Annotated in this window: 63 protein-coding genes and 3 pseudogenes (1 of these 66 running past the window's edge); 35 read left to right on the top strand and 31 right to left on the bottom strand. The window is 65.8% G+C overall.

The genetic code is table 11. The features are described 5' to 3' along the window. On the bottom strand, positions 1 to 800 hold the 5' portion of the coding sequence (lnt, locus tag CWS39_RS11695) for an apolipoprotein N-acyltransferase (protein WP_102143084.1). It extends 841 nt beyond the left edge of the window; the window shows 800 of its 1,641 coding nt (coding positions 1–800); it begins with the start codon at positions 798 to 800; its stop codon lies beyond the left edge, outside the window. A gap of 555 nt (positions 801 to 1,355) precedes the next feature. On the opposite strand from lnt, the gene CWS39_RS11690 reads away from it, so the two are divergent. Next, a complete protein-coding gene (locus CWS39_RS11690; protein ID WP_102143083.1) occupies positions 1,356 to 2,087 on the top strand; it encodes a response regulator transcription factor in 732 nt (243 codons plus the stop codon). A 78-nt stretch (positions 2,088 to 2,165) separates the two neighbouring features. Here the strand turns inward: CWS39_RS11690 and CWS39_RS11685 are convergent, their stop codons facing one another. Further along, positions 2,166 to 2,627: a transglycosylase family protein gene (locus tag CWS39_RS11685; protein WP_102143082.1), complete on the bottom strand. Its 462-nt coding sequence runs from the start codon at positions 2,625 to 2,627 to the stop codon at positions 2,166 to 2,168. Positions 2,628 to 2,993: 366 nt separating this feature from the next. Here CWS39_RS11685 and CWS39_RS11680 point away from each other — a divergent pair, with 366 nt between their 5' ends. Further along, on the top strand, positions 2,994 to 3,431 hold the full coding sequence (locus tag CWS39_RS11680; RefSeq protein WP_102143081.1) for a cupin domain-containing protein: 438 nt from the start codon (positions 2,994 to 2,996) through the stop codon (positions 3,429 to 3,431). A gap of 95 nt (positions 3,432 to 3,526) precedes the next feature. Here the strand turns inward: CWS39_RS11680 and CWS39_RS11675 are convergent, their stop codons facing one another. Beyond that, on the bottom strand, positions 3,527 to 3,988 hold the full coding sequence (locus tag CWS39_RS11675) for a DUF2752 domain-containing protein (RefSeq protein WP_102143080.1): 462 nt from the start codon (positions 3,986 to 3,988) through the stop codon (positions 3,527 to 3,529). Between the two features lie 297 nt (positions 3,989 to 4,285). On the opposite strand from CWS39_RS11675, the gene CWS39_RS11670 reads away from it, so the two are divergent. The 5 genes from CWS39_RS11670 (at position 4,286) to CWS39_RS11650 (ending at position 9,357) form a co-directional block, all read left to right on the top strand. Beyond that, on the top strand, positions 4,286 to 5,161 hold the full coding sequence (locus tag CWS39_RS11670; protein ID WP_102143079.1) for a polysaccharide deacetylase family protein: 876 nt from the start codon (positions 4,286 to 4,288) through the stop codon (positions 5,159 to 5,161). A 611-nt stretch (positions 5,162 to 5,772) separates the two neighbouring features. Further along, on the top strand, positions 5,773 to 6,198 hold the full coding sequence (lpqS, locus tag CWS39_RS11665) for a putative copper homeostasis (lipo)protein LpqS (protein ID WP_233213461.1): 426 nt from the start codon (positions 5,773 to 5,775) through the stop codon (positions 6,196 to 6,198). A 114-nt stretch (positions 6,199 to 6,312) separates the two neighbouring features. Continuing rightward, positions 6,313 to 7,422 (top strand): PLP-dependent cysteine synthase family protein, encoded by a 1,110-nt coding sequence (locus CWS39_RS11660; RefSeq protein ID WP_102143077.1) that lies wholly within the window; start codon positions 6,313 to 6,315, stop codon positions 7,420 to 7,422. Then, complete coding sequence (locus CWS39_RS11655) at positions 7,422 to 8,675, top strand: MFS transporter (protein WP_199178076.1); 1,254 nt, start codon at positions 7,422 to 7,424, stop codon at positions 8,673 to 8,675. The genes CWS39_RS11660 and CWS39_RS11655 overlap by 1 nt, the downstream gene beginning before the upstream one ends. 382 nt (positions 8,676 to 9,057) lie before the next feature. Then, a complete protein-coding gene (locus CWS39_RS11650; RefSeq protein ID WP_102143076.1) occupies positions 9,058 to 9,357 on the top strand; it encodes a hypothetical protein in 300 nt (99 codons plus the stop codon). A gap of 192 nt (positions 9,358 to 9,549) precedes the next feature. Here the strand turns inward: CWS39_RS11650 and CWS39_RS29155 are convergent, their stop codons facing one another. Then, entirely contained in the window at positions 9,550 to 9,705 is a 156-nt protein-coding gene (locus tag CWS39_RS29155) for a hypothetical protein (protein WP_199178075.1), read from the bottom strand. A gap of 189 nt (positions 9,706 to 9,894) precedes the next feature. On the opposite strand from CWS39_RS29155, the gene CWS39_RS11645 reads away from it, so the two are divergent. After that, positions 9,895 to 10,350 (top strand): rhodanese-like domain-containing protein, encoded by a 456-nt coding sequence (locus CWS39_RS11645; protein ID WP_102143144.1) that lies wholly within the window; start codon positions 9,895 to 9,897, stop codon positions 10,348 to 10,350. An 87-nt stretch (positions 10,351 to 10,437) separates the two neighbouring features. Here CWS39_RS11645 and CWS39_RS11640 read toward each other — a convergent pair whose 3' ends face one another. Continuing rightward, a complete protein-coding gene (locus CWS39_RS11640; RefSeq protein ID WP_102143075.1) occupies positions 10,438 to 10,641 on the bottom strand; it encodes a hypothetical protein in 204 nt (67 codons plus the stop codon). Positions 10,642 to 11,050: 409 nt separating this feature from the next. Between CWS39_RS11640 and CWS39_RS11635 the strand changes: the two genes are divergently transcribed. Next, positions 11,051 to 11,458 (top strand): four-helix bundle copper-binding protein, encoded by a 408-nt coding sequence (locus CWS39_RS11635; protein WP_102143143.1) that lies wholly within the window; start codon positions 11,051 to 11,053, stop codon positions 11,456 to 11,458. A gap of 14 nt (positions 11,459 to 11,472) precedes the next feature. On the opposite strand, the gene CWS39_RS11630 is transcribed toward CWS39_RS11635, so the two are convergent. The 3 genes from CWS39_RS11630 to CWS39_RS11620 all read right to left on the bottom strand — a co-directional run bounded on the left by CWS39_RS11630 (position 11,473) and on the right by CWS39_RS11620 (position 12,524). Continuing rightward, positions 11,473 to 11,799 (bottom strand): metal-sensitive transcriptional regulator, encoded by a 327-nt coding sequence (locus CWS39_RS11630; protein ID WP_013470201.1) that lies wholly within the window; start codon positions 11,797 to 11,799, stop codon positions 11,473 to 11,475. A 177-nt stretch (positions 11,800 to 11,976) separates the two neighbouring features. Further along, positions 11,977 to 12,216, bottom strand: a complete 240-nt coding sequence (locus tag CWS39_RS11625) for a YHS domain-containing protein (protein WP_102143074.1) — start codon at positions 12,214 to 12,216, stop codon at positions 11,977 to 11,979. A gap of 98 nt (positions 12,217 to 12,314) precedes the next feature. Beyond that, the gene (locus tag CWS39_RS11620; RefSeq protein WP_102143073.1) at positions 12,315 to 12,524 is read right to left on the bottom strand and encodes a heavy-metal-associated domain-containing protein; all 210 of its coding nucleotides are present in this window, start codon (positions 12,522 to 12,524) and stop codon (positions 12,315 to 12,317) included. A 405-nt stretch (positions 12,525 to 12,929) separates the two neighbouring features. Here CWS39_RS11620 and CWS39_RS11615 point away from each other — a divergent pair, with 405 nt between their 5' ends. Then, positions 12,930 to 13,448: a DUF1942 domain-containing protein gene (locus CWS39_RS11615; RefSeq protein WP_233213460.1), complete on the top strand. Its 519-nt coding sequence runs from the start codon at positions 12,930 to 12,932 to the stop codon at positions 13,446 to 13,448. Positions 13,449 to 13,547: 99 nt separating this feature from the next. On the opposite strand, the gene CWS39_RS11610 is transcribed toward CWS39_RS11615, so the two are convergent. From CWS39_RS11610 to CWS39_RS11565, 10 genes are all read right to left on the bottom strand, one after another. Then, the gene (locus CWS39_RS11610; protein ID WP_102143142.1) at positions 13,548 to 14,939 is read right to left on the bottom strand and encodes an NADH-quinone oxidoreductase subunit N; all 1,392 of its coding nucleotides are present in this window, start codon (positions 14,937 to 14,939) and stop codon (positions 13,548 to 13,550) included. A gap of 21 nt (positions 14,940 to 14,960) precedes the next feature. After that, complete coding sequence (locus CWS39_RS11605) at positions 14,961 to 16,451, bottom strand: complex I subunit 4 family protein (RefSeq protein WP_102143071.1); 1,491 nt, start codon at positions 16,449 to 16,451, stop codon at positions 14,961 to 14,963. 4 nt (positions 16,452 to 16,455) lie between these two features. After that, complete coding sequence (locus CWS39_RS11600) at positions 16,456 to 18,306, bottom strand: proton-conducting transporter transmembrane domain-containing protein (protein WP_102143070.1); 1,851 nt, start codon at positions 18,304 to 18,306, stop codon at positions 16,456 to 16,458. Between the two features lie 7 nt (positions 18,307 to 18,313). Continuing rightward, positions 18,314 to 18,616: an NADH-quinone oxidoreductase subunit NuoK gene (locus tag CWS39_RS11595; protein ID WP_102143069.1), complete on the bottom strand. Its 303-nt coding sequence runs from the start codon at positions 18,614 to 18,616 to the stop codon at positions 18,314 to 18,316. Continuing rightward, the gene (locus CWS39_RS11590; protein ID WP_102143068.1) at positions 18,613 to 19,176 is read right to left on the bottom strand and encodes an NADH-quinone oxidoreductase subunit J; all 564 of its coding nucleotides are present in this window, start codon (positions 19,174 to 19,176) and stop codon (positions 18,613 to 18,615) included. Before CWS39_RS11590 ends, CWS39_RS11595 begins: the two co-directional genes overlap by 4 nt. Before the next feature lie 6 nt (positions 19,177 to 19,182). Then, the gene (locus tag CWS39_RS11585) at positions 19,183 to 20,112 is read right to left on the bottom strand and encodes an NADH-quinone oxidoreductase subunit H (RefSeq protein WP_102143067.1); all 930 of its coding nucleotides are present in this window, start codon (positions 20,110 to 20,112) and stop codon (positions 19,183 to 19,185) included. Then, a complete protein-coding gene (locus CWS39_RS29525; RefSeq protein ID WP_233213459.1) occupies positions 20,105 to 21,490 on the bottom strand; it encodes a hypothetical protein in 1,386 nt (461 codons plus the stop codon). The genes CWS39_RS11585 and CWS39_RS29525 overlap by 8 nt, the downstream gene beginning before the upstream one ends. Then, the gene (locus CWS39_RS11575) at positions 21,481 to 21,825 is read right to left on the bottom strand and encodes an NADH-quinone oxidoreductase subunit A (RefSeq protein ID WP_102143066.1); all 345 of its coding nucleotides are present in this window, start codon (positions 21,823 to 21,825) and stop codon (positions 21,481 to 21,483) included. Before CWS39_RS11575 ends, CWS39_RS29525 begins: the two co-directional genes overlap by 10 nt. Positions 21,826 to 21,964: 139 nt before the next feature. Then, positions 21,965 to 22,759, bottom strand: a complete 795-nt coding sequence (locus CWS39_RS11570) for a cytochrome c biogenesis CcdA family protein (protein ID WP_102143065.1) — start codon at positions 22,757 to 22,759, stop codon at positions 21,965 to 21,967. After that, the gene (locus tag CWS39_RS11565) at positions 22,756 to 23,349 is read right to left on the bottom strand and encodes a TlpA family protein disulfide reductase (RefSeq protein ID WP_102143064.1); all 594 of its coding nucleotides are present in this window, start codon (positions 23,347 to 23,349) and stop codon (positions 22,756 to 22,758) included. The genes CWS39_RS11570 and CWS39_RS11565 overlap by 4 nt, the downstream gene beginning before the upstream one ends. Positions 23,350 to 23,847: 498 nt before the next feature. On the opposite strand from CWS39_RS11565, the gene CWS39_RS11560 reads away from it, so the two are divergent. The 3 genes from CWS39_RS11560 (at position 23,848) to CWS39_RS11550 (ending at position 24,712) form a co-directional block, all read left to right on the top strand. Further along, positions 23,848 to 24,165, top strand: a complete 318-nt coding sequence (locus tag CWS39_RS11560; RefSeq protein ID WP_102143063.1) for a DUF1707 SHOCT-like domain-containing protein — start codon at positions 23,848 to 23,850, stop codon at positions 24,163 to 24,165. A 104-nt stretch (positions 24,166 to 24,269) separates the two neighbouring features. Then, a complete protein-coding gene (locus tag CWS39_RS11555; protein ID WP_102143062.1) occupies positions 24,270 to 24,482 on the top strand; it encodes a hypothetical protein in 213 nt (70 codons plus the stop codon). Beyond that, the gene (locus tag CWS39_RS11550; RefSeq protein ID WP_102143061.1) at positions 24,479 to 24,712 is read left to right on the top strand and encodes a hypothetical protein; all 234 of its coding nucleotides are present in this window, start codon (positions 24,479 to 24,481) and stop codon (positions 24,710 to 24,712) included. The genes CWS39_RS11555 and CWS39_RS11550 overlap by 4 nt, the downstream gene beginning before the upstream one ends. Before the next feature lie 15 nt (positions 24,713 to 24,727). Here CWS39_RS11550 and CWS39_RS11545 read toward each other — a convergent pair whose 3' ends face one another. The 4 genes from CWS39_RS11545 to CWS39_RS11530 are packed head-to-tail and all read right to left on the bottom strand — an operon-like array spanning position 24,728 to position 28,544. Continuing rightward, on the bottom strand, positions 24,728 to 26,650 hold the full coding sequence (locus tag CWS39_RS11545; protein WP_102143060.1) for a copper resistance CopC/CopD family protein: 1,923 nt from the start codon (positions 26,648 to 26,650) through the stop codon (positions 24,728 to 24,730). Next, complete coding sequence (locus CWS39_RS11540) at positions 26,647 to 26,916, bottom strand: glutaredoxin family protein (RefSeq protein WP_102143059.1); 270 nt, start codon at positions 26,914 to 26,916, stop codon at positions 26,647 to 26,649. Before CWS39_RS11540 ends, CWS39_RS11545 begins: the two co-directional genes overlap by 4 nt. Beyond that, positions 26,913 to 27,590, bottom strand: a complete 678-nt coding sequence (locus tag CWS39_RS11535) for a peroxiredoxin family protein (protein ID WP_102143058.1) — start codon at positions 27,588 to 27,590, stop codon at positions 26,913 to 26,915. The genes CWS39_RS11540 and CWS39_RS11535 overlap by 4 nt, the downstream gene beginning before the upstream one ends. 36 nt (positions 27,591 to 27,626) lie before the next feature. Next, entirely contained in the window at positions 27,627 to 28,544 is a 918-nt protein-coding gene (locus CWS39_RS11530; protein WP_102143057.1) for a cytochrome c biogenesis protein CcdA, read from the bottom strand. A gap of 117 nt (positions 28,545 to 28,661) precedes the next feature. Between CWS39_RS11530 and CWS39_RS11525 the strand changes: the two genes are divergently transcribed. Next, a complete protein-coding gene (locus CWS39_RS11525) occupies positions 28,662 to 29,036 on the top strand; it encodes a BlaI/MecI/CopY family transcriptional regulator (RefSeq protein ID WP_102143056.1) in 375 nt (124 codons plus the stop codon). Continuing rightward, on the top strand, positions 29,033 to 29,995 hold the full coding sequence (locus tag CWS39_RS11520) for a M56 family metallopeptidase (protein WP_102143055.1): 963 nt from the start codon (positions 29,033 to 29,035) through the stop codon (positions 29,993 to 29,995). Before CWS39_RS11525 ends, CWS39_RS11520 begins: the two co-directional genes overlap by 4 nt. A 208-nt stretch (positions 29,996 to 30,203) precedes the next feature. On the opposite strand, the gene CWS39_RS11515 is transcribed toward CWS39_RS11520, so the two are convergent. After that, entirely contained in the window at positions 30,204 to 30,635 is a 432-nt protein-coding gene (locus CWS39_RS11515) for a sensor histidine kinase (RefSeq protein WP_102143140.1), read from the bottom strand. A 348-nt stretch (positions 30,636 to 30,983) separates the two neighbouring features. On the opposite strand from CWS39_RS11515, the gene CWS39_RS11510 reads away from it, so the two are divergent. After that, positions 30,984 to 31,823, top strand: a complete 840-nt coding sequence (locus CWS39_RS11510) for a sulfurtransferase (protein WP_102143054.1) — start codon at positions 30,984 to 30,986, stop codon at positions 31,821 to 31,823. 137 nt (positions 31,824 to 31,960) lie between these two features. Next, positions 31,961 to 33,160 (top strand): L,D-transpeptidase, encoded by a 1,200-nt coding sequence (locus CWS39_RS11505; protein WP_102143053.1) that lies wholly within the window; start codon positions 31,961 to 31,963, stop codon positions 33,158 to 33,160. 9 nt (positions 33,161 to 33,169) lie between these two features. Here CWS39_RS11505 and CWS39_RS11500 read toward each other — a convergent pair whose 3' ends face one another. The 3 genes from CWS39_RS11500 to CWS39_RS11490 form a co-directional block, all read right to left on the bottom strand. After that, positions 33,170 to 33,394, bottom strand: a complete 225-nt coding sequence (locus CWS39_RS11500; RefSeq protein WP_102143052.1) for a hypothetical protein — start codon at positions 33,392 to 33,394, stop codon at positions 33,170 to 33,172. Continuing rightward, a complete protein-coding gene (locus CWS39_RS11495) occupies positions 33,391 to 33,600 on the bottom strand; it encodes a hypothetical protein (RefSeq protein WP_102143051.1) in 210 nt (69 codons plus the stop codon). Before CWS39_RS11495 ends, CWS39_RS11500 begins: the two co-directional genes overlap by 4 nt. 153 nt (positions 33,601 to 33,753) lie before the next feature. Then, positions 33,754 to 34,188: a heavy metal-responsive transcriptional regulator gene (locus CWS39_RS11490; RefSeq protein ID WP_102143050.1), complete on the bottom strand. Its 435-nt coding sequence runs from the start codon at positions 34,186 to 34,188 to the stop codon at positions 33,754 to 33,756. Between the two features lie 850 nt (positions 34,189 to 35,038). Here CWS39_RS11490 and CWS39_RS11480 point away from each other — a divergent pair. From CWS39_RS11480 to CWS39_RS11470, 3 genes and pseudogenes are all read left to right on the top strand, one after another. Continuing rightward, positions 35,039 to 37,309 (top strand): annotated as a pseudogene (locus CWS39_RS11480) (heavy metal translocating P-type ATPase); the annotation flags it as partial. 488 nt (positions 37,310 to 37,797) lie between these two features. Beyond that, positions 37,798 to 38,883 carry a sulfite exporter TauE/SafE family protein gene (locus tag CWS39_RS11475; RefSeq protein ID WP_102143047.1) on the top strand — a complete coding sequence of 362 codons (1,086 nt, stop codon included), beginning with the start codon at positions 37,798 to 37,800 and terminating at the stop codon, positions 38,881 to 38,883. A gap of 19 nt (positions 38,884 to 38,902) precedes the next feature. Beyond that, on the top strand, positions 38,903 to 39,127 hold the full coding sequence (locus CWS39_RS11470) for a heavy-metal-associated domain-containing protein (RefSeq protein WP_102143046.1): 225 nt from the start codon (positions 38,903 to 38,905) through the stop codon (positions 39,125 to 39,127). Between the two features lie 831 nt (positions 39,128 to 39,958). Here CWS39_RS11470 and CWS39_RS11460 read toward each other — a convergent pair. Further along, positions 39,959 to 40,765 carry a M56 family metallopeptidase gene (locus CWS39_RS11460; RefSeq protein ID WP_102143044.1) on the bottom strand — a complete coding sequence of 269 codons (807 nt, stop codon included), beginning with the start codon at positions 40,763 to 40,765 and terminating at the stop codon, positions 39,959 to 39,961. Beyond that, positions 40,762 to 41,172, bottom strand: coding sequence for a BlaI/MecI/CopY family transcriptional regulator (locus CWS39_RS11455; protein WP_102143043.1), 411 nt, complete (start codon positions 41,170 to 41,172; stop codon positions 40,762 to 40,764). Before CWS39_RS11455 ends, CWS39_RS11460 begins: the two co-directional genes overlap by 4 nt. Before the next feature lie 120 nt (positions 41,173 to 41,292). On the opposite strand from CWS39_RS11455, the gene CWS39_RS11450 reads away from it, so the two are divergent. From CWS39_RS11450 to lgt, 12 genes and pseudogenes are all read left to right on the top strand, one after another. Continuing rightward, positions 41,293 to 42,207, top strand: coding sequence for an NAD(P)/FAD-dependent oxidoreductase (locus CWS39_RS11450; protein ID WP_102143042.1), 915 nt, complete (start codon positions 41,293 to 41,295; stop codon positions 42,205 to 42,207). A 29-nt stretch (positions 42,208 to 42,236) separates the two neighbouring features. After that, positions 42,237 to 42,887 (top strand): class I SAM-dependent methyltransferase, encoded by a 651-nt coding sequence (locus CWS39_RS11445; protein ID WP_102143041.1) that lies wholly within the window; start codon positions 42,237 to 42,239, stop codon positions 42,885 to 42,887. Continuing rightward, on the top strand, positions 42,884 to 43,264 hold the full coding sequence (locus tag CWS39_RS11440) for a hypothetical protein (RefSeq protein WP_102143040.1): 381 nt from the start codon (positions 42,884 to 42,886) through the stop codon (positions 43,262 to 43,264). The genes CWS39_RS11445 and CWS39_RS11440 overlap by 4 nt, the downstream gene beginning before the upstream one ends. After that, positions 43,261 to 43,605, top strand: coding sequence for an SHOCT domain-containing protein (locus tag CWS39_RS11435; RefSeq protein WP_431306116.1), 345 nt, complete (start codon positions 43,261 to 43,263; stop codon positions 43,603 to 43,605). Before CWS39_RS11440 ends, CWS39_RS11435 begins: the two co-directional genes overlap by 4 nt. 158 nt (positions 43,606 to 43,763) lie before the next feature. Beyond that, positions 43,764 to 44,291, top strand: a complete 528-nt coding sequence (locus CWS39_RS11430; protein ID WP_102143038.1) for a hypothetical protein — start codon at positions 43,764 to 43,766, stop codon at positions 44,289 to 44,291. Positions 44,292 to 44,315: 24 nt separating this feature from the next. Beyond that, the gene (locus tag CWS39_RS29520; RefSeq protein ID WP_102143037.1) at positions 44,316 to 44,564 is read left to right on the top strand and encodes a hypothetical protein; all 249 of its coding nucleotides are present in this window, start codon (positions 44,316 to 44,318) and stop codon (positions 44,562 to 44,564) included. Positions 44,565 to 44,825: 261 nt separating this feature from the next. Then, a complete protein-coding gene (locus CWS39_RS30285) occupies positions 44,826 to 44,909 on the top strand; it encodes an SHOCT domain-containing protein (RefSeq protein WP_431306119.1) in 84 nt (27 codons plus the stop codon). 270 nt (positions 44,910 to 45,179) lie between these two features. Next, a complete protein-coding gene (locus tag CWS39_RS11415; RefSeq protein ID WP_102143036.1) occupies positions 45,180 to 45,563 on the top strand; it encodes a BlaI/MecI/CopY family transcriptional regulator in 384 nt (127 codons plus the stop codon). A 144-nt stretch (positions 45,564 to 45,707) separates the two neighbouring features. Further along, positions 45,708 to 45,946 (top strand): annotated as a pseudogene (locus CWS39_RS11410) (DUF302 domain-containing protein); the annotation flags it as partial. A 563-nt stretch (positions 45,947 to 46,509) separates the two neighbouring features. Continuing rightward, complete coding sequence (locus tag CWS39_RS11405; protein WP_431306115.1) at positions 46,510 to 47,208, top strand: thioredoxin-like domain-containing protein; 699 nt, start codon at positions 46,510 to 46,512, stop codon at positions 47,206 to 47,208. Next, entirely contained in the window at positions 47,205 to 47,900 is a 696-nt protein-coding gene (locus CWS39_RS11400) for a DUF305 domain-containing protein (RefSeq protein WP_102143034.1), read from the top strand. Before CWS39_RS11405 ends, CWS39_RS11400 begins: the two co-directional genes overlap by 4 nt. A 795-nt stretch (positions 47,901 to 48,695) precedes the next feature. Beyond that, positions 48,696 to 49,538: pseudogene (lgt, locus tag CWS39_RS11390) on the top strand (prolipoprotein diacylglyceryl transferase); the annotation flags it as partial. 236 nt (positions 49,539 to 49,774) lie between these two features. Here lgt and CWS39_RS11385 read toward each other — a convergent pair. Continuing rightward, the gene (locus CWS39_RS11385; RefSeq protein WP_233213469.1) at positions 49,775 to 51,154 is read right to left on the bottom strand and encodes a hypothetical protein; all 1,380 of its coding nucleotides are present in this window, start codon (positions 51,152 to 51,154) and stop codon (positions 49,775 to 49,777) included. 98 nt (positions 51,155 to 51,252) lie between these two features. Here CWS39_RS11385 and CWS39_RS11380 point away from each other — a divergent pair, with 98 nt between their 5' ends. Then, entirely contained in the window at positions 51,253 to 51,855 is a 603-nt protein-coding gene (locus CWS39_RS11380; protein ID WP_102143030.1) for a TetR/AcrR family transcriptional regulator, read from the top strand. 40 nt (positions 51,856 to 51,895) lie between these two features. On the opposite strand, the gene ripB is transcribed toward CWS39_RS11380, so the two are convergent. Next, complete coding sequence (gene ripB / locus CWS39_RS11375) at positions 51,896 to 52,537, bottom strand: NlpC/P60 family peptidoglycan endopeptidase RipB (protein WP_431306118.1); 642 nt, start codon at positions 52,535 to 52,537, stop codon at positions 51,896 to 51,898. Positions 52,538 to 52,846: 309 nt separating this feature from the next. On the opposite strand from ripB, the gene CWS39_RS11370 reads away from it, so the two are divergent. Both CWS39_RS11370 and CWS39_RS11365 read left to right on the top strand, forming a co-directional pair. Further along, positions 52,847 to 53,233, top strand: a complete 387-nt coding sequence (locus CWS39_RS11370; RefSeq protein ID WP_233213458.1) for a hypothetical protein — start codon at positions 52,847 to 52,849, stop codon at positions 53,231 to 53,233. Positions 53,234 to 53,437: 204 nt separating this feature from the next. Continuing rightward, entirely contained in the window at positions 53,438 to 54,274 is an 837-nt protein-coding gene (locus CWS39_RS11365) for an alpha/beta fold hydrolase (RefSeq protein WP_102143028.1), read from the top strand. A gap of 11 nt (positions 54,275 to 54,285) precedes the next feature. Here CWS39_RS11365 and CWS39_RS11360 read toward each other — a convergent pair whose 3' ends face one another. After that, the gene (locus CWS39_RS11360) at positions 54,286 to 54,930 is read right to left on the bottom strand and encodes a hypothetical protein (RefSeq protein WP_306768829.1); all 645 of its coding nucleotides are present in this window, start codon (positions 54,928 to 54,930) and stop codon (positions 54,286 to 54,288) included. Between the last annotated feature and the right edge of the window lie 44 nt (positions 54,931 to 54,974).

Genomic DNA, 54,974 nt, shown 5'->3' with positions numbered 1-54,974 from the left:
CGGATATCGTCGGCCAGTCGCAGCGTCTGGCGGACATGGTTGTCCAACACGGCGCGCCGCTGGGCGTTGAAGTCCAAACCGAGCCGGGGGACGTTGCCCTGCACCACCGCCACCGTCACCGACGGCCCGGCGTGCCCGGTTGAGGCCCACACCATGGGCGCCATCGCCGCGGCGCCGATGGCGACCAGCGCCAGGCACACAACGCACACCGCAACGCCCTTGAGATCGGTTCGCGCCGAGCGGCGAACCAGCAGCGCAAGCGCGGCCACACAGAAGCCCACCAACGCCGTCGTGAACGACACCAGCGCCACCCCACCCAGGCGCGCGAACACGGCCAGCGGGCCGTCGGCCTGGCTGAATCCGACCACGCCCCAGGGAAAACCGCCGAACGGAAACACACTTTTGAGCCATTCGATGGCCGCCCACCAGGTTGCCCACCACAGCGGCCACCCGGTCAGTGCGCGCAGCAGCACGGCCGGGACGGCGAATATGGCGGGAAAAAGCGCACACACGACGGCCAGCGCCACCCAGGGAAGCGGGCCCACCAGGGCGCCGACCCACGGCAACAACGGCAGATAGAACGCCAACCCGAACAGCACGCCGTACCCGAAGCCACCGGCTGCGCCGGTCAACGGGTCGGCCAGCACCCACGCCAACAGCGCCAGGCCCGCGATCGCGCTGACCCACCAGCCCAGCGGTGGAAAACTCGCCGCCAGCAGCAGCCCTCCGCCCGCCGCGCCGGCTGCTTTGGCCAGCCGGCGATGCAGCGCATGACCACCGTCGGCGCTCACTTCCCGCACGGCCCAAACCCAGCAGAACCACTGCGCAGACGATGACGGACACGGCCACGCGCGATCTGCAGTCTGTGCACCATTTGCCACCGTCCTCATCGGATTCGTCATCAGATGGTCGCGTCACTCAACAATCTACGACGTCGGCTAGTACGGCTCTGGACAGTAGGGCTTGGCGGCGGGTGATCCTCGCGAGTAGGCCTGCCGCGCACACACATATCTTCAGATTGCCGACGTGGTGACCATGGAGCCGGGAGATGTCCGCGTCATCTCCTCCCACATACCCGATGGGGGGTATGTCGGCGTATCCCGCCCGCACAACGGTGAGCGTCATGACGGCGGCGCGGTGCGCCGGTCAGCCGAGGTCGTCGCGGGGCGCGGTGCTGCTGTCGGCGCTGACCGCGGCCGGGGTCTCAACCCTCATCGCCGCCAGCGAGAGTGATCGCGCGACCGATCCAACGTCGTCGCGAATCAATCGTTGTTCTATAAAGATTTGTTGAAGATGCGCGGACGCCGGGCGCGCCCCCCGAACTACGACTTACGTAGTAGGGCAGTATTGGGTGGGTGCATAACAGCGCACCCATCGCACCTTCTCGAGTACTCGTCGTCGATGACGACGCCAGCTGGACCGAGCTTCTAGCCGAATACCTTCGCACTGAGAAGGTCTCGGTTATGGTCACCGACAACTGCGATGAAGCGCTGCTCGCGGCCAAGAATTTGCAGCCCTCGATAATCCTTCTCGCTGCCGATGTGCGCGGCGGCAACGGCGTGCAGCTCTGCCGTTGGATGCGCACAATATCTGCTGGTCATATCACCATGTTGACGACACGACGTGATGAAGCCACTACGATCGCCGGCCTGGCCGCCGGAGCCGACGACGTGCTCGTCAAGCCATTCACCAGCCGTGAGATTGCCGCCCGCATACGCGCAATCCAGCGCCGCTTCCATCCGTCGCCGGCGGCCCACACTGTGCGGCCGCATTCCGAGAATGCGCCAGGAAGGCAGGTATTCGGGTGGCTTTGCGTCGATATTGCGCGGCGCGAGGTCTTCGTTGCCGACGAGCAGATCAGCTTGACCCGAACGGAGTTCGAGATTCTGGCGACGCTGGCTCAACGGCCGGGCGCCGTGACGACTCGTCAAGAGATGCTGCACGCGGTGTGGGGACCGCGCTGGCCGGGCAGCATCGCAAACATCCACGTGCACATCAGTCAGCTGCGCAAGAAATTGGGAGACAATCCCGCCAAACCGCTGCTGGTGTTGAACGTACGCGGAATCGGTTACCGGCTAGCCGTCTAGCTGCGACGCGCACGGGCGATGGTGATCTGCGCCGCTGTGCAATCCGGACGCCCGCGGTGGGCGCGAACCACCCGACGTTCAGGCCCCGCCGAGCATGATCCTTCCCGGGCTGGTCAGCGTCTGACACAGTTGGCGCAGATCGATAATGCCAAACAGGTTGGCGGCCAAGGCTTGGCATCCGGTGGGGCGGGTAGGCACGTACCAGCCGACGTGTTCAACTCCCTGACGGCCGCAGACCGGCCATGCCCCCAGTCCTTGCGTGCGGACAACGCGCTCGGCGACGCGGATCTGCTCGGTGCGAGGTGCGTTGGCGGGATTGCCTCGTCCGCCGTGCTCTGCCCATGTCGAGGGCTGGAACTGGAGCCCGCCGAAGTATCCGTTGCCGGTGCTGATCGACCAGTTGCCTCCCGACTCGCATTGCGCAATGGCGTCCCAATCGATCGCATTGGCGTAGGCCGATATTGGAGCGACGGCATGCGCGGTGACCGCGAGCGCCCCGCTGACGGCGACGGCGGCGAGAAACCTGCAGACTGCCCTCATCGTGGTCCTTTCCCCGACCCAGGCCCAAATTCATGCCCGCTGTGAGGTGGTGCTCTAGGTCAACACTGTGGCTATATTGCACTCCCGATACAGGCGCGACTAGTGGTGCCACAGTGAGAAAAGTGTGGCAAGTGTCTTACGGTCCGACGCCGGCATGCATGAATAAACCGCGCAGCGCTCCCGGGGCATGCCAGCGCCGACGTTGGCTAGCACAAACAGAACTACCTACGGACTACGGACGGACTACGGACTTCCAAGGGTTCAATTGCCGCCGATGACCGCCAATCTGAGTTCGACAGTCCGTTACGGACTCTCACCAAGTAGCGGAGAGCAATATGGACTCTCATCGGGTAAAGGAGGAAAACGATGTCGAGCAACCCCGAGCGCAGCACCGCGTGGCAGACGGCACTGACCGTGATACAGACCGCGACACCGCCGGCACTTCCGGAAGGCGCGGAGGTGATGACCGTGGTGATCGAGTACCCGCCGGGCGACCCGGGCGCCCCGCCACATCGCCACCCCGGCGGACCAGCGTTTGGCTATGTGCTCGAAGGCGAGATCCTGTTCGAGCTGGAAGGTGAGCCGCCGCGCGTGCTCAAAGCCGGCGAAGCGTTCTGGGAACCCGGCGGTGACGTGATCCATTACCAGGACGCCAACAACCGCTCGGACATCCCGGTGCGATTCCTCGTGACGATGGTGTGCGCACCGGGTCAGCCGATGCTTGTCCTCGTCGACGAGGACGAACTCGTTGCGCGCCAGGGCCGTCGCGTACCAGCGGGAGCAACGGCGCCAACCGGATCCTGAATCGTGTCGGCGAGCTGATGCTAACGACCAGCTGTGGGCGTGTGCGTCGGCGGCGGGCTCACCGCCACCGGCGCCATACCCCGGTTTGACCAGGGCTAGCCGCCCGTCCACGGCGCGGTCAGTAGCGCCACGTTGGACTGCTGACGGACTTCGAGCGCGATCAACGCCACCACAGCGAGCGCGATCACGGCGCGACGCGGCATCCGCACCTGCATCCAGCGTCCGGTCCACCACCCGGCGGCGCCGCGCAGAACCACGCCGGCCGCCACAACGAGCATGAGGGGAGCCGCGGGGTTGTAGCGCAGCGCGGCCTCCCATTGACCGTGCATTGTCAGATACACCGATCGTGTCGCGCCGCAGAACGGATCCATGATGCCGGCGTAATGCAGCGGCCCATGGATATCGACCGGCGGAACCCCCAGCACGGCCAGCACCAGCGCGCCCAGCAACCCGGCCAGGGCCAACCATGTCCACACCGGCGATTCCGGTCGCCGCGCCGTCAGCGACACGGTCACCCACCGGCTCGGACGAGCGGCCGACGAAGTGATGAAGCCCATGTGGTCTCCCGCGATTGGCTGGACTTCCGCCATGGTACGAGCCCGCCGAGCTACCGCACCAGTGGCGCTGTGGGCCACATCGACACAGGGCGGGGTCCTCGGCTCGGCACAGACGCAGACTGACCACCGGCCTATAGCGCGCTACGACAACGGGTTCCGGAACCTGCCTCCGGAGGATGGCGCGCCAGCATGTGAATTGACGGCCAGCGCTGGCTGGACAGGGCGCCCTGCAACCATTTACGGTCGCGCTCAGTAGCAGCGCGCCGGCACGAAAAGCGGGCGCGGGAAGGTGTCCGAATGCGGTTGCGGCGTTTAAGTGAGGGCCTGTGGTGGCAGCTGGGCGTGCTGGTCGCGGTGATCGTGATCGTGGCCGCGTTCATGGTCGAGGGGGCGCGCGGCCGACAGCGGCTGGGCGCCGACGAGGTGGATTGCGCCAAGTACAAGTGCGTGGCCCTGACGTTCGATGATGGACCGACACCTTTCACCGACCGGCTGCTGCAAGTCCTGGCCGACCAAGGCGCCAAGGCGACCTTCTTCCTCATCGGCAACAAGGTCGCCGCCGATCCCGACGCGGCACGGCGCATCGCCGAGGCCGGCATGGAGGTTGGCAGCCACACCTGGGAGCACCCCAACATGACCACCATCCCGGTCGCCGATATCCCCAGCCAATTACGCAAAGCCACCGAGGCTATTGCGGCCGCCACGGGTCACGCCCCCAACCTGTACCGCCCGGCCGGCGGACTGTCCAACGACGCCGTACGCGCCGAAGCAGGAAAACAGGGGCTGGCTGAAATCCTTTGGGACGTCATTCCCTTCGATTGGATCAACGACGCCAACCTGGCAGCCACCACCTACATGCTCAAAACCCAAATCAAACCCGGCTCGGTGGTGCTACTGCACGACACCTACTCCAGCACGGTCGACCTGGTGTATCAGTTCCTTCCGGTGCTGATCGCCAACGGCTATCACATGGTGACCGTGAGCCACCTGCTCGGCGACCGCGCACCCGGCAGCAGCTACGGCGGCCGGGAAAACGGCCCACCGGCCAACGCGATCGCCGACATTCCCGCCGACCGGATCCCGGCACTGTCTGACACCCCCTCACCCAAACCGGCGCCAAACCTGCCGATCACCGACATTCCCAACCAGAATCCGGGCGGTCCACCGGCGTAGCGCAGTAGAACACCCGGATCCTGCCAGCGGCTCACCGCATCCGCCCAGTCAGGCTGTGATTGTCGCGCCGGAGGTGGTGACGCCGACACGGCCGCACAGTTAACACTCACATCGGTGCGGAAAGTTAGCTGGGTCTCTGCGTGGTGCGGCCCGCAACCGCCCCTCTGCGCGTGGGTAGGTTTCCATGCGTGTGATCTCTGTGCCCGTTGAGCGGTGCCGCAGGGTTGTCCAGCGGCTTGCCGATGCGCCTTGATCGCTGCACCGCCACGGCCACTTTGGTGTTAATAATGAGATTGCTGGTGCCAGTGAGATACCGTGGGATACGACCCGCAAGACCGCGGTGGCAGTCGAGACCCGCGTTCGGGCGTCGTCGCGGCAATGATCAGGTGATGGCTACGTATCAGCATAGTAGATGAGCTGCACGTATGGTTTCACCGCTTGTGCTCTCTCTAACAAATTCGTGAAAAGAGTTGTCTTGCTGAGATAGTCATGCAGATCACACAATCGGTATGTCTTGCCAGCTCGGCCGGTTCATATCCGCGAATCGCAAGCGCATAACGACATGGACTCGACTTGGGGACCTACGGAGTATGGCCGTACAAGCTGCTACAGTGGGCGACATTGTGAGGTACAACGACGCCCCCACGAGGAAGCGACTGCAGCCGGCGTTAGCGCTGGCGGTTGTTTTCTGGGTGCTGCTTATCGGCAGTGAAGCAGCGTTGCCGTGGTCAGACGGTCCCGATGACCACGGTCCTCACGCGGTGATGACAGCGGTGGCCGGTGAGTTTGCTGTGGTGATGGATCACCCGCATTTTCAACAAGCTTCAACGACGGTATCACCCGACACCTTCGCCGCAGCCGTCGTGCCACGGGTCGCCACCGTACTAGTGGCCTTGGGGCTGGTCGTCGCCGTCGCGGCGGCATGGCTGTACCGCGGGCATGGGATCTGGGCAACGGTGCGCGGTCCACCGCGTGGCCTTGGCCCTGTCGCATCGGGCCGCCAGCTGCTGGCCCGCTTCTGCATTTCGCGGCGCTGATCAGGCAGCGCCAGACCGACCGCGCTCAGACGGGCACGGCCGGTCGGCGACCGCTGCCCTTTGTCAGCTGCCGCGCACCCAAGTCGCGGCTTCGATGCAGAAGCGATGACTCATATGACCGATGTCCTGTCCATCCATTCCAGCGATCCTCACTTCGCGCGCCACCGCGGGCTTGGCCGAAATCACCGGCTAGCCACGATGGTGGGAAACACCCCGATGCTGCGGATATCCTCACCGTTCAGTGATGACCAGCGCGGCTTCTGGGCCAAGCTGGAAGGATTCAATCCCGGCGGCATGAAAGACCGGCCCGCCATGCACATGGTGGAGCAGGCAACGGCCCGCGGTGACCTTCGTCCCGGTGCGCGCATCGTGGAATCCACCAGCGGCACATTAGGTTTGGGACTGGCCTTCGCCGGCACCGTGTACCGCCACCCCGTCACCCTGGTCGCCGACCCGGGAATGGAGCCGATCATGCACCGGATGCTGTCGGCCTACGGCGCCGACATCGATGTGGTGACCGAGCCGCATCCGCAGGGCGGGTGGCAGCAGGCCCGCCGCGACCGCGTCGCCGAACTGCTGGCCGCCCACCCACACTCCTGGTACCCCGACCAATACAACAACCCCGACAACGTGGCGGCCTACCAGGGCCTGGCCCTCGAATTGCACGCCCAACTCGGCGAGATCGACGTACTGGTGTGTTCAGTGGGCACCGGCGGTCACTCCGCCGGCGTGGCACGAGTCTTGCGCCAGTTCAATCCTGATCTGCGGTTGATCGGAGTGGACACCGTCGGGTCGACCATCTTCGGCCAGCCCGCGGCCACTCGCTTGATGCGCGGACTGGGCTCGAGCATCTATCCGCGCAACGTGGACTACGACGCCTTCGACGAGGTGCACTGGGTGGCGCCGGCCGAGGCGGTGTGGGCATGCCGCACGCTGGCGGCAACGCACTACGCCAGCGGCGGGTGGAGCGTCGGCGCAGTGGCGCTGGTCGCCGGCTGGGTCGCCCGAACTCACCCGGTGGATACGAGCATCGCCGCCGTCTTCCCCGACGGCCCGCAACGCTACTTCGACACCGTCTACAACGACGACTATTGCCGCCAACACGGCCTTCTGCATGGCCAACCGCCCGAAGAGCCGGCCGTCATCACCCATCCGACCGAGCAGGTCGTTCACTCCTGGACACGGTGCCTCAACGTGGCCGACCCGGTGCGGAGTGTCTGCTGATGGGTGTCATCAGACAATTCGGCAGCTTCGGATGGCCCAGCCGACTACTGATGATCAACCAGTTCGGCATCAATCTCGGGTTCTACATGCTGATGCCGTATCTGGCCGGCTATCTGGCCGGGCCGCTGGGACTGGCGGCGTGGGCGGTCGGGCTGGTTCTGGGTGTGCGCAACTTTTCCCAGCAGGGCATGTTCATCATCGGCGGAACGCTGGCCGACCGGCTTGGCTACAAGCCCCTCATCGTCGCCGGCTGCCTACTGCGCACCGCGGGATTTGGGCTCTTAGTTGTCGCACATTCGCTGCCCGCTGTTTTGATCGCCTCGGCCGCAACCGGTTTCGCAGGAGCATTGTTCAACCCAGCAGTGCGCGCCTACCTGGCTGCCGATTCGCAAGAGCGCAGAGTCGAAGCGTTCGCCATGTTCAACGTGTTCTATCAGGCCGGCATCCTGGCGGGCCCGCTAGCAGGACTGGCACTGATGGTGGTGGACTTCCGCATCGCCGCTGCCGTCGCGGCCGCAGTGTTCGCCGTGCTCACCGTTGCGCAGCTATTCGCCTTGCCACAACATAGCGCCGACCCGGTCGCCGAGAAGACAGCGATGCTCGATGACTGGCGCATCGTCGTGGCCAACCGATCATTCCTGTGGTTCGCCGCCGCGATGATCGGGTCCTACGTGTTGAGTTTCCAGGTCTATCTGGCCCTACCGCTACATGCTGCAGTGCTGGCACCACAACACGAATCACTGTTGGTTGCCGCAGTCTTCGTCGTGTCCGGTCTCATCGCGGTGGGTGGGCAGCTGCGCATCACGCGATGGTTCACGGCCCGCTGGGGCGCCGGACGATCGCTAATGATCGGCATGCTCATCCTGTCTGCTTCGTTTGTGCCGCTGCTGGTAGTTCCCCACAGCGGACGCTTCGGCGCCACTGCGGCCATTGTGGCATTGCTGATGGCGGCGGGGCTGCTGGCGGTCGGCTCGGCAGCCGTTTTCCCGTTTGAGATGGACACGGTGGTGTCCTTGGCGGGCAATCGCCTCGTCGCTACGCATTACGGGTTTTACAACACCATTGTGGGAGTTGGCATTCTGGCCGGCAATCTGGCCACCGGTGCACTCCTGCAGGCCGCCCGAGACGCCGGGGCAGAGGAACTACTTTGGGGCGGACTGGGATTGGTTGGCGTGGTGGCGGCACTTGCGTTGCATCGACTTGACCGCCGTGGCCGTCTCGCGCCCCAGCCCGTACTAGCTACATCGGCGTAACGATGAAGCATCGCGGCCAGATTCTGGCACCTGTGTCGGCGTGAACACAACATGAGCTAACAACCCGGCGACCTCAAACACGCCAGAACCAACAACATCGTCGGATACAGCCGCCCCATAGCGACCCTGCGACCGAGGCCAATCAGTCACAGCCTTTGCTGAGAGCCGCTCTGGCCGTCCCGGTTGTTGCGCTGCTCGACGCTGCGCATGTAACTGGCAACACATTTGAAACGCCTTGGTACATATGACGTTAACTCGTTATCGAATCGTGGCGCGCGGCTCTTGGCATGGGTCCGCAACCATGTATCCTCGAAGTAGCTACTAATTAGCTACGTACTGAGCGCAGCCGTATATGCGTTGAAGTACGCGAAAGGAGAAAACCGTGAAGATGACCGCACTGGCGACTATTGCTCTGTCGGGTATCGCCACATTCATGATCGCAGCGGCACAGCCGGCCGCCGCAGCGCCGGCCGGGCCCGACTCGGCCCAGGACACTGTCAACAGACTGGAGTCCAACGGCTACAAGGTGATCCTCAATAAGGTGGGGACAGCACCGCTGGAGCAGTGCACGGTCAGCGCGGTGCGCCCGGGCCGCGAGGTCACCGAGTTTCGCCAGAATCGGCGCGACCAAACTGTTGAGCGGGTTTTGTACACGACGGTCTACGTCGACGCTTCCTGCTGACCTGGCGGGGGAGGGGTGATCTCATCATCGGGGCCATCCCCTCCCCGCTTCTGGGATCCGGCGCCACGGTGGTGACGGAACACCGCCACCGTGCATCCGCGCCGAACTGAACCCGCCGCTAACGCGTTCAATTCAGATGCGGTGGATCACTCGTCATCGACGGACGGCGATAGGGCACCCAAAGCGCGGTGCTCATGGGCAGCACTTGTTGTCGTGCTTCACGGCGCGCCGTTGCCGGGTGTTGGCGCCAAGTGCACACATCACCGCGCACTTGACGACCGCGCGAACCATTGGATGCCGCGCAACGCGTACCAGCCCCGCCGCCTTGGGCTTCACAGCTGTGCTCATCCCTAGCTCCTCTCCACACCAGAACACCACGAAATACCCCCGAAGGGTATCCGTTGATCGGGTGCCACGTACAGCCCACGACGGCTCTGGCAGCGGAGGGGAGAGTGCGATCCCGATTCAGCGTCGTCACGATGACGTGGTGGGGCCAGCCTTCGACCTACTATCGCGGTTAGTACGATAGTGGAGGTGATGTCGTTGATCCTGAGAGTGCGTGTCCACGTCGCCATCGTCGGTGCGGTGCTGACACTGGTTGGCTGCGGTTCTCCCGCCGAACCGCTGACATCGTCGGCGACACCGCCGCCGGTGGGACAGACCGATACTGCGGCTCGCGCACTGCGCTCTGTCGGACCGCAACAATTCGCCGAGGTTATCGCCGCACCCGAGCGGGTCACCATCAACGTGCACGTGCCCTACGAAGGCGACATCGCCGGCACGGATCTCAGCATTCCGTTCGACCAAATCGAGGCGCAGATCAATAGGTTGCCGACCGTTCGCAGCAGTGCGCTGGCGGTCTACTGCCGTACCGGACGGATGAGCACTATCGCCGCCACCACCCTGGCGAACCTGGGGTATCACGACGTGGTGGAGTTAGCCGGCGGAATGCAAGCGTGGCAGCAAAGCGGCCGCACCCTGGTGTGGCGCTGACCATTCTGCGGCTCGACGAACCGGGGCCCGGCTGCGCCCCGTCGTCACAGGAAGTCTGAGTCGTGCCTACGCCCCCGACGACATGGGTTAGCCGGCGTCACGAAAGGCTGCAGCACCGTGGTCCGTCCTTGCCGTGGCCGGCACGTCGCGTAGCTGCCACTGGCATTCCCAGCGTTCATCGAGAAGCTCATCGATCAAGGAGGTGTCGGGGTGGCCACCGAGCCTGCGAATGGACGCGCTGACCGCGCTGAGCAGTTCGAGTTGGCGGTCGATGGCTTGAAGCCTTCCCACATCCCTCCATTGGGCTGGCCCGGCGGACCGTGGCGTTGACGGCCCGCACTACATCTACTGTTCTGGTACACAGATGCTAATCGATTCGACCTCACGCTCGACGCGACGCCTGGGTGCCATGACAGCGTGGCTAGCACACAGGGCCTGGCCGCAGCAGCGTCGTTCGTCGCGACCCTCCACAGCGTCCAACGCGGTCAAGAAGTTGGCCAGGTATGCTGGTTTCCCTTCGAAAGCCGCTTCGTATCAACAGCATTCGGTGCGAGAGCCGCTGAAGCTGTTGTGTGCTGCAGGGGCGGCTACCCATCGCCGAAACGGGGTTTGGCCATAGGGGTGATGGGTATGCGGCTGTGGACCGTGGGCCCCGCCACGGTCAGCCATGCGAATACGTGCCATGGAAATGGAGGACGGTATGAGTACCGCGAGCAAGATGCTTGAAACTTATCCGCAAGACCTGGGTGGTATCGACCGTGCCGCGTTGACGTCCTGTATCGAGGCGTGTCTGGAGTGCGCGCAAGCGTGTACGGCGTGCGCCGACGCCTGCCTCAGTGAAGATTCGGTGCAGCAGCTCACCACCTGTGTGCGCACCAACCTCGACTGTGCCGATGTGTGCGCGGCGACCGGGCAGGTGCTGTCCCGCCATACCGGTTATGACGCCAATCTGACCCGCGTGGTGCTGGAGGCGTGTGCCACGGCATGTCGGTCCTGCGGGGACGAGTGTGACCGCCACGCCGGTCATCATGAGCACTGCCGCATTTGCGCGGAGTCCTGCCGCCGTTGTGAGCAGGCCTGCCGGCAGTTGATGACGTCACTGGGCTGATCGCGTCCTGCGACTCACGAGCGCACCAGCCGGTTGATGGCGTCGGTGGCCTCTTTGATCTTGGCGTCGGCGTCATCGCCCCCGGCGTGCGCGGCGTCGAGTACGCAGTGTTTGAGGTGATCGTCGAGCAGGCCGAGCGCCACCGCTTGCAGTGCCCGGGTCAGCGCGCTGACTTGGGTGAGGATGTCGATGCAGTACTGCTCGTCTGCGACCATCCGGTGCACTCCTCGCACCTGTCCCTCGATGCGCTTGAGACGGTCAAGGTAGCGGTCCTTGTCCGTCATGTAGCCATGCCGCGGCGGCGTCTGCGCGGGTGTGGGTTTCGTTGCTGATGTGGGCATTTGTTCCTCCCAGATGGTGCACCCGGGATTGACACCCGGGACCGCAGCCTTAGGCGTATCCCAGCGGATTCCTGTTCCGATGTAGTTCACAGATATTGTCGCGCGAAATGCGGCGATGGGTGATGGCCGCCGCGCGCATCTGCGCCGGGCGCCACACCACCCATCGCCGATGAAGGGTTAGGCAACAGCGTATTTCGCCGGGTCGGCGTCAAACTTAGGGACGCATCCAGCGCAGCACAGCCAGTAGGTGCGCCCGGCGTACTGGCGGACCCAGCCCTTGGCTTCAGCTTTGGCCTTGGCCACGAACCGCCCGGGCATGACCGGGCACTCGGCTGCGTCGACGCCCGGATCCACCGGGTCGTGGTCGTGTTCGTGGTGGTGATGGCTGGTGTCGGTGACAGCGCCGTGATTTGTCATGGTTGGGGTGTCCTTTCGGGTTCGGCCTCAGACGTCGGCCAATCGCTGCCGACGTGGCGGTTTGGCTGTCCAGGGGTCTTTGAGCGGTGAACAAGTCGTCAGACGCGCACCGCGGTATAGCCAGCGTCGTCGACAGCGGCGAGTACAGCCGCGTCGTCGATCGGCTCGGTGCTGGTGACGACCAGCTTGCCGGTCGCCGCGCTGACGTCGACCTGCTCGACACCGTCGATCTCACCGACTTCCTCGCGCACCGACATCTCGCAGTGCCCGCAGGTCATGCCGGTGACCTGGTATTCGCTGGTGGCCATGGTGTATTCCTTCCTCGCTAGCTGTGGGCGGTGACTGTGTAGGCAGCGCCTTCGGCCGCATTGCGAGGGCGCCAGCCGGTGATCATTTGCTTGCGCACATGACACGACTCCTTTCATACCCCGGTGGGGTATCCGTTGTAGAAAGACAATATACCCCCCATGGGTATTCCGCCAGTTCCGGTCATTCGGGTCTTGGCCACAGCCAGGAACGGATGTCCGCTGGAAGCGGGTTGGCGACGCCATGTGCAGGCTCGCACCGCGAGCGCCGGTCATCTCCGGGCCTGTTGTTCTACGGTGTGGGTACGTAGATAGGATGGCGGGCGGCGCGGACTGACCGCGGTTCCCCATGCTGAAAGGACGACATTCGTGTGCAGATTGGCAAGGATCTTTGTCGCCGGGGCGGCGATGCTGGTGGCGGTAGGCGTCGGTATGCCGACGGCGAGCGCGGCGCCTGAAAGTTGCCCTCATCGGTTCGGATCTCCTCAGCAGCTGACAGATGCCGGTGGTGCGGTGGTCCAGCAGTGGTCGGTCAGTGACCTGCGCGCCAGTACCGATCCAGTGCCCGGCTATCCAGTGGCCGGTCGGCTGTGGGAGGCCACAGCCTCGGTGGAAGTGATCACGGGGACCGTGACACCGATCATTCCCAACGTTTATGCGGTGTCGGCTTCCGGTGAGCGCTATCAGGTGTTGTGGCAGCTGGCCAGTCCCAGCTCCATTTCCGGCGCAACCATCAGCCAAGGCCAGACTTCGACCGGCAAGGTCTATTTCGATGTGACGGGTGCCGATCCGATGGCGGTCATCTACACCAATGGCGGGTCGACTCCGGCGATGATGTGGTGCTGCAACGGCAACATGATGATGCCGATGCAAATGGCGATGCCGATGCCGATGGACGACTGTCCCCACTGCACAGGCACCATGTAGTGACTCATCACATGGGCTGTGTTGCCCTTGTCCTGCAATGACTTCCGGACACTGTCCGGTCATATCGCTGCGCGAAACCTGCATCGATGACGATGCGGCTCAGGTCACTAGCTGCCAAACCGGCCCGGCGATGATGCCCAGAAGGAGGCTGAGCGCGGCGGCCAACACCGCGGCGCGGGCGGGCCAATGCTGGGCCGCCGGTTCGTCGGCATCGCCGGCCGCGTCGGGGCGCGCGAAGGCAGGGATGATCCAGCGCAGGTAGTAGAACAGGCTGACCAGCGTGTTGACGAACACCACGACGGCCAGCCACGCATACCGACCGTCCCAGGCTGCGGCGGCGGTGGTGACCTTGCCGATGAACACCGCGGTCGGCGGGGTGCCCACCAGACCCAGTAGCGCCACGACCAGCGCGCCCGCCAGCCACGGGCGGGTTCGGGCCAAGCCGCGATAGGAATCGAGATCGCGGCGCCCCGGCAGCGCCGCGGTCACTGCGAACGCCGCGATGTTCGTGACGGTATAGCCGCCCAGGTAAAACAGCAGCGAGGGCAGCGCCAACTCGCTGCTGCCGGCGACGGTGATCGGCACGAGAAGATAGCCGACCTGGCTGACCGTGGACCACCCCAGAAGCCGGCGCGGATCCTGCTGCCAATAGGCAGCCAGGTTCCCCAAAGTCATACTGGCGACCGCAAATACGGCGATCAACACCGGCCACGCCAGGGTGTCCGGCAGAACAGTGGAGAGCCGATACAGCGCCACCAGGGCCCCGATCTTGGGCACGGTGGTCAGAAAGGTCGCGGCCGTGGCGTTGGCGCCCTGCGCGGCGTCGGGCACCCAAAAGTGCGCCGGCACACCACCGGCCTCGAACATCAGGCCCGCCAGCACCCCGACCACTCCGGCCGCGACCGCCACCGCCGGAGCGCCGCCCAGGGCCATCGCCAGCTGCGGGTAACGCGTCGCGCCGGTCAGGCCGTAAAGAATCGTGACGCCCAACATCAGCAAGATCCCGAACAACGCACCCATCAGATAGGCCTTCATGGCGGCCTCGGCCGCGGCGGCCGAGCGCACCAATCCCACTAGCCCGTAGAGCGGGATACTGGCCAGAAAGTATCCGGCCACCAGCAGCAACAGGTCCTCCGCGCCAGCCAGAACCAGGACCCCGCTGGCCGAAAACATCAGCAGCGCATAGGTTTCGGCTTCCCGCGGCGAATCCCGCATCTCCGCACCGGCCACCGCCCAAATCAACAACAATCCAGCCGCACAGGCGATCCGCGCCACGCCCGTCGCGGTGTCGACGGAAAACGCGCCCTCGAAAGCCATTTGATCCGGGCCGACCATCTGCACCACAGCGACACCGATGACGCCGGCCTGCACCGCGACCGCCATGACGCCGACCCACCACTGCCGCTGCCGGCGCAGAAACGACCCCGCGATCAGCGCCACCAGACCGGCGCCGAACATCATCATCTCCGGCGCCACAAGCAGTGGCCGCATTGCCGCCTCGGGATTCACCGCTTATCTCCCGACGAGCGCCACCAGCGCGGCAGCGGCCGGTTCGATCAGGTCCAGCAGCGGTCGGGGAACCAGGCCGATGGCCACACTGAGCACGAGAAGGATTGACACCGAAGCGGTCTCAGGGACCCGCACGTCGGTGAAGTCGACAGCATGCCCACGCGTGGGACCGGTGAAGACGCGTTGCAGCGCGCGCAGAAACAGCGCGGCGGTAAGCAGAATGCCGGGCAGAGCCAGCGCCGTGACCGGAGAGGCGGCGATGCTGCCGGCGAAGATCTGGAATTCGGCGATGAAACCGGAAAACCCCGGCAATCCCAGTGAGGCGAACGCGCCCACGGCGAACAGCGCGGCGAGTTTGGGCGCCGAGCCGGCCAGGCCGCCGTAGGAGTCCATGTCATAGCTGCCCGCCCGGTCATAGAACACCCCGGCGAGCAGAAACAGGGCGGCCGTGATCAGGCCGTGGCTGACCATCTGGGTGACCGCACCGACCACCGCGACCCCTCGCGCGTCGGCGGTGCCCGCCGCGGTCAGCCCGGCAGCGCCGACGGCCACCACGACGTAGCCCATGTGGTTGACCGAGGTGTAGGCGATCATGCGTTTGAGGTCGTTTTGGGCCAGCGCGACCAGCGCCCCGTAGATCACCGATACGACCCCGACGGCGATGATCGGCCACGCCCACTCGCGCCATGCCTGCGGCAGCATCGGCATCGCGATCCGCACGAACCCGTACGTGCCCATTTTCAGCAGCACCCCGGCCAGCACCGCCGACCCGACGGCAGGCGCGTCGGTGTGCGCCGGCGGCAGCCACGTGTGGAAGGGGACGGTGGGTGTCTTGACCGCCAGTCCGAGCAGGATCGCGGCCAACACCAAGCCGCCCGCCAGCGGGCTGCGCGCCAACGGTGTGGTCGCCGCCAACTCGACCATGTCGAAGGTATGCGGATCGGCGGCGATATATAGGCCGATAAAGCCCACCAGCAGCGCCAGCGATCCCAGGAACGTATACAGGAAGAACTTCAGCGCCGAGCGGGCCGCGTCGCCGTGTCCCCAGCCGGCGATGACGAAGTACATCGCCACGATCGACAAATCGAAGAAGACGAAGAACAAGATCAGATCCGCGGCGACGAACAACCCGAGGCTGACGCTTTGCAGGAACAGAAACAACGCGGCCTGCAACCTGGGCCGGTCCTCATTGCGCAGCCCGTAGATCGCGCAGGCCAGGAAGATCACCGCGGTCATCACCACCAGCGGCAGCGACAAACCATCAACGCCGATGTGGTAGCTGCTGTTGACGCCGGGGATCCACGGGACCTGCTCCTCGAACGCCAACTCGTTGACCGCCGGGGCGTCGTAGCGCGCCCACACCACCACGACGAGCGCCACGTCGATCACGGTGACCGCCACCCACATCGCGTTGGCGGCGCGCCCGGCCAACCGGGGCGCGGCCAGCAGCGCCAGCGCAGCGGCCAGCGGCAAGAACACGATCACACTGAGCACGACGTCACCTCACCGTCACGATGAGCACGAAGCCGGCGACCAGCAGCACTCCGGCGGCCAAGTAGTACTGATGCAGCTGCCCGGTTTGCGGTCGGCGCGCCAGCTGACCGAACCGTCCCACCCGCGCGGCCACCGCCTCCACCGCGCGGTCCACCGCCCCGGTGTCGGTCCGAGCGGCCCGGCCCGCCGCGCGCAACACCACGATCGCCGTGGCGTCGACCGCCCGGTCGAGCACCGTGTCATCGAATCGGGCCGCCACCCGGGCGGCAGCCATGGTCGGGGCGACCACCAGCAGGTGCGCGGCGCGCTGAAGGCCCAACCAGGATGCAGCCCAACGCGGTTCGGGCACGCCCCAGCGCGCCACCGCGGCCACCACGATGAGAGCAAGGGCCGCCGAACCGACCAGCTCGGCCACGCCGGGATGAGTGATCGGCTGCTCGCCGTCGAGCGCACGCGCAACGATGGACCCCACCGGCGGCAGAGCCAGCACACCCAAAAACATTGCCCCCGCGGCCAGGACCACAAGCGGCGCCTGCTCGAGCCCGGTGTGCCGGCGTGGGACGGGGCGGGCCGCCGCGGCCGGCGACGTGGCCGTCAGCTCCGTCGAGGGCCGCGCCCAGATCACCACCAGCATCTTCGCCGCATACGCCGCCGACAGCGCCGAGGCCAGTAACCCCAACACGTACAACACGGGCGAGTGCTGCGCGGCAGCAGTCAACACCGCATCCTTGGTAGCCCACAACGACAGCGGCGCAACCCCCGCCAACGTCAGTGCCGCGATCGTCGCCGACCACCCCACCACCCGCCAGCGCCGCGCCACACCGTGCAAGTCGTCCAGACGCTGGGTGCCCAGCAGCGACAACCAAGCGCCCGCGGCGAGGAACAAGCCGGCCTTGGTGGCGGCGTGCGCAACCAGGTGCGCGGCGCCCCCGCCGACGGCCGCCACCCCCGCGGCCATCACCACGAATCCCAGCTGCGCTGCGGTGGACGCGGCGAGCAGCTGCTTGATGTCGCGCTGGGCGACCGCGACAGCGCCGATAACGACTGCGGTGAGCACTCCCGCCCATGCCGCCGCGGTCGCCGCCCAGCCGGTGGCGGCCAGCAAGGGTTGCGTCCGCAACAACAAGAATCCGCCCATCGCCACCATCGCCGCCGAATGCAGCAGGGCGCTAACAGGACTGGGACCCGACATCGCCCGCGACAGCCAAAAGGAGAACGGCAGCTGCGCCGCCTTGCCGAGCGCCGACACGAGCACCCCGAGCGCGATCACATCGCGCCACCCACCCCGCGCATCGGCGAAACTGCCCAGCGCCATCCCAGCGCCGCCAGCCAGCGCGGCGCCGGCGGCCAGATACAGGCCAAGATCGGCGGTGCGGGTGGTCACGAACGCGGTGAGCCCATCCGATACGCGGTATTGCTCGCGCCACCAAAACCCGATCAGGGCGTACGATGCCGCCCCCATCACCTCCCAACCCAGCAGCAGCGCGGGCAGCGTCGCGGCGGTCACCGTCAGGATGGCGGCGGCGGCGAACACCAGCATCAACCCGTGAAACCGGCCCCGCGCCTCGCGGATGTTCCCGGCAGAAAACATCAACACCAGCAACGTCACGGTGGTGACCGCCGGCAGCACGGTCCCGGCGAGCACGTCGACCCCAAGACCAAAGGGCGCGCCAGCCATGAACGCCACTTGCACCGACGGCCGCGCCACCGACACCACGACCGACACAGCGACGCACCCAAGCGCGGTGACCATCGAAATCACGTCGACCCACCGATCGTCGCGGCGGCAGATCAACAAACCGACTCCGACCGCGGCCGGCGCAGCGACCAGCAGCCACAGCAGCGCCGAGCTCACGTGCTGCTCATCCGGAAAGCTCGGCTGCCATATCGGTCATGTCCGCGCGACGCTCCCGGTGCAGCGCCGTGGCCACCGCGAACCCCATCGCCATCTCCACCGTCATGGCGGCGATGACCACCAGCAGCAACACCTGGCCGCTGGGCGCCGGCATCACAAACCACCAAAACCCCGCGCCGGCAAGGATGATCGCGTTGATCATCAACTCCAGGCCCATCATCACCATCACCACAACTTGCTGAGACAGCGCACCGTAGAGCCCGACGCTGAACACCGCTGCCGCCACCAACAACACCGTCTGCAAGGTCATCGGCCCACCCCTCCGGGTTGCGGGTCACGTGCGGGGCGGTGTTTGAGATCGTCACCGAAACGGTCGTAACGGGTACGGGCGGCCGCCAACACCACCCCGGCCACGATCGTGGCGACCATCACCGGGCTGATCACCGCCATCGTCAGCATGTGCGGACCCATCAACGCCTCGCCGAGTGCCATGGTGACGTCCGGCGGCGGCTGGCCCTGCCGGGCGGGCCAGTCGATCAGCACAATCCCAGAAGCCAGGAAGACAAAGGTGGCCCCGGCAGCGACTAGTGCGCGGCGGTTGTCGTGAACCATGCTCATCGGCATCAGCGCCGGATTCATGCCCATGAACATGACCATGTAGACCGCCATCACCGCCATCTCCATCACCATCATCAAGATGGTGACCACGCCGATGTAGTTCTGCTGCAGCAGAACAACTGCGACACCGACCGCAATGAACGAACTCGCCAGCGCATATGTTGCGCGCGCCATCGAATCCACCCAGAACACCGCGGCACCGGCAGCGACGGCGATGACCGCGAGCAGCCAGAACACGATATGAACAATCATGGTGTGTCAACTCCTCCAGATGGCGATGACCGCCACCACTAAGTCTTGGGCCAAAACGGCTGGCAACAACACCACCCAGCCGACCTCCATGAACTTGTCCGGCCGCAGCGCGGGTATCGCTCGCCGCAGCCACACCAACACGCTAAGCAGCGCAACGGTTTTCACAACAGACCACATCCAGTCGGGCAGCAGCGGTCCGGCGCCGCCGCCGAGAAACATCGGCACGGCGAACGCCGCCCCGGCGACCAGAACGGCGTAGCGGCCCGCGACGAACACCAGCCGGTCAACCCCGGACAGCTCGGCAGTCATGCCACCGGCGAGGTCGTCCCCAAGCGCCGGGCTGAACGGGCCCCACACCGAAAACGCCAACACACCAAGGCAATACGCCACGAATGCGACCGGCATCCACACCACGAACCACAGGTCGTGCTGGGCGCTGGCCACGTCGCCGACGCGCAAGCTGCCCGCCGCCACGGCGGGCGCGACAAGGGCGAACATCAACGGCAGTTCATAACCCAGCGCGTGGGCGAGGAACCGATAGCCGCCAATCAACGAATGCACCGAATTGGGTCCCCAGCCGGCCAGCCACACCACCGCCCACATCATCACGTCAACGGCGTTGACCCACATGACGCCGACATCAAGGTCCAGCAGCGTCCAACGGCCCAGCGGCACAACGACAATCATCAGCAGAGCGACCACGATCGGGCCGACGCACCCGATGCGCCACAGCAGCTTGTCGGCAGCCACCAGGGTCCGGCGACGCTGACGCATCAGGCGGGCCGCCTCAAACAGCGGTGCGGCCACCGCGCCGCTCGCGCCGTTGGCCCGTGCGGAAAGAGTGCTGTCCAGGCTCGCCGCGAACAGGACGAGCACGGCCAACAGGGCAGCGGCCGCCAGCGCCCACACGCCACTGACTGTCGTCGCCTCAGGCATGCTGACCCCGCTCCGCGGGTGACAGCTCGATACCTAATCCGGCGACCACCAGCCGTGCCGTGGCCACGTCTAAACCCTCGACCAGGTCGGGCAGCATGTCCTCGACGGCGCCGTCGGGCACGTGCAACTGGGGCGCATCGGCCTCGTCTCCAACCGCACGTTGCACCACGTCGAGCCTTGTGAGCAGCCGATCGTAGGTATCTCCGGCCAGAGCCGCGGGCATTCCGTATCGGTCGATGTCATCGACCGCGATTGGGGCGAGGTCGCGCAGCGCCCACCGCAGCACCCGAGAGCGGCGCACCACGGTGGCCAACGCGCCGGCCTGTTGGCGGGCGGCGCGGCTGTCGACGGTGCCACCCAGCAGTACCTCGCGTAGCCGTCGTGCGCGCGCGGCCGCGCGAGGCCAGCCGGCCAGCTCCAAGAGGTCGACGATATGGTCGGTGTGGCGGGCTGCCTGCATCCAGCTGCTCAGCGGCGGCTGCGGTTGTTCGTTGGAGGCGGCGCCCATCAGCTGAGGCTGGGCAGTGGTGATGACATCGCCCTGCAGCGCGCAACGCAGCACCAGCCCGGCTGGCCAGTACGCGAGGAACGGACCCAGCCGCACGTGCAGCTCGTCCATCTCCAAGCCGTCGCGGTCTTCACCGCCCTGGGCCAACGCGATTCCCGCCGGCGCCATTTCCATATCGCCGTGGTCCATGTGGTGACCGCTGTGCCCCACGTCGTGATGACCATCCTCGCCGGGGTCACCGTGTGCGCCGTGGTCGTGATGCTGGTGTGCGCTGTGGTCAGCCGGCTCGTGGCTGTCCTGCTCGGGATGGTGACGATCTGAGCCGCCGTGTGGCGAAGGGTCACCCTGCCTCTTTTGGTGATGGGTTGCGGGGTCGTCGCTGCCGTCGTCTCCGTTCGCATCATGGCCGCCGTGGGCTGTTTCAGAGGAGCCACTGTCGGCCGGGCGGCCGTGCCCGGCGGCGCTGTGGGGCATGTGGTGACCTTCGGCGCCGGCGTCGTGCTGAGGCATCGGCGCGGCGGACTGTATTCGGTCGCGGGCATCTGTGCGCTGCCACCTGGCGTCGATAAGGACGCCAGCCGCTCGGTCCAGTTGTGAGCGCGTCGCCGACAGATCTCGGATGTCGACCCGAGCGCGGGGGCCTGGCAGCTGGTCCCAGAGGCGATCGATAAGGTCGTCGAACTCATCGTCGGCCGCGGTTCCACAGACCGCCAACACGTCGGCGCCGGCCGGTGAGACGGCTTGCCGCCATCCGCGCGCAGCGATCAGGTTCTGTGTTGCGGCGCGAAGCGCCCAATTGCCTGGCAGCTCGGCGATGAACACATGCGGGCGCCGGGCGGCGTACTTGGCCAGCCATCGATTCAGGTCCACCGCAGCGCACCCTCTCGCCATGCCCAGGTGACCGCGACGAGCAGCGCGGCCAGAAACAGAAACATCTCGATGACCGCGGTGGCGCCCATCTCGACGACGACGACCGCCCAGGGATACATGAACAGCATTTCGACGTCGAAGGCCAGGAACACTAGCGTGGCCAGGTACCAGCGGACGTGATAGCGCGACAACGCGTGCTCCTCGGGCGCCCATCCCGATTGGAAGGGCAGCGAGATCAGCGGCCTAGAAGACACCGCCGTAAGTCGGTGCGCACCATAGGCACTCGTGACGCCGGCGACGGCGACCAGCAAGGTCCACATCAACCCCGCGTACACCCGCACCTCCCGCGGTCGCAATCTCCGCGCTGTGACGCGGACTGAATTTATGCGCGCCCTCTAGACGTACCCCGTGGGGGTATTTAATGCAAGGGAGATGCGGATCCAGTTCGATCAGCTCGCTCGTCTGGAACAGCTCTCATATCGGCAGTACGGTCGTCGTCACGAGTTGATCGCGGATCCAACCGACGAAAACGGCCCATTCTCCGGTGACCAATGCGATACCAACGGCGATCAACATGACTCCGCCGGCAATTTGTATGCGCCGGGTGTTGCGCCGGAGCCACCCCAACCAGCGCTGCATCGCGCTCGTGCCCAACGCCAGCAGGACAAATGGCACGCCAAGGCCGAGGCAGTAAGCAACGATGAGTAGCACACCGCGTGCCGCGGTTACCCCTTGCGTGCCGGCGGCAACGGAGAGGACGCCGGCCAGCGTGGGTCCCAAGCAGGGCGTCCAGCCGAGCCCGAATGTCGCGCCGAGCAGCGGTGCTCCCACAATGCCGGTCACCCGGCGTGGGTGAAACCTGATGTCGCGCTGCAGCATTGGGATGAACCCGATGAATACCAGGCCCATGACGATGGTGATTACTCCGCCGATCTGTTGCAGCAGATTGCTGTTGAGTGCCAGTGCGCCGATCAATCCGAACACTGACGCCGTCGCTGCAACAAACACGACGGTGAACCCGGCGACAAACAGGAGGGCAGCACCGGCTGCACGCCACGAATCCCGCACTGTCGGCGGCTCATCTGGTGAGCCGTTAGCCCCTGCGGCGCCGGCGAGGTAGGACAGATAGCCGGGCACCAAGGGGATGCAACACGGAGACGCGAACGACACGGTGCCGGCCAGCGCGGCCGCGCCCAGCCCGAGCACCAACGGCCCAGACGCCGCCGCGGCGCCGAAAGCGTCACCGATGCCCTGGGCATGTGCGCTCACGGCTCTGCCGCAATCCGCTGCACGACCGGCCGCAGATCCTCGGCCAGCAGCGCCCTCAAGAAGACGGCAGCGACCCGGTGTTTGCGGTCGAGCACCAGCGTGGTGGGCACGACGCTGGTGGGGTAGCCCTTGCCGAGGGCGATCAAGCTGCGCATCGCAGGGTCGAAGATCGACGGGTAGCGGACATTACGGTCGCTGACGAAATCCTTGGCGGCAGAACGGTCATCGCGCACGTCGATGCCTAGGAATGCCACGCCGAGGGCTTCAGTTTCACCGAACACCTTCTCGAGCTCAGGAGTTTCGGTGCGACAGGGAGCGCACCAGGACCCCCAGATGTTGATCACCACTACCTTCCCGGCGAAATCGGATAGACGGATCGGTCGATCGTCCATCAGCGCGGGGCCCGAGAGGTCGCCGATGCTGCCTCGAGACTCCGGCGGATCGTAGAAGAGGTCGGTCTTACCACCTGGTGACACGAACTCGAACGTGCCACCCTGCGCGACAGCATCGCGTCCAGTTGCGCATCCAGCCGCCATAAGAGCGGCCATGATGATGGCGCACAAGGCCAGTGCCCGCAGGTGGTTCGGCATCGGGTCTCCGCTGGTAACAGACCCGGTCCGGGTCTCTCTACTACCTGTGTACGTAGATGGTAGGGCAGTGGATCTAGCCCACGGTGCGCGGCCCTTGGAGGACTGCTGTTCGTCGCGCCGCACGAAAGGTCTAGCCGTTACGAATCGGCGTAGTAAATCGCATCCCTGGGGACCGATGCGGACCGCCAAATTCGGCGACCTACTCAGCTACGCAGTAGTTACGGAAGGTAGCGGTGCTTTCCATATGGAGGAGCCTGGCACCGGCGAGGTTCAGGTCGAGGAGCGGGTCGCCCCACTCAATCCCGGCGCCGACGGAGCCACCGGCTGGCACGCGATCGATTCCACCGTCGTGTGACATGCCACCCGCGCTCATGGTCAGTCGCGCGTGAGCGGCTCGGTATGAATGCGGTCACTAAGCCGACCGGCGGCATAGCTGCCGCGGTTACTATGTAAGTACGTAGATGACGAGTCCGATCTCGCATTCGGGAGGAACTGATCATGCAGGCAGTGGACATTCGGGCCGCCGACGCCGACCGTGAACGGGTCCTGGCCGAACTGCAACGCCACACCGCGGCCGGCCGGTTGAGCATAGACGAATTCGCTGAGCGCGCCGCCTGCGTATACAGGTCACGCACAATGGGGGAACTCGCCGTACAGACCGCCGACCTGCCGCCCGATGCGAATTCGGATGCGAGCAAGCAGATCCCGCGCGCGATTTGGACCGCACTGATCCTCGCTGCAGTCGCGGTAGCACTTCTCGGTCTGGCCGCGGTGGCGACTGCGGGCCCGATGGGTGGCGTGGGCTGCGGCTGGTAATCACAGCACCAAACCGCCGCTGAAGCGTCTACTATGTAGATACGTAGAACATAGGTGCGGGACGGTCTGCACATGCAGGCCGGTGCACAGTTGAGGAGTTCACGATGTCTTCGGTGCTCTACAGCCTGGCCCTGCTGGCCTGCCCGGTAGGGATGGGATTGATGATGTTCATGATGATGCGGGGGCAGAGTAGGAGCCCCGCGGACCAGGCCGAGAGCGGCTCCGCAGATCGCAGCGATGTCGACGCACTGCGGGCGGAGATCGAGGCGCTCAAGGCCGAGCGCACAGCGGATACACCGCAACCCCCGCGGCCATGAGCACCTGGGCGGCGGCTCTGGTCGCCGCTGCGGCGATCGGGTTCACCTACTTCTTCTGTGTGCGGCCGATGATGCGCGGCCGCGGTCACTGCGGAATGTCCGGAGGCGCGAGCCGCGAACAGCAGCGGGGCGTGACGAAGCGGGAGATCGCCGATTTACGTGAGGACCTGCGGATACTGCGGGCCCAAGAACAGTTACGCCGACAGGCGCCCCCATCCGCCGACGGCTAAAGCGGTGGACGAGCGTCATTCGTCGTCCTGATACACGATGCGTTGGGTGACGAGATGGCTGGGGTCGGTGAGTGTTTCGTCGGCGATTCGGCCGGCGTCATCGAGTGTGAGCACTACGTTGATCGATGCGGCGGGGTATCCGAGGGCGAGCCGGGTTGGCCCGCTGCCGGCGAGGCGGACCGCCTGGGGAGCGTTGCCGCCTGCGTAGGGCTGTTGGGAGACAAAGAACTCAGCCGATAGGTCAAGCGGTTTGGGTTTATTCGGGCCGGACGTGGTGTCGCTGGTGACCGACTCGTGGACGGTGATCTGCCCGGCGGCGCGGGTGGCGGCCACGGCGCGGCCGAGCTCCTCGGCGCCGGGCAGGGTTGGCCACGGGATCAGTAGGCTGACCGGCGCGCTCTTGGCGTCGTCGGCGCCGGCGGCCAGGCTGAGCACATTGTCGCCGTCACTCCAGGCCGCGTCGGCCACAAAGCATCCTTGCCCGCAGCCACGAAACGCGAGTGCCGTGTCGTCGCCATCGGTTCGGTCGAGCCGCCCGGAGAGCGTGTACTTTCGGTCGGGTTCGGCGGCGTAGTAGTCTCCCCGCCGCGGTGCGGACAGTCGCACCACCAGTTGTCCGTCGCTGGCGGCGACGGCGACGCCGATTTGGCCGGCGAGTGCCCCCAACGGCAGCACCGGACCTGGCGGCGGCGGCGGTGCGGGCTGGACCGCGCCGCGCACCGGCGGCGTGGACACCAGCGTTGCGCTGAGCGCCAGCACCACGATCAGGGTGAGGCTTTCGGCCCGAATCGCTTTGGGGAGCTTGGCCATACGGGCTTCGTCGCGAAGGATCCACCGCGCGGTCAGGGCGAGTGCCGCCGCGGTGGCCACCAGTGCGAGTTTGACGAGCAGCGCGCGGCCGTAGTTGGTGGCGAACACCTGTGACAGCGGCAGCAACACGAGTGCGGACACCGCGCCGGTGCCGATGACGACGACAAACGTCCACACCGCCAGCCGCATGTAACCGGTGAGCACCCAACGCACCGCGGCGGCTTCGCGTCGCCAGGCGAGCACCGCCAGCGTCGTCGCCACCAGCGCGCCGACCCAGACCGCGGCAGCTGCCAGGTGGACTGCGGTGAGCACCGCGCCCCACACCCCGGCTGCGGCGTGGGCGTGCGATCGCCACCCTTCTGCGCCGACGACCACCAGCAGCGGCAGCAACGCCCACGCGCGCGGCCGCATCCGCGTCAAGGCCAGTGCCGCGGCCAGTCCGGCCGCCTCGACCGACACGATCGCTCCGGTTCCGCTGCGCCACAGGGCACTGAGTTGACCCGCCTCGGCGACCACCTGGGTGGCAAGCCCGGCGGTCGCGGCCAGCGCGGCCACAAGGGCGCCGGTGATCGGTGACCGTGGTTCGACGAGCGCCGGCTTCTCGGCGCGCGCGGTTGCGATGAATCGTTGGGCGATCAGCCCGCCGAACGCGATCGCTAACCCTGCGAACAACACCCACCGCAGCGCGGCGGACCACCAGGCGGTCGATGCTGTGCCGGCACCTGGGGCGGCGGACAGCGCATAGCCGACACCAAACCTGAACCCGTCTTCTACGAGGTCCCCGTCGGTTCCAGTAACGCGCCAGCGCACCGTGTAGCTGCCCGGCGGCAGCGGCGCGGCCGGGCGTGCAGTGACGACTTGGCCGTCTCGCGCAGTGGTCGGGGCACCGGTTGGTACCGCACGACCGTCCTTACCCAGTACGACGACAGGGTCGGCACCGATGGTGACCCGCTCGTTGAATATCAGTGTGATCGATTCCGGCGCAACGGATACCGCAGTTTCAGCGGCAGGTTCGGTGAACAGCAACGTCGGATGGGCAGCCGCTGGCCCCGCGACACCGAGACCAAGGACAGCCACAGCCCCCAGAATGCCGAGGACCCCGGCGGCGCGGCGGAACCAGATGGTCATGTCATGGCTGCGCGGCGATCCAATAGTCGCCGAAGTTTTCGTTCGGAGAGCCGACCGTAGGAGAATGGTTCGCCGTCGACGAGAACGCCGGGGGCGAACATCACTGCGGCATCGGCGGCAAGTCGTCGGCCCATGTCGCTGCGCAGGTCGACCTCGGTCACCGACAGCGGGTATTCCTGGCTGAGGCGGTCAAGGATGCCCTTGGCGAGTTCGCAAAGCGCACAAGACGTTTGCGTGAGCAGCGTAATCTGCACCGGCAAGGTCACTGAATGCGCTCCGTGTTGAGGTCTGCGAGCATCTTGTCGGTCGGCAAGAACATCGTATAGTCGGGTGCGCCACCGTAGTCGGCGCGCCATTGGATCGTGCCATCGGGGCCGACTAGCACGAAGGTGTGCCCGTCACGCATGTCGCCCATCATCCCGTATTTGTTGGCGTCATACGCGCGTGACACCGCCAGGTCGGGGTCCGACAGTATCGGCGTCGTGAGTCTCTCGTCGGCGGCCTTGCGCCCGATCAGCGTCGCGGGGTCGGTGGTGATCGACACCACCGCGTCCACGCCCGCCGCGCGCAGTGCGGACTGATTCTGTTCCAGGTCGCGGATCTGGTCCCAGCACGGCTGACACGACAGGCCTTCCTGGAAATACAGCAGCACCGTGCGACCCCGGTAGTCGTTCAAGCTCACGGGTCTGCCATCACCGGAGTTCAGCGTGAACGCCGGCGCCGGCGCGCCCACGCTAGGCTCACCGGCCACGTGCGGATAGCCGCTGCCTGATGCCGCGGAATCCGGTGCCGTCGAGCCGCCTCGGTACACCAGATACAGCACCACGACGGCGACAATCGCGACCACCGCAACCATGGCCGCCGTGACCATGCGACCGCCGCGGTATGCCCGCGACACCGAAGCGCCTGCGGCCTGACCCTTGTGTTGTTGTCGCGACATCGGTGTCGGCCGAGCCTTTTTCGCGCTTGGGCTTGCTCACTGGTGTTCCTCCTTAGTCGAGCCTGTGTCCTGTAGTTCAGCCTCGTCGCGGCTTGGCGGCGGGCTCGATGCACGTCGCATGGAGCGGCCAATCAGGACGGCGAAAACTGCGGCTAGAACCGCGATCACTGCCCAGCCGGGCAGCCACGACAAGGCGCGCAACGTCGCGGCGCTGAGGTGTTGCAGCCAGCCGGACAGTCCGGTTTGCCAGCCGCCGCTGGGCATACCGGGGCCGGTGACAGCCAGCACTATCGCCAAGATTCCCATCGCGATCATCAACGCGCCGCTGATGGCGGTGCCCAGAGGTAGGGCGCGCCGGTGGGCGCCCCACCCCAACACGATGGTTTTGTCGGTCAGGGCCTGGGTAGCCCTTTCCCGCCGCGCGTCCCAGATCAAGGCGATAACTGCGAGAGGGGCGACCATGCCGGCGACATAGGCCAACCCGACGGCCAGAGCAACCGGAAACGAGGCCGCGGCCCCGGACAGCACAGCCACCCCGACCAGCACCGGCGCGCAGCACGCCGACGCCGCCCCGGAGAACACCCCGAGCAGGTAGGCGGACCGGAAGCTGCCGGTGCGGACAGCGCGGACGCCGGGCATCGGCAGCTTCGGGCTCCATCCCACCAATACCGCGAGACCGGCGGCGATCATCAAACTGCCGCCGATCGAAAACACCCACACGTGCCCGCCGAACAACAACCGGCTCAGCGCCGAGGCGCCCAGCCCGATCGGCAGGATCAACGTCGCCACACCGAGGCCGAACACCAGCGTGGCGGGGACGACACCGCCGCGATGCCGAAAACCGGTCGCCAGATAGGCGGGCAGCATCACCGACACGCAGCACGGCGCCAGCAGCGCCACCAGCCCACCCAGGAACGACGCCAGCAGTGTCGTCCCGATCAGCAATTCACCCATCGACGGTTCCTTGGCTAGTTGTCATCGCGATCGCATGCGCAACCTGAATACGATCTCCGTACGTAGATAGTACCTGCGGCACCAAGTAAGCTAAGCGGGCAGAAACGAGGAGGACCGGTGGCACGCGGTTTCGGCGATCTTGAGGCGGTGGTGATGGACTGCCTGTGGATGCGCGAGGGCGCCACGCCGGTACGGGAGGTGTTCGAGGATCTGCGTCATCACCGTGAGATCGCCTACACGACGGTGATGTCGACGATGGATAACCTGCATCGCAAGGGATGGCTGTCGCGGGAACGCCACGGAAAGGCGTACCTGTACTGGCCGAGCCTGACCCGCGAGCAGTACAGCGCCCAGCTGATGCGGGACGCGCTTGACGACGGCGGTCGCTCGGACCTGGTCCTGACACACTTCCTGGAGCAGTTCAGCGACGATGAATCCGCTGCGCTTCGGAAAGTGTTGCGTCGCTTGGCCACCCGGAAGCGCACGCGGTGAGCGTCGCGATCTGCCTGCTCCTCTACGGGGCAGTGGTGTGTGTGTTGGCGCCGCGGTTACTGCCGAATCTGACTCGCGGCGGCGCCGCCCCGGGCGCCGCCGTCGCGGTGTGGCTGATCGTGTTGACCAGCGTCCTCGCATCATGGACCGGCGCCGCCGTTGCGCTGGCCGTACACACCGCGCGCACGTGGAATCGACCCGATCCGCTGGCAGTGGCCGCGTGTCTGGCCGAGGTGCGCTCAGCCGCAACAGGACAGAGCGGGCCGGCGATGCAGATTGGTCTGGCCGCGGCGACGGTGGTGTTGTCGGCCGTCGTGGTGGCGCTGGCATCCCGCATCGGACGATTCGTGATCAGAGCGCGAGTGCGCACCCGTCGGCATGCTCAGTCGGCACGCATCATCGGCCGCCGAGTCGCCGGTGTCGACGGCCTGGTTGTCGATGCGCCGCAGAAGATGGCGTACTGCCTGGGCGGGCGGCCCGGCACGGTCGTGATCACCAGCGCGGCGGTCGCCGCGCTGGAGCGTCCGCAGCTGGACGCGGTATTGGCCCATGAGCGCGCGCACTTGGCTGGGCGACATCATCTGCTGCTCACCGCGACCCGGGCCTTGGCCGCGAGCCTTCCACGGATCCGGTTGTTTACCGTCGCACATGCGGAGATCGCGCGACTACTGGAAATGTGCGCCGATGACACCGCCGCCCGCCGCCACGGCCCCGCGTCACTACTGGCAGCCATTGTCGCCCTTGCCGGAGCTGACCCGATCCCGGCCACCGCACTGGGCGCGACCACTATCGGGCTGTGCGAACGGGTCACCAGGCTCGCCGACCCCGACACAACGGCGGGCCGGCTCCGCGCCCGACTGCTAATGGCCGCGTTCACGGGCGTTGTTGTCGCAGCTCCCGTGCTGACTGTGTGGGCGGCGTCGTCGGGTTTCACCGCGTGCGGGCCCTTCACCGCCTGAGCGGGCGCGGTCTGTTAGTTGGCTAGTTCGGCACAACGGACCCGTCGGGTTTCAGCGCCGGGATCGGCGCGACGCCTTACCAGACCCATCCCGCTGGGCTGACGCCTCAAAATGCGTTGCAGCAGTACACGATTCGTATGCAGCCCAAGCGTTCCATGTATACACAATTTGACACGTACTATCTGAAATCGTGGAACTTGGAAGCAATTCAGGGTGAACCCGGCGGGGCCATCGTCGGCAGCCGCACTCTGAACGTGCTACCCCGGCCAAGTTCGCTGTCGACCGAGATGTCGCCGCCATGGGCTTTGGCGAGTTCGGCGACAACCGCGAGGCCGATCCCGGAGCCGCCGGCCCCTGCGGTGCGGCTACGGAAGAAGCGTTCGAAGACGTGGGGAAGCTCATCGCGCGCGATACCGGGACCGGTTTCCGCGACCGTCAGCTCGGCCCAGTGGTCGTCGCTGCGCACGGCCACGGTGACAGTTCCTCCAGAGGACACGAACTTCGCGGCATTGGTGAGTAGGTTTGTGACGATTTGGCGCAATCGATCGGGGTCACCCTCGACCGTCACCTCCAGGGCGCGCCAGGTGTGACCGACGCCCGGACCCCATACCGCGTAGTCGCCGCGGTTGCGGAGCTTCACAGCACCGGCGCGGGAAACGTGATTCGGAAATGTCCCCGATCAGCAGCAACAGGGTCGTTCTTGTTTCGTGGGTGACCCAGCCTTCGCGTTCATCACCGGCAGTCTTTGCCGCCCACTTGACCTCGACCGCGTCGGTATGGCGGACGTCGTGTTCGTCGGGAAAGAAATGGCCGAGAAGCCAACCGCGCGTGAGACGTCCGTCGACGTCAGCGTTGCCGGATCGCCACTCGGCGGTCACGTGATCATCGCCTCGATGCCCACAATCCCCGTACCCATCAGGTCAATAACGAATCTACTATCGAGATCAGTAGATGAAACCGCCACCAACCGGATAAGAGGAGTAACCATATGAGCCGCAACGACGTCTTGGTCACCGCCGAGTGGGCCGAGCTGAACACCGACAACCCAAACATCGTGTTCGTCGAGGTCGACGAGGACACCACCGCCTACGACGGCGGCCACATCGACGGGGCAGTCAAGCTCGACTGGAAGCTCGACCTGCAAGACCCGGTGCGCCGGGACTTCGTCAACCAGGACCAATTCTCAGAACTGCTCAGTGAACGCGGCATCTCCAACGACAACACCGTGATCCTGTACGGCGGGAACAACAACTGGTTCGCCGCCTACGCCTACTGGTACTTCAAGCTCTACGGCCACGACAAGGTCAAACTCGTCGACGGCGGCCGCAAGAAATGGGAACTCGACGGCCGCCCCCTGTCCACCGAGGCTGTGAGCCGTCAGACCACCCAATACAAGGCAAAGGCACCCGACAACAGCATCCGCGCGTTCCGCGACGAGGTGCTCGCCGCCATCGGTAACAAGAACCTGGTCGACGTGCGCTCGCCCGACGAGTTCTCCGGCAAGATCCTGGCCCCGGCGCACCTGCCGCAGGAGCAAGCACAGCGGGCCGGGCACATCCCCGGCGCACTCAACGTGCCGTGGAGCAGGGCCGCCAACGAGGACGGCACATTCAAGTCCGACGAAGACCTCACCGCCATCTACACCCACGCCGGCCTTGACGGATCCAAGCCGACCATCGCCTACTGCCGCATCGGTGAACGGTGCTCGCACACCTGGTTCGTGCTGCACGAGCTGCTCGGACACCACGACGTCAAGAACTACGACGGCAGCTGGACCGAATACGGCTCCCTCGTCGGTGTGCCGATCGCACTCGGCGACGGTCAATGAGACCGGTGCCGGTCAGCTGCTAACTAACTAAACCGGCCGCCATGCGGATCGCCGACGTCAGCGCGCGGCGCACCATTACTTACGGTGAAATTTCGTACTATCTACGCTAGTAGGTTGCCGGAACGGAGAGGCCGCCAATGCGTCGACGATCGATTGCCCTATGTGCGGCCCTCGCAGCGACGGCTCTCGTCGCGTGGGGGACAGTCGATCCAGCGCCGTCGGTGGACCCCGGCGGCCCACGTGCGCCCGTCGCGTCCAACACCACCGTCGCCAATGTCCCCGTCGCGCCGACAGCCACCATCATCGCAAGTCCCGCGATCGGCGCGGCCGGCGTGAGCCCGGTCGTGCCGGTGGCGATCACCGTGGTCCACGGCGCGATCGAACAGGTAGCGCTGACGAATCCGGACGGCAAGGTCGTCGCCGGGCAACTCGCCGGTGACCGCACCAGCTTCCGGATCACCGAGCCGCTTGGCTACGGCAAGACCTACACGTGGTCCGGGCGGGTCAATGGTGCGGACGGAGCCGCGGCCCCGATCACCGGGTCATTCACCACGCTCACCCCTGCACGGCATGTGAGCGCTCGGCTCAACACCGGCGACGGGCAGACCTACGGAGTTGCCATGCCAATCGCGCTGACCTTCGACGTGGCGGTGACCGACAGGGCCGCAGTCGAGCAGGCGTTGAGCGTGCAGACGTCGAAACCCACCGAGGGTGCGTGGGCATGGCTGGACGACCGCACCGTGCACTGGCGCCCGAAGGTGTACTGGCAGCCGGACACTGCGGTCACCGTGACAGCCAAGCTCTACGGCGTGCCGTTCGGCGAAAACGCCTACGGCGCTGACGATCTCACCGCGCAATTCGCGATCGGCCGGTCGCAGATCGCGCGGGCCGACACCCAGACCCACCGCTTCACGGTCATCCGCGACGGCGAGCAGGTCGCCGACTACCCGGCCAGCTACGGGCTCGACAGCGACCCAGAGCGCGTCACCCGCGGCGGCACCCACGTGGTGATGGAAAAGACCCCGGCGACACTGTTCAGCAACCCGAAGTTCGACTACACGGACTTACCCGTGCAGTGGGCGGTGCGGGTCTCCAACAACGGCGAGTTCATCCACTCTGCGCCGTGGTCGGTGTGGGCCCAGGGCACGCAGAACGTCTCGCACGGCTGTGTAAATCTCGCCCCCGACGACGCCATCGCCTACTACCAGACCGCGATGACCGGCGATCCCGTCGAAGTCATCGGCAGCACCCAACCACTGTCCGGCGCCGACGGCGACTACTACGACTGGACACTGACGTGGCCGGAGTGGACATCGAAATCCGCGCTGACCACGTGAGCTCCCGCGTCACTCGCCGGCAGGTGGCGGCGAGTGACGATCCAAGGCGTCTTGAGCCCGCAACACCCGCAGTTCCTCACGCAGCTCGGCGATCTCACGGTCCCGGTCGCTGCGCTCGCCGGCACGTTCGGTCATCGCGCAGCCGCCGCGGCCACGCAACGTTGGGCGGACGCAGAAGAAGTAGGTGAGTGAGATCGCCGCTGCCGCGACGGCGGCCGCCAGCCAGGTATTCATGGTTGCCGGTGCGGCGGCGTTCGAGCGGCGCGGTCGGCTTTAAGCGCGTCGATCTCGGCCCGCAGCGCATCCACCTCGCTGCGGTCCTCGCGCCCCTGGGCTTCGCCGGTGGTGCCTTTGTTGTGGCCGCGCATCATCATCCACATCATCAGGCCCATCCCGACCGGGCAGGCCAACAATGCGAGCGTGTAAAAAGCCGATTCCATCGTGCACTCCCAACTGCGCGGCGATCCGAGCGAAGAAGCCCGCGTCCCACCGCTACGCTCTACGTACCTACATAGTAGATCAGATGACCGCGGTGCCGCGATATCCTCGCGCGTAGCACCCCACGGCGCTCATCAGCGGGGCACTGGATTCGGTCACGCCTGGACCGCCGGGTGGCCATTGGTGCCGAGACCGGTCGCGGCGCTTTCGAGGATCCAACAGACCCCGGCCTCCTCGACGGGCTCGGCAGTGTCGGCGTGCTCGAGCAACGCAGCCAGATTGGCTTCTAGGGTGGCCAATTCAGCGAGCGTGGCCCGCACCTGATCGAGCCGAGCTTGCAGGATGCTCACCACGTGTTCGCAAGGCGCGTCGCCGCGGTCGGCGATGGCCAGCACCTGACGCACCTCGCGCAGCGACAGCCCGGCGGACTGGGCGCGGCGGACAAATATCAGCCGGTCGACGTATTCGGGTCCGTAGTCGCGGTATCCACCCGACGTGCGGGCCGGGGCGGGCAGCAGACCGGCCTGCTCGTAGAACCGGATGGTCTTGGCGGTCGTATCGGCGCGGCGGGCGAGTTCGCCGATCCTCATCACACCTCCTTGACATTCCACCGTACTGGAATGTTTAGCGTGTGGGGCAACCAACACGACATGAGCGGAAGGCGGCATACCGTGCGAGGACCGGTGCGCCATTTGTCGTCGAGCATCGTGAGCCGCGATCGGACAGGCCGTGCCGAGGCGGGCCGGTGAGAGCGTCTGCCGCGTCGGCGTACGTGCTGCTGCTCGCTGTTCTACTCGCCGGTGGTTGGGTCGCCGGCCGGGCGCTCGCACCGCCGGCGACCGCTGCTCCTACACCCGCGGTTGACGGAGCGGATATTCCGAACCTGCCGACAGCGGCCACCGATGTTCGGGCCGCGGTCCAGCCGCGGCCAGCGCGATCGCCTGCGCCTACGGCGGCGTCGCCGCCGACCGCATCCGCTGTCCCCGGCACGGCCGTCAGTGTGTTGACCGCCCCGGGCAACGCCGGCGCTACGACGGAGTCATCCGGCTCCAGGGGCTCAGAAACAACCCGACCGGATGCCATGCCGCGTTCCGGCGGCTCTGCTGCCGTGCCGGGCTCCCAGCGCTCCGGTGAGATGTCGGGCTCGGGTGGCTCCGGCGGGATGTCGGGCTCACACGGTTCGGGCGGGATGACCGGCTCGGGTGACTCCGGCACCGGCGGGACAACGGGCAGCAGTGGTGAGGCAACGGGCTCGGGAGGCGCTGAAACATCCGACGGATCCGGCGCCACCGGCAGATCCGGTGCCATCGGAACGGCAGGCGAATCCGACGGCGCCGGAACGACCGACAAGTCAACCGATGAGGGCGGCACCGGTGGCGCAGGCAAGAACGATGGCGGTCGCGGATCGGCGAACGCGGTTTATGGAAGCAAGGGGAAGCGATGAGCACAACGGTTCACGGCGACGCCGATCAGGCTTGGGCCACGCAGCGGGTCGAGCTGGCGATCGGCGGGATGACGTGCGCGTCGTGCGCGGCCCGCATCGAACGCAAGCTCAACAAGCTCGACGGGGTGACCGCTGCGGTCAACTATGCCACCGAGAAGGCCCAGGTCGAGTTCCCGGCGACGCTGACGACAGCGGACCTGATTAAGGTCGTCCAGGACACGGGCTACACCGCCACACCCCCGAAACCTGCTGCTGCGGAGGATGATTCGACCTCGGAAACTGCAGACGACGATTACGACGAGCACACTCGCTCGCTGCGGCAACGGATGCGGGTGTCCCTCGCGCTCGGTCTGCCGGTGATCGCTCTGTCGATGGTGCCGCCGCTGCAGTTCACCTACTGGCAATGGCTTGCCCTGACGTTGGCCGCGCCGGTGGCGGTGTGGGGCGCGTGGCCGTTTCACCGCGCCGCGCTGGCCAACCTGCGCCACGGCACCGCGACGATGGACACACTGATCTCGATCGGCGTGCTCGCCGCATTCGCCTGGTCGGTGTACGCGCTGTTTCTCGGCGGCGCCGGCCACGAAGGGCTGCATCACGGGTTCAGCCTCACCATCGCGCGCGGATCGGCCGGCGAAAACATCTACCTCGAGGTCGCCAGCGGGCTGACGGCCGCGATTCTGACCGGACGGTTCTTCGAGGCCCGCGCCAAACGCCGCGCCGGATCGGCATTGCGGGCGCTGCTGCAGATGGGCGCCAAGGACGTCGCCGTCCTGCGGGGCGACACCGAGTTGCGGATCCCGGTCGAGCAGCTCAGCGTCGGTGACCGCTTCGTGGTGCGGCCGGGGGAGAAGATCGCCACCGACGGCGTCGTCGAGGATGGAGCGTCCGCGGTCGACGCCAGCATGCTCACCGGCGAATCGGTGCCCGTCGAAGTCAGCCCGGGCGACCCGGTCGTAGGCGCGACGGTCAACGCCGGCGGGCGCCTCATCGTCCGCGCGACCCGGGTGGGATCCGACACCCAGCTGGCGCAGATGGCCAAGTTGGTCGAAGACGCCCAGAACGGCAAGGCGGAGATCCAACGCCTCGCCGACCGGATCTCCGCTGTGTTCGTGCCGATCGTCATCGCCATCGCGGTGGCCACGTTCGGAGTGTGGCTCGGCCTCGGGGCCGGTGCGGCGACCGCGTTCAGCACGGCGGTGGCGGTGCTGATCATCGCCTGCCCGTGCGGGCTCGGGCTGGCCACCCCGACCGCGTTGCTGGTCGGCACCGGTCGCGGCGCCCAGCTGGGCATACTCATCAAGGGCCCCGAAGTCCTCGAATCCACCCGCCGCGTGGACACCATCGTGCTGGACAAGACCGGCACCGTCACCACCGGCAAGATGAGCCTGTCGGCCGTGCATACCGCCGCTGGCGTGTCTGAGGACGACGCGCTGCGCATCGCCGGGGCGCTGGAGGACGCCTCCGAACATCCCATCGCCGCCGCCATCACGCAGGCCGCCCGCCAACGAGTAGGCGAGCTGCCCGCGGTGGCCGACTTCGCCAATCTAGAAGGGCTCGGCGTGTGCGGCCGTGTCGACGGACACGAGGTGCTGATCGGGCGGTCCAGCCTGCTTGAGAAGCACGGCATTGAGCTGCCACCGGACCTGACCGCCGTCAAGCGGCAGGCCGAATCGCAGGGCCGCACCGCGGTGGTCGCCGCCTGGGACGGCACCGCGCGCGCCATCCTCGTTGTCGCCGACACGATCAAACCGACCTCACTCGAGGCAGTGGCGGGGCTGCGCGACCTCGGGCTGCGCCCGGTGCTGCTGACCGGAGACAACGCCGCCGCCGCCGGCGCCGTGGCCGACGAGGTCGGCATCGACGAGGTGATCGCCGAGGTGCTGCCCCGCGACAAGGTCGACGCCGTCGCGCGGCTGCAGCATGAAGGCCGGGTGGTCGCGATGGTCGGCGACGGCGTCAATGACGCTGCCGCGCTGGCGCAATCCGATCTCGGCCTGGCGATGGGCACCGGCACCGACGTCGCGATCGAGGCCAGCGACCTGACCCTGGTGCGCGGCGACCTGCGCGCCACGGTCGACGCGATCCGCCTGGCCCGGCGCACCCTGCGCACCATCAAAGCCAACCTGTTCTGGGCCTTCGCCTACAACCTGGCCGCCCTCCCGCTGGCGGCGCTCGGGCTGCTCAACCCGCTCATCGCCGGCGCCGCGATGGCGCTGTCGAGCGTGTTCGTGGTGTCAAACAGCCTGCGGCTGCGACGCTTCCGCACCGCCTACCCACACAGTCCTGAAAGCGCCGGCCCGCGCCGGCCCTGGCGCCGTGATCGACACACGCGCGCCACCTCGAAACAGACTGTAGAACACACAATTTCGGCCACCTCGGCTGTCCCCGGGCAGACGGATCCGATGCTCGTCCAGCTGGTGGCCACGGTGGCCCGGCTCGAATCGGCGGTCGACGCCTTGACCCGTCAGCGGACCCACGGGCAGGTGCCTTCGGCGGACAACGGGCAAGTCCCGCACCCGAACTCTCCCGCTCCGGCCAACCGGCCCGACGCTGCAGGTGCAGCTGGCCACGCACAGGAGATTGACCACCTGCGCCAACTCCGCGCGCAAATCGACACGCAACTGCAGCGCTTGCAGGATTCGTAATCGATCAGTAGTCTCGCCCAGGGCAACCTACTATTTAGATACGTAGATAGTGGATTGCGGGTCGCACCGCGGCCGAAACACCAGCCGACGTCTGCAGGAAGGGAATATTCGTGAATCTCGTCGCGGTGCTGGTCACCGGCTTGTTCGCCGGGGGCATCTCCTGCGCAGCCGTTCAGGGCGGACTGCTCACCGGCCTCATCACCCGTCAACACGCCGCCCGCGAGAGTGCGGTCACCGAGGCGACAGTCGGTGCGCTGCAACCGAACCCGCGATCACTGGACGGCGCTAACGGCGAATCCCGTTCGTGGCGAAGCCAACTCGGCGACGACCTCGCCCCGGTGGGCGGTTTCTTGGCCGGCAAACTCGTGGCCTACACCCTGCTCGGCGCGTTGCTGGGCGCATTAGGTGGTGTCGTGCAGCTCTCGCCGGGCGCGCGGACCTGGCTGCAGATCGGCGCTGGCCTGCTGATCATCACATTCGGTCTTGCCCAGCTCGGCTTCCCCGGATTCCGGCGGATCGTGATCGCACCACCGGCATCGTGGATGCGGCTGGTGCGCGCCCGCACGCGTTCACGCGCCGCGCTCGCGCCCGCCCTGCTCGGCGTGGCGACAGTGCTGCTGCCCTGCGGTGTGACGTTGTCGGTGGAAGCGCTCGCGCTGGCATCCGGCTCGGCGTGGCAGGGTGCGGCGATCATGGCTGTCTTCGTGGCAGGAACTAGCCCGCTGTTCGCTGTGCTGGGCTACGCCGCCCGCAAGGCGGTCACCGTGTGGCGGGGCAGGCTCGTGGCCGCCACCGGCATCGCGGTGGTCGCGATGGGCCTATTCACCCTCAACGGCGGTCTCGAACTCGCCGGGTCACCGCTGGCTGCCAGCAGGATCGCGGAGTCCTTCTCCGGCACGGCCGCCGCGGACCCCACTGCAGTCACGGTTGCCGATGGGCATCAGGAAGTTGTGGTGACCGCCTCGAGCGGCGGATACAGCCCGCGCAACACCGAGATCAAGGCCGGCATCCCGACAACGTTGGTCGTGCGCTCCGAGGGCGCGGCCGGCTGCGTCCGTTCATTTGTCATCGGCGACGCCGAAATGGTGCTGCCGGTGTCCGGCGATACCCGCATCGACCTCGGCACCCCCAGCGCGGGCGAACTGCGCTACGCCTGCGGCATGGGTATGTACACCGGCACCATCACGGTCGCCTGATTCCAAAAGGAGTTACGAAATGCCCGCCAACACACATGTTTTCCGGATCGAGGGCATGCATTGCGGCAGCTGTTCGCTGCTGATCGACGACGCGCTCGAAGACCTGCCCGGAGTCAGCCGCTCACACACCGATCTCAAGTCCGGCCAGTCCACCGTGGAGCTTGACACCAGCCTCACCGATCCCCGACAGATCATCGACACCATCACAGGACTTGGCTACAGTGCCGGCTCCGTGCAGCTGTGAACACGGCCAGCCGCCGAGCGCATATCGGGTTAATTCAGGTGCGCCAGTGCGGTATCCATCAGCCCCGAGATCCCCGCCGGTGAATCGTGTAGCCCTATACGCGTGGGGTATCCGGACGATCCTTCGGCTGGTGTGTGGTCCGATGGCCCGCGCCGAACCCGTGGAAGAGGGCGACTATGCCCGCGACGGCCAATCCCCACACCGCGACCGTCATTACCCCCATTAACACCCAGCCACCCCACGCGCCGCCGTTTATGTCAAAGGCCCACAGCATCATTGCCGAAACCTCCCTTCATCGCCCATGATCCGACTCACACCCAGGCATATCGATCATCATTCAGTGAAGATTCGCTGAAGACGCGCATAGCCAGAGCGCCATTGCGACCGCCGCGATCGCCATCAGTCCAAATGGGCGCACCCCATGCTCTTTCACGCCATTCACGATCGCCGCGGGCGGTCCACCAAACGCCAGCCTAGTTGCGGGTCTGCTTACTGCTCCACCTATTCATCTACTATATAAGTACGTAGATTGTAGGCGATGGCGATCGGCGCGTATGGCTTCATCACCTGTGCGCCCTGGTCCTCGGCGTCGCGCCGTGGGGAATAGGCCGCACGGTACCTCGACAGACGCAACCAGTGTTACGCCCTACGTACATAGTTAGTACAGACGAGACGAAGCAAGCTACCCGGCGAGACGAAATCGAAGGTGCCACCCTAGGGGTCCGCATCCCAACGGGTCGCGCAGCCCGCTAATCCGATGACGGTCGCCAACGATGGTAGTACAACATAGATTGCTCCCTTTCCCCTTATTGACGGGATTTGGAGGCCGATTCACCAGCCGATCGCGGCGAGCGCGCCCTGGCCGAGGCACATGACGATCCAGACCGCGCCGATGGCGCCGAGCAGCGACAGCACCACGAGACTGGCTGGCGGGCGTCGGATGGGCAGATCCTCACCGAGCAGGTGGGCGATTCGGGTTTCGGTCGCCCCGGCCATGGCTGGCATGGGCACCGGTGGCTGGGCTCCTGCGGCCAGCAGCGCTGCCGCCAGGCCTTGACGACCGGCATGATCGATGGCGGCCTTATCGGCATGGACTTCGGCGTTCTCGACGTGCTTGTGCAGCCACCACCGCAGCAGCGGCAACCAGAACATCACGTCGGCGGCGGCGCGGGTAACCAACCGTCGCAACGGGTCCCGGCGCCGGGCATGGGCGGCCTCGTGAGCCAGGACGGCGTCGACCTCGTTGGTCTTGAGCTGCGCGGTGGCGGCGGTGATGTAGACGGACGGGCGAATTAGCCCGGCGCAGAATGCAGTTCGATCCGTACCAGCCAGACTGTGCAGACGCGGGATTCCGGCGCGCTGCGCGGCAGTTTGCAGCGACTGCGGCATCGGAGCGCGGGGGAGCGCGGCCAGTGCGCGTGCGGTGGTGGCGGCCAGCCACGCGACGCGAACCACGATGCTCAGCACGCTAGCGCCGGCGACGAGCACGACCGCGGCGACCACGCATTCGGTCATCGTCATCCGCGGACACACCGCCGCCCCAACCATCCACGCCACCTGCACCGCGATCACCCCGGCCACGACCGCGATCGCGATCGGATGCTCCCGCGCAACCCTCAAGGGCCGCAGCTGGGTCATTGCGCCAGGTCCTCCAGGCGGCGCCGCTGCTCGGGGGTGAGGTCGGCGAGCCGGGCGGCGAAGGCGGACAGCGCGGCGTCGCCGTAGCGCGCGACGAACTGTGCGGCCTCGTCCTGGCTGGCCCGCACCAGGTATTCGGCTGCGGTGCCGGCGGCGCGGTATTCATGCGCCCGGCGGCCCAGCTCGGCCTTGGCGGTCAGCAGCCCCTTGTCGGCCAGCCGCCGCAGGGTGGTCATCACCGTGGTGTAGGCGAGTTGGGGCATCAAGGTCTGCACGTCGCGCACCACGAACGTCTCGGCGACCTGGCCGGTCCACACCGACCGCATCACCCGGCCCTCCAACGGGCCGAGCAGCGCCACCGCCCGCGCCACGTCCTGATCGGGCTGTTCGATCACTGGCTCCGCCATGCTTCCACCTCCTACCGATCGATAGTAGCAAGCGTCACATTTTCTACTATTGCCACTACGTACTATCTCGACATAGTATCAACTACATAGTGATAGTAGAAACGATGGGAGGCGTCAACCATGAGCTATGACGCCGTGATCGTGGGGACCGGACCCGCCGGCCTCAGCGCGGCACTTACGCTTGGCCGGGTCCGGCGGGCGACGCTGCTGATCGACGGTGGACCAGGTCGCAACGCCCCGAGCGACGGTGTGCATAACTTCTTGTCCCGGGACGGGATCGCTCCCGGTGACCTGCGCAAGATCGCGCTGGAGCAGCTGACCGCGTACCCATCGGTGGAGGTCCGGACGGGTCACGCGGAAAGCGCCACGGCGGTCGACGGCGAGTTCGACATCGCCCTCGCCGACAGCGACCAAGTCCGGGGCCGCCGGCTGCTGCTGGCCACCGGAGTCGTCGACAACCTTCCGGCCATCCCGGGCCTGGCCGAGCGGTGGGGCCGCAGCGTCGTGCACTGCCCGTACTGCCACGGCTGGGAGCGACGCGACCTGCCGCTGGCGGTGCTCGCACTCGACGAGAAGGGTGTGCAACAGGCAATCCAGCTGCGCCGCTTCAGCCCCGACGTGGTCTTGTGCCTCGGCACCGACTTCGACCTGGACACCGAACAGCGCCAGCTGCTGGCGGCGCGCGACGTCACCGTGGTCGATAAGCCGCTCACCGGCGTCGAAGGCGAGGGTGACTCGCTGCAGTGGCTGACCTTCGCCGACGGTTCGCGGCTGGAGCGCTCCGCCTTGTTCGTCCATGGCCATGTGCGCCAAAGCAGCGAGCTGCCCACAAAGTTGGGCTGTCGGATTCTCGACGACGGCGCGGTCGAGATCAACGACCTCGGCCAAACCTCGGTGCCCGGCGTCTACGCCGCCGGCGACATGGCCCGCCGCCCCACCATGCCGGTGGCAGGAGCCCAGGTCATCCTCGCCGCGGCCGAAGGCACCGTAGCGGCCGGTGCGATCGACCTGGAACTGCTCTTCACCCAACCCTGACCAGCACTCAACGAAAGGACATCAAACCCATGACTGATCTGTCCGCATTCCAGCATCCGCGGTTCGCGCGGTTGTACGAACGAATCAGCGCCGAATCCGAACGCCGCGGCACCGCAGAACACCGCGACCGAGCACTGGCCGGTTTGTCCGGACGCGTGATCGAGGTCGGCGCTGGCAACGGCATGAACTTCCGCCACTACCCGGACACCGTCACTGAGGTGGTGGCCGTCGAACCCGAGGACACCTTGCGCGGGCTCGCCGAGCTGGCGGCCGCCACCGCGGCGGTGCCCGTGAAAGTGGTTGCCGGGCATGGCGATGCGCTGCTTTTCGACGACGGCACCTTCGATGCCGCGGTCCTCTCGTTGGTGCTGTGCTCGGTTCCCGACCCGGGCCACTTTCTGGCCGAGGTTCGACGCGTCCTGAAGCCAGGCGGAGAACTGCGGTTCTTCGAACATGTCCGTTCCCGCAGGCCGCTGCTCGGTGTCTTTCAAGACACCATCACCCCGGTGTGGTCGGCGATCGGCGGCGGTTGCCACCTCAACCGCGACATCGCAGCGGCAATTGGGGCCGCCGGATTCGAGATCGACGAACTCGACCGATTCAGCTACCGGCCGTTGAAATTCGTTCCCCCGCATGCCCACATCCTTGGTCGTGCGCACAAACCAGGACAAACGAAATGACCGAACGCTTGGCGCATCTCGACAGCCAGCCACTCCGGCGGCGGCGCTGGGCGGACCCGCGATCGCTGCGGGCCAGTCTCGGATCCGGACTGCTGGGGGGCCTCTGCTGCATCGGCGCGGCCATCACCACCGCCGCCGGCCTCGGCGCAGCCGGATTCTTCACCGGCCTGATGGACCGTTACCAGCTCTACTTCATCGTGGGTAGCGTCGTCATCATGGCGCTATGGCTGCTGCGTCAGCTGCGACGGCAAGGCATCTCGCCGCTGGATTTCCGCGCCGTCCTACGCACTGTCGGCCGGCATGCGATCGTCATGGGTGTCGTGTACGCCGTCACCCTCGGCATCGCGATGGCCGCCGCACAACTGGTCACGATGTGAGCCCCGTCGATGATCGGATCCGCAGTTCAACCAACGCCTTTCGTGGTGGCGTGCATCTTCACAGAGGAAAGGAATTGATGACGATGATGTGGTACGACACTGACTGGGGATGGGGCGGCTGGGCCCTGATGACCGTCGGCATGGTGCTGTTCTGGGTGGTGGTGATCACCGCCGTGGTCCTCGCTGTCCGCTATCTGGCCAGCCCGCGCGGCACCGCCGCGAACCCACCGGGTTATGGTCCGACGCGGGCGGAAGATGTGCTCGCCGAACGCTTCGCGCGCGGCGAGATCGACGAGGACCAATACCGGCGACACCTGGCATTGATCCGTGAAAACCGGTGAGCGCGAAACGCTCTCGACGTACACAGAAAGTCGATGATTGACGGGTCCGGTCGCGCCCGGGCTAACTGATTGTCGCCCCACGTCCTCCCTACTACCTACGTATCGAGATAGTAGTAGTAGCGTGGGCGGAGGTTACCGCGGTAAGGACGGAGTTGGATATGGCGAAATTGACGAGGCGAACCGTGCTGGCCATGCTCGGCGCCGGCGGTGGGCTGCTCGGCGTGGGTTACCTCCTGCGCAACGTGATCGACGTGCCTTCCAGCAACGCCGGCCCCGGAATGATGGGCGAAATGCAAACCTATATGCAGATGTTCAACCGGCATCGCGAGCTCCGACGCTCCGTCGAGGACATTCCCGGTGGCGTGCGCACCACCACAGAATCCGACTCTCCGGACCTGGTCGCTCAGCTGCGGGCCCATGTGTCGGCGATGTACTCCCGCGTCGACCAGCGCGGCGAGGTCATGTGCATGAGCTCCAGCCTGCCCACCCTGTTCCGGCGCGCCCCCGACTACCAACGCCAACTCACCTTCACCCCGAAGGGTGTCGTCGCGGTCGAAACATCCCGCGATCCAGAAATGACGCAGGCCATCCGCGCACATGCGCGGGAAGTCACCGGCTTCGTCATCGACGGCATGCCCGCCATGATGGCGGGAATGATGGACGGCGGCATGATGGGAGGCTCATAAGTCGCCTGGTCAGTCTTGCTAACCATGGTTCGCGGCGACGAAGCGAGCGGGGTTATCGGTGAAGGCTTGCTCGCACATCTCACAGCAGAAGGCGTAACTGATTCCAGCCAGACACCCCGGTGGCGGCGCTGGACGGACCCGCGATCGCTGCGGGCCAGCCTCGGATTCCGCGCCGTCCTACGGGCTGTCGGCCGGTACGCGATAGTGATGGGCGTCGTTTACGCCGTCACCCTCAGTATCGCGATGGCCGTGGCGCAAGCGGTGACGGCGTGAGTGCTCGCGGTGAACGCGCCGACAGATTCACGAATTGGCTTGGTCGCCTGGCTATTTCTTTGGTAGGAAACGGAATGCACGACGATGATGTGGCATGACGGCGACGGATGGACATGGGTCGGCTGGGTCCTGATGTCCGTAGGTATGGTGGCGTCCTGGGCGCTGGTGATCACCGCGGTGGTCCTCGCCATCCGTTATCTGGCCAGTCCGCGTGGCACAGCCACAAGCCCCTAAATTCTTGGGCAGACCCGCGCCGAGGATGTGCTCGCCGAACGGTTCGCCCGTGGCGAAATCGACCCGGAGGAGTATCGACACCGTCTCGAGCTGCTGCGACAGCAGCGATAAGTCAGGAACGCGAATACGTGGCCGCAGTTGTCTAACGCACAATCTCGACGCGCGCTGACGAAACCGGCGCGGCTTCGCATTGGAAGCTTGTTTGTACCCTTCGGCAACAGGGCGAAGGCCCGTCAAGCTATGCCAGTCGGCATAAGGAGCCCTCAAATCCCCAACCACTTGAGACGGCGTTACGATCTCTGTACGTAGACAGTACGCATTCCGCCGAAGGGGCGCACCATGCGTGACACAGGCTCGACACGGACAGCCGGGAGGCCAACGGTGCGCACACGCGGATTTGGCGAACTCGAAGCTGCCATCATGGACCGCATCTGGAACCGTGGATCAGGCACGACCACGACGGTGCGAGAGATTTTCGACGAACTAGCGGCAGAACGCGACATCGCCTACACCACAGTGATGTCCACGATGGACAATCTGCACAGCAAGGGCTACCTGGCGCGGGAGCGCGACGGCAAAGCCTACCGGTATTGGCCGACCCTGACTCGTGAGCAACACAGCGCAAGCCTTATGCGTGAGGCCTTGGACTCCGGCGGCCAACCCGATTTGGTGCTCACCTACTTCCTCGAACAGATCGGCCCCGAAGAGTCGGCGCGCCTGCGCGCCGCGCTACGTCGACCCACGAAGCGAGCGGCCAAGCGCTAAGCGCGGGGGCCGGCTCAGAAGCAAAGTCGGCAGGTGGGCTCATGCGAGTCACCTCGGGCCTGATCCAGGTGGGCCAAGCGCAGCTGGGCAGGCGCTCCCGGGCTCACCTGACGGCATATCAACATCGACAGAGAGGGATTGATTATGGCACTGGCCATTTCAACCACATTGCACAGCACGTCGACGACGCTGTTGAAAATACTCGGAAAGCCTTGGCGGATCAGGGATTCGGCGTGCTAACCGAGATCGACGTTACGGCCACACTGAAGGCTAAACTCGGCGAGGACATCGAGGATTATCTGATCTTGGGAGCCTGCAATCCACGCTTAGCCCATAGGGCAATCGATGTCGATCCCCAAATCGGGCTGTTGCTTCCGTGTAACACGGAACAAGGTCGGCAGACTGTCGCTCATGCACATCATCTCGTCACGCCGGTCGAGGCGCGACTACATCGCCGACACATGGGCTTGCAGCTGAGCAACGAGCTCGCGTGAACGTTTTGCTCGTGGCGAAATCGACCCAGAGGAGTACGCCAGCGCCTTCAGCTGTTACGTCAACAGCGATGACTCATGCACCAATCCGGACGCCGCATGCTGTGAGGGCTAATCGCAGCGCGCGTAGAGCAAGCGAGCGGCATTCTCATCAACCTGGATGGTGAACCGCTCCACCTCCCTGACTTAAGCGCGGCTTCCGCGGTTCGTCGCGTGTCGGTTTCCTACTTCGACCCGTAGTACGCTCGACGATAGTACGACGCTAGGTAGCACCCAGGATTGACTCACGGCTGAGAGACCGGATGCGGAACTGGCGCGAACTGCGCATGGGCGGCAGCCGCCAATCTCTCAACTACGTAGTAGCTTAGGAAGTCGTACCACGCTGCGAGAGATCGAAGGGAACCTCGTTTATGGGCAAGGGGGCAAGGACTCGCAGCCGCAAGCCGACTTCACCGATGGGCAAGATGGGGGCGTCACGGCCGTGGGGCACAATAGCCGCGGTCGTTGGGATACTGGTCTTTGCGGCGGCAGTCTTTGGCTACGTCTACATCAGCAGCGGCGACAAGCGTGAACGCGAGACTGCGCTCGGCCCATTTGTGCCGAGCGAATCCAACCAGGATCCGTCGAGGAAGATCCCGGGCGTCGTCGTGACGGAGCCCCCGGGCGCCGACCACGTCCGCCCCGATCAGCGGGTGGCCTACCAGGGCACTCCGCCCTATGGTGGTGCCCACGATCAGTCTTGGGCGGCATGCGACGGTGTTGTGTACTCGCAGGCGATTCGGGTAGAGAACGCGGTGCATTCGCTTGAGCACGGTGCGGTGTGGATTGCCTATCGCCCCGAGATCTCCAAGGCCGATCTGGATGCGCTACGCGCCCGCGTCGAGGGTACGAACTATGCGTTGATGTCGCCGGTGCCGACGATGGACTCGCCGATTTCGCTGCAGTCCTGGGGGCATCAGCTCAAGCTCGATAACGCTGCCGACGAACGCATCGACCAGTTCATCAGCGCGTTGCGTGTCAACCGGTTCGCTCATCCGGAGGTCGGCGCGACGTGCGCACCACTCGGTCCTGGCCGGTTCGATCCAGACAACCCGCCGCCGTTCGATCCCACCCCGCCGGGACCCGACGCGGTGCCGGTCGACGGAGCGAAGTGACGGCTGACGACGCCGTTTCCGCTGACGATCGGCCAGCCGGGCCGCGCCGACGTTGGCTGACCGTTGTCGTGGCCGCGGGAGCCCTGATCACCGCGGTTCTGCTGGGTGGCGCAGGCGGCCTCCTGCTGGCCTCGTCGGCCGACGACACGGGCGGCGCCCAAGCACCGGACCCGGTGGACATCGGGTTCGCCCAAGACATGACCGTGCACCACCAGCAGGGTGTCACCCTGGCGAGTTGGGCGCGCGATCACAGTGACGACCCCGCGATCCAGCGGCTGGCCGGCGATGTCGAGATCGGGCAATCCGATCAGATCGGCCGCATGCAGGGCTGGCTTGGCGTGTGGGGACAACCGGCGAGCGCCGACGGTGCACCCATGGCTTGGATGCCCGGCCGCGACCACCAGATGAACATGGCCGAAGGCCGGATGATGCCAGGCATGGCCAACAACGCCGAGATTGACCGCCTACGCGCACTGTCCGGGCGTGATTTGGACGTCTACTTTCTGCAGTTGCTGATTCGACACCATCAGGGCGGCGCAGCGATGATGCGCGCGGCGATCGACGGCGCTGCCGTGGGCGAGGTACGCAACCTCGCCGCCCGTATGCTGGATGCCCAGACCGCGGAAATCGAGGCGATGACCCGGATGCTGACCGACCGCGGCGCCGCACCGCTCCCGGCGCCGGGCGGCTGACCACGATGTCGAACATGCGCCACCGACGGCTCCGGTGAATTCGGTGGACGCTACACAGGTAAGGCTCTTCGACGAGACGCATCTGCAACCGGATTCCGAGCACCATGACCACCATGCCCGCGACGGTTACGGCTTGGGCACAATCAACTCCAAGCCGACAAATGGCGGGAACACGGCAGCGAAATTCGGGTTGCGGCCCACCGAAACGCACTGGTGGTAACCAGATCTGTGCGCACCGCCTCGGCGACCCCGGTGCACCAGGACCCGCCCAGTGACAGCTGAGCCACGAGCGTTACGACGATGCCGAGCACCGCGACGACGCCACCAAGCAGACCCCTTCGCACCGCTGCTGGCGGCCCCGCCCTCAGCCCATCCCTGACGGCACTCCCGCGGGCCAGAACCCGATGCCAGCCGTGGATCGCGACGTTGGTGAGCGGCTTCAAGCTGGTGATCTGGCGGGGGAGGAGTCGCGTTCCCCGCCAGATCCTTGCACCGCGGGGGGCCGGACCCCGCAATGCAATCTGGTTATCGCCACGAGCCGGCGAACTGTTAGCAACGGGAGGAAGATTGGTCTGCCGAGGGCAGTCCAACTTCTGCGAACGCGTCGAGGTGCGGTATATCGGCGGCATTGCCGGAGGTCGGTACTTGTACAGTACTATTCGCCTTAGTAGATAAGAAGGCAGCCCCGCGAGCATGCCGAACCCACTGACAGCCCGAACACGAGTGATTGCGGTTGAGGAGTATGTCTGTCCTGATTGAGATGTCAACCGGCGCTGTCGTGCCGCCGAGGCTGCCGTGACCACTCTGGTCGCTTCCTTCCCTAGTCCGCCGCAAGGGGTGTGGCATCTTGGCTCACTGCCGATCCGGGCTTACGCGATGTTCATCGTCGCCGGCATCGTCGCCGCTCTGCTGATAGGGAACCGCCGCTGGATCGCCCGGGGCGGCGAACCGGGTGTCGTCTATGACGTCGCGATATGGGCCATACCGTTTGGGTTGATAGGTGGCCGGCTCTATCACGTGATCACCGACTGGCGCACCTACTTCGGTGATGACGGTCTTGGGTTGGGTGCCGCATTGAGGATCTGGGACGGCGGCCTGGGCATCTGGGGTGCGGTGGCCTTGGGTGGCGTCGGCGCATGGATCGGCTGCCGTCGACGCGGCATTCCGTTGCCAGCTTTCGGCGACGCCGTCGCGCCGGGCATAGTGCTCGCCCAGGCGATCGGCCGCATCGGCAACTACTTCAACCAGGAGCTCTACGGCAGGCCCACGGACCTGCCGTGGGGATTGGAGATCTACTACCGCCGTGAGCCGTCGGGCGTTGTCGACGTGCATTCGGTCGACGGTGTGTCGACAGGTCAGGTCGCGGCGGTCGTCCACCCGACCTTCCTCTATGAGTCGCTGTGGAACGTCTTGGTCTTCGGCATGCTGATTTGGGTCGATCGCCGATGCAGAATCGGCCATGGAGGCCTGTTCGCGCTTTATGTCGCCGGCTACTGTGTCGGCCGGTTCTTCGTCGAGTTGATGCGCAGCGACGCGGCGACCCAAATTGCCGGCATCCGGATCAATTCATTTACCGCCACGTTGGTATTGATCGGCGCCCTGATCTACTTCTTCATCGCGCCGAAGGGTCGCGAGGATCTCGCGATCGGTGCAGCAGACGAAGCCGAGGCGACCCGGGATGCTGCGGTAGGTCGTGACGACGCCGCCGTGCGGGCCGACAGCGGCGTGGATTCAGGTGACGCGACGCCCGCGGACAAAGGGCTCACATCACGCGACGTGAAAACGCCCGATAACGACCGCAACAGCCAGAGCGAGAAACCTGATGGATAGGGATTCCTCAGTTACTGCACGCTGACTCAGTGGTGCCGGGAACCTCAGGCTGCATTGAGGCGGCGCCGCACGATGCCGCGCGTCTGGACGAGGGCCAACGCGAACAGGATCAGACCGACGGCGTAGATCGCTGCGCCGCTGGCGATTTGCGTAGCCGTCGGAGGCCGCGTGCCGGCGGGCACGTAGAGCTCACGCTCGGCCGAGGTGGTTCCGTGCCATCCGGACTCAACGGGCAGCCACGCTTCGATGGTCTCGCCGGCGCGCCCGAACTCGGCGTAGACGAACCACCGTCCCTGTTCGGGCAGGCGAATGGTGCCGGTGAACTTGCCTGTGCCGATCTGATTCAGCGGCGCAGTGAGCATCTGGCCGCCTCGGCGAGCCACGACGCTATCCGCGACGAGCTGGGAGCCGGCATCGGGTGCAACCGCGTCAAGACGCACATTCCCACGGCCATCCCCGACCACCGTCAGCCGCACCGACGTAACGGGCTGTCCCTGTCCAGGATCGTGGGCGATGGCCTCGGGAATGGGCCCCAGCATCAACATGGTGGCGCCGGTCAGTAGCGCAGTGGCGGTCGCGCCAACCGCATGTGCGCGCCAGGAGGTCGCCAGCACGAGCGCGACGCCCACCACGATGACTGGCGCGGCTACCACGCCGACGGCGGCGGCGGGCTGGCTCGCCACGCCGAGCGCTGAGGCCAGCCAGGCCAGCGCGGCGACGGCGGCACCGGTTGCCCCGTAGCGTGCCGCATGTCCGCGCCAGGGCAGGTCGGCCACGGCAAAGCCAAGGACTGCCAGCGGAAGGTCGGGTGAACTGCGGCCGAGCAGGATCAGTGCCGCGACGACGATGAGCCGCATCGCGATGTAGAAGCCGACACCTCGTGTAACGGCGTATGGCTGGGGAACGAGCGCACGGATCATGGCCACGGTGAGCAGGCCGGAGACCAAAACCACCGGAAGGTAAAGGATTTGGCTGAACTGTGGAACATCAGTGTCGTACTCGAGGACCGTCATCAGTGCACTGCCGAGCACCACTGCGGACAGGGCTGCCTCGACAATCCCGTGCCGTGTCGGTCGCAGGCCGGCAAGTAGTCCGATGGCCATCGTCGTGGAGGCGAACACGACGAGCATGTGCGGCGGACTCCACAGGACCGCGTCGCGTCCGAAGGCGTCGTGCCAGAACGCGTCCAGCGGGGCGGCGGCGAGTGTGACCGCGCCGCCCAAGCCGGCCAATAACAGGCCCGGCTGCCTGAGCGCGGCGAGGATCGAACGAGTCCGCGCCAGGGCAACCAATCCCCAGCCGAGGACCACCAGACCCACCACAGCCACGCTGCCGTACAACGCCAGGTGCGGCGGGATCAGGGCTGTATCTCGGCCAATGTCGGTGTGCCAGGCGTCGTCCCAGTAGGTGGCGAACAATGACACAGCTCCACCGGCGGCGGCAAGCGCACCGTAAGCGGGCGAAAGTGTGATACTCGGCGAGTTCACTTCTGAGACTGCCATGTCTCAACTATGATGTTCGTGTGGCTCAGAGTCAAGAGAGGCCGGGGAACTCCCCCGAGGTTGATCCTCGGCTCATCGACGCAACCGCCGCGGCGATCGCTCGATGGGGCCTGACAGAGACGACGCGAGAGCGGATCGCGGCCGAGGCCGGACTGTCGCGGGCGACGATCTACCGTCGGGACGTCACACGAGATCAACTCGTCGCCGCGCTGACTGCACGAGCAGCCCAGACGTTTCGCAACGCGATATGGCCCGCGATCACCGGACGGGGAACCGCGGCGGAACGGCTAGAGGCCGCACTGGAGGCGATGTGCGCGGCCGCCGACGAATACCTTCCCTTGCTCGCGGGAATGTTTCTCGCGCACGGCGAGGTCTTCCACCGGCCGGGCCCGGATGCGCTGACTGTCGATGTTTTCGCTGAGCCGTTCGAACGCCTCCTCATCGACGGTGCTGCCGATGGAACCCTGCGCCATGTGCCCGAGACTGTGACCGCGTCCGTCCTGTTCAACATGGTCGGCTGGGGCTATATCCACCTGCGCGCCAGTCACCACTGGGACGCAGAAGCCGCGCGCCGCAGCGTCATTGGGTTGGCCCTGCACGGGCTGATCACGAAGGAGAGCTGACTCGGTTTCTGCGTCTCGACTGAGCCTGTGTGAATCATCATCAACTTTCGATAATCCGCGTCACATACGGCGTCATTCCACCGGTTCGTACCGGTGAAATCTTGATCGGTACGCCGCTTTGCTGGGCTTCGAGCATTTGGCCGCCGCCGAGGTAGAGGGCTTCGTGTTGGCTGCCGCCCGGACCCCAGAACAGGAGGTCGCCGCGCTTGGCTTCTGAGGGCGGTACTTGGCGCCCCGCGGTGTACTGGTCCCCGGAGAACCGCGGGAGCAGTACTCCGACGCCGGCGAACGCGTAGCGCGTAAGGCCCGAGCAGTCGAAGCCCACCGTGTCCGCGCCGCCGTCGACGCCGCGGCTCGGACCTGTCAGGCTGCCACCTCCCCAGGAGTACGGCACACCTATCTGGGAGCCGGCGCGACGGATCACGTACTCGATCGCATCCCTACCATAGACGCGGCGTCCGGGAGCAACAGTCGTTGGCCTGCCTCCGATGCCGAGGCTACTGAGGAACTTTCGACCTAAGTCCAGGGTGGTCTGAGTGGCGACGTTTGTCGCTCGCAGCGAGGCGTTCGCGATCGCGACGGGATCGCCTGGTGCACCAGCGCTGAGGACTTTTGGCAATGTCGGATCCCATAGGCTCTCGTCGGCGACGGCCGGCCCGGGCAGGGTGAGGCCGAGCAGCAGCCCGACAAGACCAAGAATGATTCCCACCCTGGACAAAATGGTCTCCACCACCCATCAGCACTACTTGCAGTAACAGACGTACGTAATAGCTACGTATCAATTTCACCGTAAGTCACTTCAGCCCCATAAGTAAACAATAATCACAAATTCCACTATTGTAACTTTGGCGTTGCAGCTGTTATGCGGGCGGCGGCACCCTTTTGATAGCTTTCGGCAGGCGATATTGGGAGGTTAGGAATGGGGAGTTCGCCATTCGCACCCCGCAAGAACCGGAGGCGTGCGTGGTTGATCGCGGCCGGGGCGGGTTGCGTGGTGATCCTGGCCGTAATCGCCGTCGCGACACGCGGTTTCGGCATCGCCGACTCTGGGGACCGTCCCTCGAAGGAACTGACGGCGCAGAACCGTTGCGAATCTGAGGTGCTTAAGCAGTTGGCCTCGCCCTCAACGGCGAAACTCTCAAACGTTGAGGTGGCAAGCACGGACCTAGACCCGGACAGCAAGGATTTATTCTCACTACTCGACGAGCCCCTAAAAGGGGTCGACCACTCCCGCATTACGGTGCTCAACGTTTCTGGTGTCGTGGATGTCAAGGGCGACGCGTACGGGGACACGATCCATGACCCCTTCAGCTGTCGCGCTTACTTCATCGACGGCAACCTGGCCAACACCCTCGTTCTCTTTGACCGCGACCATTAGTCCTAGGCACATGAGCGAAAGTGCGCTATGGCTGCGGTGGAAGGCCTGGCTGATTCTGGAATGGCAAGTACGGAAACTGCAGCGCTGTTGAGGCTGGGTGCCGCCACCTTTGTCACGAAGAATCCGAGCGTCTGATGACGGCTGGTGGTGGTGGCGGTCTTTGCGAGATAATCCGTACATGGGTGTTCAAGTTGTGCGGAACCGATGATGTACGAGGGCTTTGTCGACACCGCGGTGGCCCGGTTCCATTACTCACGAACCGGAGACGGCCCACCGCTGCTGCTCCTCCCGGGCGGCGGCGGTTGGCGGGCCAACTTCCAAGCCATGATCCCGGTTCTCGCGCAACGCCATACGGTCTACGCGCTTGATCCACCAGGTCAAGGACTGACGGAGATCCTTGACAGGGCCTTTCCCTCCGGCGCTGATGACCTTGCTGGCTCCATTGGCAGCTTCCTTGACGCCGTCGGCCTGTCCCGCACCGCGATCGTCGGCCATTCGTGGGGCGGGGGCTTCGCACTGCGGTTCGCCGAGCTCCACCCCAATCGAGTCAGCCGGCTGGCGCTGATCGCACCCGGCGGACTTGACATCAAGGACGTGTGGGAATTCCGTCTCGTGCGAATACCGATCGTCGGCGAGATCGCCGTCTGCCTGACGTCCGCGGCCTCGGCGCGTCACATGCTGAAAAAGTCCTTCGCACACCGGGAGCGAATCCCCTACGACCGAGTGGACGACCTCCTGCGGGAGATGCGAACTCCCGGAAAAAGGTTGGCCAGGCTTCGCGACATGTTGCGCGTCGAACGGTCAGTGCGATGGGCCGACACCGAACGGGATCTGCATCTCGTTGAAGCGCCGACCCTAATCCTTTGGGGCGATCAGGATCGCATCTTCTCGGTCAACCTCATCGACCGCTTCACTGCTCGAATGTCGAGCGCAGAGTCACACATCGTGCGCGGGGGCGGGCACTCACTGCACGACGAATGCCCCGAGGAGACTTACGAGTTCCTGCTCCCCTTCCTCACATCCGACCGGACGACCGAGTAACGGAACTTCGGTCACTCGCTGTGTTGATGACCACCGTCAGTTTCGTGTGACAGATCCGTGGCGGGAGGCGGAGATTCGACCGGCAGCGCCGCAGTGGACGCCGGAGCCACCTCGGTATTCGGGGTAGCGGCCGGTTCTGGATGATCGTCATGGCCGTCTGCATGGCCGCTCATCGGTGCGTGGAAATCGTGCTCGGCGCCAGCCGGGGCGTGATGACCGTGCAGCATGCCCGAAGCCACTCCTAGCGCCGCCGCGGTAGCGATCACGGCGCTGCCGCCGCCCAGCACAATTGCGTTTGTGAAACCCGATATCGGCTCTGCTCGCTGGCCTCGATACCACACCCAGCCTGCTCCTAGGACGATGTAGCACTCGAGCAGGAGTGCGAAGAGGCCGGCAGCCTCTACCACTTCGGGTTCACCGGCTTGTGGGCCGAAGGGCGCGCCCGCCGTCCGAGACAAAGCCCACAGTGCGGCGGCACCGACATTCGCCATGATCCCGGCGGCCAGCAATACCGCAGCAGGCCGACCGGGTACGACGAGCGCCCAAACCAATTGAAACAGCGCGATTGAGGCGAAGAACAGACCTGACGGCGTCCACTCTTGCAAGTGCGCCGGCAGGACGGCGAAATGAATCATCGCTGCGCCGAACGAAGAGATCGCCGCACGGAACCTGTCAACCTGAATGAGGCACCGTTGCGCGG

The organism is Mycobacterium hubeiense (genome assembly GCF_002838065.1).
GTDB classification, from domain to species: Bacteria; Actinomycetota; Actinomycetes; order Mycobacteriales; family Mycobacteriaceae; genus Mycobacterium; species Mycobacterium hubeiense.
This window is presented reverse-complemented; position numbering and strand designations above follow the sequence as displayed.

What these genes read in the sequence shown, in the direction of transcription:
- CWS39_RS11685 (WP_102143082.1), bottom strand. Translation starts at nt 2,627, where the DNA reads ATGAGGGCAGTCTGCAGGTTTCTCGCCGCCGTCGCCGTCAGCGGGGCG.
- CWS39_RS11680 (WP_102143081.1), top strand. Translation starts at nt 2,994, where the DNA reads ATGTCGAGCAACCCCGAGCGCAGCACCGCGTGGCAGACGGCACTGACC.
- CWS39_RS11675 (WP_102143080.1), bottom strand. Translation starts at nt 3,988, where the DNA reads ATGGGCTTCATCACTTCGTCGGCCGCTCGTCCGAGCCGGTGGGTGACC.
- CWS39_RS11670 (WP_102143079.1), top strand. Translation starts at nt 4,286, where the DNA reads ATGCGGTTGCGGCGTTTAAGTGAGGGCCTGTGGTGGCAGCTGGGCGTG.
- CWS39_RS11660 (WP_102143077.1), top strand. Translation starts at nt 6,313, where the DNA reads ATGACCGATGTCCTGTCCATCCATTCCAGCGATCCTCACTTCGCGCGC.
- CWS39_RS11655 (WP_199178076.1), top strand. Translation starts at nt 7,422, where the DNA reads ATGGGTGTCATCAGACAATTCGGCAGCTTCGGATGGCCCAGCCGACTA.
- CWS39_RS29155 (WP_199178075.1), bottom strand. Translation starts at nt 9,705, where the DNA reads ATGAGCACAGCTGTGAAGCCCAAGGCGGCGGGGCTGGTACGCGTTGCG.
- CWS39_RS11645 (WP_102143144.1), top strand. Translation starts at nt 9,895, where the DNA reads ATGTCGTTGATCCTGAGAGTGCGTGTCCACGTCGCCATCGTCGGTGCG.
- CWS39_RS11635 (WP_102143143.1), top strand. Translation starts at nt 11,051, where the DNA reads ATGAGTACCGCGAGCAAGATGCTTGAAACTTATCCGCAAGACCTGGGT.
- CWS39_RS11630 (WP_013470201.1), bottom strand. Translation starts at nt 11,799, where the DNA reads ATGCCCACATCAGCAACGAAACCCACACCCGCGCAGACGCCGCCGCGG.
- CWS39_RS11625 (WP_102143074.1), bottom strand. Translation starts at nt 12,216, where the DNA reads ATGACAAATCACGGCGCTGTCACCGACACCAGCCATCACCACCACGAA.
- CWS39_RS11620 (WP_102143073.1), bottom strand. Translation starts at nt 12,524, where the DNA reads ATGGCCACCAGCGAATACCAGGTCACCGGCATGACCTGCGGGCACTGC.
- CWS39_RS11615 (WP_233213460.1), top strand. Translation starts at nt 12,930, where the DNA reads ATGCTGGTGGCGGTAGGCGTCGGTATGCCGACGGCGAGCGCGGCGCCT.
- CWS39_RS11610 (WP_102143142.1), bottom strand. Translation starts at nt 14,939, where the DNA reads ATGCGGCCACTGCTTGTGGCGCCGGAGATGATGATGTTCGGCGCCGGT.
- CWS39_RS11595 (WP_102143069.1), bottom strand. Translation starts at nt 18,616, where the DNA reads ATGACCTTGCAGACGGTGTTGTTGGTGGCGGCAGCGGTGTTCAGCGTC.
- CWS39_RS11590 (WP_102143068.1), bottom strand. Translation starts at nt 19,176, where the DNA reads ATGATTGTTCATATCGTGTTCTGGCTGCTCGCGGTCATCGCCGTCGCT.
- CWS39_RS11585 (WP_102143067.1), bottom strand. Translation starts at nt 20,112, where the DNA reads ATGCCTGAGGCGACGACAGTCAGTGGCGTGTGGGCGCTGGCGGCCGCT.
- CWS39_RS11565 (WP_102143064.1), bottom strand. Translation starts at nt 23,349, where the DNA reads ATGCCGAACCACCTGCGGGCACTGGCCTTGTGCGCCATCATCATGGCC.
- CWS39_RS11560 (WP_102143063.1), top strand. Translation starts at nt 23,848, where the DNA reads ATGCAGGCAGTGGACATTCGGGCCGCCGACGCCGACCGTGAACGGGTC.
- CWS39_RS11555 (WP_102143062.1), top strand. Translation starts at nt 24,270, where the DNA reads ATGTCTTCGGTGCTCTACAGCCTGGCCCTGCTGGCCTGCCCGGTAGGG.
- CWS39_RS11550 (WP_102143061.1), top strand. Translation starts at nt 24,479, where the DNA reads ATGAGCACCTGGGCGGCGGCTCTGGTCGCCGCTGCGGCGATCGGGTTC.
- CWS39_RS11545 (WP_102143060.1), bottom strand. Translation starts at nt 26,650, where the DNA reads ATGACCATCTGGTTCCGCCGCGCCGCCGGGGTCCTCGGCATTCTGGGG.
- CWS39_RS11535 (WP_102143058.1), bottom strand. Translation starts at nt 27,590, where the DNA reads ATGTCGCGACAACAACACAAGGGTCAGGCCGCAGGCGCTTCGGTGTCG.
- CWS39_RS11530 (WP_102143057.1), bottom strand. Translation starts at nt 28,544, where the DNA reads ATGGGTGAATTGCTGATCGGGACGACACTGCTGGCGTCGTTCCTGGGT.
- CWS39_RS11510 (WP_102143054.1), top strand. Translation starts at nt 30,984, where the DNA reads ATGAGCCGCAACGACGTCTTGGTCACCGCCGAGTGGGCCGAGCTGAAC.
- CWS39_RS11505 (WP_102143053.1), top strand. Translation starts at nt 31,961, where the DNA reads ATGCGTCGACGATCGATTGCCCTATGTGCGGCCCTCGCAGCGACGGCT.
- CWS39_RS11500 (WP_102143052.1), bottom strand. Translation starts at nt 33,394, where the DNA reads ATGAATACCTGGCTGGCGGCCGCCGTCGCGGCAGCGGCGATCTCACTC.
- CWS39_RS11495 (WP_102143051.1), bottom strand. Translation starts at nt 33,600, where the DNA reads ATGGAATCGGCTTTTTACACGCTCGCATTGTTGGCCTGCCCGGTCGGG.
- CWS39_RS11490 (WP_102143050.1), bottom strand. Translation starts at nt 34,188, where the DNA reads ATGAGGATCGGCGAACTCGCCCGCCGCGCCGATACGACCGCCAAGACC.
- CWS39_RS11470 (WP_102143046.1), top strand. Translation starts at nt 38,903, where the DNA reads ATGCCCGCCAACACACATGTTTTCCGGATCGAGGGCATGCATTGCGGC.
- CWS39_RS11460 (WP_102143044.1), bottom strand. Translation starts at nt 40,765, where the DNA reads ATGACCCAGCTGCGGCCCTTGAGGGTTGCGCGGGAGCATCCGATCGCG.
- CWS39_RS11455 (WP_102143043.1), bottom strand. Translation starts at nt 41,172, where the DNA reads ATGGCGGAGCCAGTGATCGAACAGCCCGATCAGGACGTGGCGCGGGCG.
- CWS39_RS11450 (WP_102143042.1), top strand. Translation starts at nt 41,293, where the DNA reads ATGAGCTATGACGCCGTGATCGTGGGGACCGGACCCGCCGGCCTCAGC.
- CWS39_RS11445 (WP_102143041.1), top strand. Translation starts at nt 42,237, where the DNA reads ATGACTGATCTGTCCGCATTCCAGCATCCGCGGTTCGCGCGGTTGTAC.
- CWS39_RS11440 (WP_102143040.1), top strand. Translation starts at nt 42,884, where the DNA reads ATGACCGAACGCTTGGCGCATCTCGACAGCCAGCCACTCCGGCGGCGG.
- CWS39_RS11430 (WP_102143038.1), top strand. Translation starts at nt 43,764, where the DNA reads ATGGCGAAATTGACGAGGCGAACCGTGCTGGCCATGCTCGGCGCCGGC.
- CWS39_RS29520 (WP_102143037.1), top strand. Translation starts at nt 44,316, where the DNA reads ATGGTTCGCGGCGACGAAGCGAGCGGGGTTATCGGTGAAGGCTTGCTC.
- CWS39_RS11405 (WP_431306115.1), top strand. Translation starts at nt 46,510, where the DNA reads ATGGGCAAGATGGGGGCGTCACGGCCGTGGGGCACAATAGCCGCGGTC.
- CWS39_RS11365 (WP_102143028.1), top strand. Translation starts at nt 53,438, where the DNA reads ATGATGTACGAGGGCTTTGTCGACACCGCGGTGGCCCGGTTCCATTAC.